This is a genomic window from Mycobacterium sp. NGS69, from assembly GCF_059812165.1.
The window spans coordinates 671642-727822 of the sequence record NZ_JCALCD010000003.1; the positions used below are offsets into that span (position 1 = coordinate 671642).

54 protein-coding genes, 1 tRNA gene and 2 pseudogenes (2 of these 57 only partly in view) are annotated in these 56181 nt (G+C 70.1%); 21 read left to right on the plus strand and 36 right to left on the minus strand.

Translation table 11 applies throughout. The features are described from left to right. The 4 genes from AC5Y2S_RS12540 to AC5Y2S_RS12555 form a co-directional block, all read left to right on the plus strand. Positions 1-12, plus strand: partial view of a DUF732 domain-containing protein gene (locus AC5Y2S_RS12540; protein WP_499902955.1) — the final stretch only. The gene continues 294 nt to the left of window position 1, outside the view; only the last 12 of its 306 coding nucleotides appear in the window; the start codon falls outside the window, past its left edge; its stop codon occupies positions 10-12. A 238-nt stretch (positions 13-250) separates the two neighbouring features. Beyond that, positions 251-324, plus strand: a tRNA-Gly gene (locus AC5Y2S_RS12545). A gap of 391 nt (positions 325-715) precedes the next feature. Then, entirely contained in the window at positions 716-1978 is a 1263-nt protein-coding gene (locus tag AC5Y2S_RS12550; protein ID WP_499956449.1) for a CaiB/BaiF CoA transferase family protein, read from the plus strand. Between the two features lie 81 nt (positions 1979-2059). Beyond that, the gene (locus AC5Y2S_RS12555; protein WP_499956450.1) at positions 2060-2374 is read left to right on the plus strand and encodes a hypothetical protein; all 315 of its coding nucleotides are present in this window, start codon (positions 2060-2062) and stop codon (positions 2372-2374) included. On the opposite strand, the gene mtnA is transcribed toward AC5Y2S_RS12555, so the two are convergent. After that, positions 2343-3311 (minus strand): S-methyl-5-thioribose-1-phosphate isomerase, encoded by a 969-nt coding sequence (gene mtnA, locus AC5Y2S_RS12560; RefSeq protein WP_499956451.1) that lies wholly within the window; start codon positions 3309-3311, stop codon positions 2343-2345. The two genes, AC5Y2S_RS12555 and mtnA, sit on opposite strands and share 32 nt — an antisense overlap. A 128-nt stretch (positions 3312-3439) precedes the next feature. Here mtnA and AC5Y2S_RS12565 point away from each other — a divergent pair, with 128 nt between their 5' ends. Then, positions 3440-5458, plus strand: a complete 2019-nt coding sequence (locus tag AC5Y2S_RS12565) for a DUF7159 family protein (protein ID WP_499956452.1) — start codon at positions 3440-3442, stop codon at positions 5456-5458. Between the two features lie 5 nt (positions 5459-5463). On the opposite strand, the gene AC5Y2S_RS12570 is transcribed toward AC5Y2S_RS12565, so the two are convergent. After that, a complete protein-coding gene (locus AC5Y2S_RS12570; protein ID WP_499956453.1) occupies positions 5464-6093 on the minus strand; it encodes a cutinase family protein in 630 nt (209 codons plus the stop codon). 45 nt (positions 6094-6138) lie between these two features. Further along, positions 6139-7551, minus strand: coding sequence for a PecA family PE domain-processing aspartic protease (locus tag AC5Y2S_RS12575; protein WP_499956454.1), 1413 nt, complete (start codon positions 7549-7551; stop codon positions 6139-6141). Between the two features lie 116 nt (positions 7552-7667). On the opposite strand from AC5Y2S_RS12575, the gene AC5Y2S_RS12580 reads away from it, so the two are divergent. Both AC5Y2S_RS12580 and AC5Y2S_RS12585 read left to right on the plus strand, forming a co-directional pair. After that, the gene (locus AC5Y2S_RS12580) at positions 7668-8678 is read left to right on the plus strand and encodes a ketol-acid reductoisomerase (protein WP_499956455.1); all 1011 of its coding nucleotides are present in this window, start codon (positions 7668-7670) and stop codon (positions 8676-8678) included. Between the two features lie 136 nt (positions 8679-8814). Next, complete coding sequence (locus tag AC5Y2S_RS12585; protein ID WP_499902948.1) at positions 8815-9111, plus strand: PE family protein; 297 nt, start codon at positions 8815-8817, stop codon at positions 9109-9111. Positions 9112-9307: 196 nt separating this feature from the next. On the opposite strand, the gene AC5Y2S_RS12590 is transcribed toward AC5Y2S_RS12585, so the two are convergent. Both AC5Y2S_RS12590 and AC5Y2S_RS12595 read right to left on the minus strand, forming a co-directional pair. Then, complete coding sequence (locus tag AC5Y2S_RS12590) at positions 9308-10720, minus strand: PE family protein (RefSeq protein ID WP_499956456.1); 1413 nt, start codon at positions 10718-10720, stop codon at positions 9308-9310. Positions 10721-10885: 165 nt separating this feature from the next. Then, positions 10886-12382: a bifunctional phosphatase PAP2/diacylglycerol kinase family protein gene (locus AC5Y2S_RS12595; protein WP_499956457.1), complete on the minus strand. Its 1497-nt coding sequence runs from the start codon at positions 12380-12382 to the stop codon at positions 10886-10888. A gap of 24 nt (positions 12383-12406) precedes the next feature. Between AC5Y2S_RS12595 and AC5Y2S_RS12600 the strand changes: the two genes are divergently transcribed. After that, the gene (locus AC5Y2S_RS12600) at positions 12407-13147 is read left to right on the plus strand and encodes a hypothetical protein (protein WP_499956458.1); all 741 of its coding nucleotides are present in this window, start codon (positions 12407-12409) and stop codon (positions 13145-13147) included. Here the strand turns inward: AC5Y2S_RS12600 and AC5Y2S_RS12605 are convergent. Genes AC5Y2S_RS12605 through AC5Y2S_RS12615 form a run of 3 tightly spaced genes read right to left on the minus strand, consistent with a single transcriptional unit; the run spans position 13138 to position 14843 of the window. Next, a complete protein-coding gene (locus tag AC5Y2S_RS12605) occupies positions 13138-13818 on the minus strand; it encodes a GAP family protein (RefSeq protein ID WP_499956459.1) in 681 nt (226 codons plus the stop codon). The two genes, AC5Y2S_RS12600 and AC5Y2S_RS12605, sit on opposite strands and share 10 nt — an antisense overlap. A 26-nt stretch (positions 13819-13844) precedes the next feature. Next, positions 13845-14516: a GAP family protein gene (locus AC5Y2S_RS12610; RefSeq protein WP_499956460.1), complete on the minus strand. Its 672-nt coding sequence runs from the start codon at positions 14514-14516 to the stop codon at positions 13845-13847. A 21-nt stretch (positions 14517-14537) separates the two neighbouring features. Next, complete coding sequence (locus AC5Y2S_RS12615; protein WP_499902942.1) at positions 14538-14843, minus strand: hypothetical protein; 306 nt, start codon at positions 14841-14843, stop codon at positions 14538-14540. Between the two features lie 23 nt (positions 14844-14866). Here AC5Y2S_RS12615 and AC5Y2S_RS12620 point away from each other — a divergent pair, with 23 nt between their 5' ends. Both AC5Y2S_RS12620 and AC5Y2S_RS12625 read left to right on the plus strand, forming a co-directional pair. Further along, positions 14867-15181 carry a hypothetical protein gene (locus AC5Y2S_RS12620; protein WP_499902941.1) on the plus strand — a complete coding sequence of 105 codons (315 nt, stop codon included), beginning with the start codon at positions 14867-14869 and terminating at the stop codon, positions 15179-15181. Positions 15182-15216: 35 nt separating this feature from the next. Then, positions 15217-16737 carry a glycosyltransferase family 39 protein gene (locus AC5Y2S_RS12625; RefSeq protein WP_499956461.1) on the plus strand — a complete coding sequence of 507 codons (1521 nt, stop codon included), beginning with the start codon at positions 15217-15219 and terminating at the stop codon, positions 16735-16737. A gap of 3 nt (positions 16738-16740) precedes the next feature. Here the strand turns inward: AC5Y2S_RS12625 and AC5Y2S_RS12630 are convergent, their stop codons facing one another. Next, positions 16741-17574, minus strand: coding sequence for a family 16 glycosylhydrolase (locus tag AC5Y2S_RS12630; RefSeq protein WP_499902939.1), 834 nt, complete (start codon positions 17572-17574; stop codon positions 16741-16743). Between the two features lie 153 nt (positions 17575-17727). After that, positions 17728-18180: a MarR family winged helix-turn-helix transcriptional regulator gene (locus AC5Y2S_RS12635; RefSeq protein WP_499956462.1), complete on the minus strand. Its 453-nt coding sequence runs from the start codon at positions 18178-18180 to the stop codon at positions 17728-17730. Between the two features lie 119 nt (positions 18181-18299). Between AC5Y2S_RS12635 and AC5Y2S_RS12640 the strand changes: the two genes are divergently transcribed. Next, on the plus strand, positions 18300-18914 hold the full coding sequence (locus AC5Y2S_RS12640) for a hypothetical protein (RefSeq protein WP_499902937.1): 615 nt from the start codon (positions 18300-18302) through the stop codon (positions 18912-18914). On the opposite strand, the gene AC5Y2S_RS12645 is transcribed toward AC5Y2S_RS12640, so the two are convergent. Then, the gene (locus tag AC5Y2S_RS12645) at positions 18911-19936 is read right to left on the minus strand and encodes an NADP-dependent oxidoreductase (RefSeq protein ID WP_499956537.1); all 1026 of its coding nucleotides are present in this window, start codon (positions 19934-19936) and stop codon (positions 18911-18913) included. The genes AC5Y2S_RS12640 and AC5Y2S_RS12645 overlap by 4 nt on opposite strands. A gap of 47 nt (positions 19937-19983) precedes the next feature. On the opposite strand from AC5Y2S_RS12645, the gene AC5Y2S_RS12650 reads away from it, so the two are divergent. Next, positions 19984-20694 (plus strand): DUF3060 domain-containing protein, encoded by a 711-nt coding sequence (locus AC5Y2S_RS12650; RefSeq protein ID WP_499956463.1) that lies wholly within the window; start codon positions 19984-19986, stop codon positions 20692-20694. Positions 20695-20707: 13 nt separating this feature from the next. On the opposite strand, the gene AC5Y2S_RS12655 is transcribed toward AC5Y2S_RS12650, so the two are convergent. From AC5Y2S_RS12655 to AC5Y2S_RS12670, 4 genes are all read right to left on the minus strand, one after another. Further along, positions 20708-21100, minus strand: a complete 393-nt coding sequence (locus tag AC5Y2S_RS12655) for an Rv0313 family protein (protein WP_499956464.1) — start codon at positions 21098-21100, stop codon at positions 20708-20710. Between the two features lie 42 nt (positions 21101-21142). Next, the gene (locus AC5Y2S_RS12660) at positions 21143-22600 is read right to left on the minus strand and encodes a DUF7159 family protein (protein WP_499956465.1); all 1458 of its coding nucleotides are present in this window, start codon (positions 22598-22600) and stop codon (positions 21143-21145) included. Positions 22601-22743: 143 nt separating this feature from the next. After that, the gene (locus AC5Y2S_RS12665; RefSeq protein ID WP_499956466.1) at positions 22744-24618 is read right to left on the minus strand and encodes an Hsp70 family protein; all 1875 of its coding nucleotides are present in this window, start codon (positions 24616-24618) and stop codon (positions 22744-22746) included. Between the two features lie 154 nt (positions 24619-24772). Continuing rightward, positions 24773-25999: a hypothetical protein gene (locus AC5Y2S_RS12670; protein WP_499956467.1), complete on the minus strand. Its 1227-nt coding sequence runs from the start codon at positions 25997-25999 to the stop codon at positions 24773-24775. Positions 26000-26037: 38 nt separating this feature from the next. Between AC5Y2S_RS12670 and AC5Y2S_RS12675 the strand changes: the two genes are divergently transcribed. Continuing rightward, complete coding sequence (locus AC5Y2S_RS12675; protein ID WP_499956468.1) at positions 26038-26640, plus strand: TetR/AcrR family transcriptional regulator; 603 nt, start codon at positions 26038-26040, stop codon at positions 26638-26640. Between the two features lie 41 nt (positions 26641-26681). Beyond that, on the plus strand, positions 26682-27176 hold the full coding sequence (locus AC5Y2S_RS12680; protein WP_499956469.1) for a nuclear transport factor 2 family protein: 495 nt from the start codon (positions 26682-26684) through the stop codon (positions 27174-27176). Here the strand turns inward: AC5Y2S_RS12680 and AC5Y2S_RS12685 are convergent. Continuing rightward, a complete protein-coding gene (locus AC5Y2S_RS12685; protein ID WP_499956470.1) occupies positions 27166-27819 on the minus strand; it encodes a L,D-transpeptidase family protein in 654 nt (217 codons plus the stop codon). The two genes, AC5Y2S_RS12680 and AC5Y2S_RS12685, sit on opposite strands and share 11 nt — an antisense overlap. Before the next feature lie 71 nt (positions 27820-27890). After that, positions 27891-28071, minus strand: a pseudogene (locus AC5Y2S_RS12690) (phosphatase PAP2 family protein); the annotation flags it as partial. 100 nt (positions 28072-28171) lie between these two features. Between AC5Y2S_RS12690 and AC5Y2S_RS12695 the strand changes: the two are divergent. After that, the gene (locus tag AC5Y2S_RS12695; protein WP_499956471.1) at positions 28172-28654 is read left to right on the plus strand and encodes a hypothetical protein; all 483 of its coding nucleotides are present in this window, start codon (positions 28172-28174) and stop codon (positions 28652-28654) included. On the opposite strand, the gene AC5Y2S_RS12700 is transcribed toward AC5Y2S_RS12695, so the two are convergent. Continuing rightward, positions 28638-28922 carry a hypothetical protein gene (locus AC5Y2S_RS12700; RefSeq protein ID WP_499902926.1) on the minus strand — a complete coding sequence of 95 codons (285 nt, stop codon included), beginning with the start codon at positions 28920-28922 and terminating at the stop codon, positions 28638-28640. The two genes, AC5Y2S_RS12695 and AC5Y2S_RS12700, sit on opposite strands and share 17 nt — an antisense overlap. Before the next feature lie 31 nt (positions 28923-28953). On the opposite strand from AC5Y2S_RS12700, the gene bluB reads away from it, so the two are divergent. Both bluB and AC5Y2S_RS12710 read left to right on the plus strand, forming a co-directional pair. Continuing rightward, on the plus strand, positions 28954-29619 hold the full coding sequence (gene bluB / locus AC5Y2S_RS12705; RefSeq protein WP_499956472.1) for a 5,6-dimethylbenzimidazole synthase: 666 nt from the start codon (positions 28954-28956) through the stop codon (positions 29617-29619). 52 nt (positions 29620-29671) lie between these two features. After that, entirely contained in the window at positions 29672-31036 is a 1365-nt protein-coding gene (locus tag AC5Y2S_RS12710) for a sulfatase family protein (RefSeq protein WP_499956473.1), read from the plus strand. A gap of 7 nt (positions 31037-31043) precedes the next feature. Here the strand turns inward: AC5Y2S_RS12710 and AC5Y2S_RS12715 are convergent, their stop codons facing one another. Next, positions 31044-31814 (minus strand): trans-aconitate 2-methyltransferase, encoded by a 771-nt coding sequence (locus tag AC5Y2S_RS12715; RefSeq protein WP_499902923.1) that lies wholly within the window; start codon positions 31812-31814, stop codon positions 31044-31046. A gap of 102 nt (positions 31815-31916) precedes the next feature. On the opposite strand from AC5Y2S_RS12715, the gene AC5Y2S_RS12720 reads away from it, so the two are divergent. Continuing rightward, positions 31917-33110, plus strand: a complete 1194-nt coding sequence (locus AC5Y2S_RS12720) for an alpha/beta hydrolase family protein (protein WP_499956474.1) — start codon at positions 31917-31919, stop codon at positions 33108-33110. Here AC5Y2S_RS12720 and eccE read toward each other — a convergent pair. The 15 genes and pseudogenes from eccE to AC5Y2S_RS12795 form a co-directional block, all read right to left on the minus strand. After that, complete coding sequence (eccE, locus tag AC5Y2S_RS12725) at positions 33100-34086, minus strand: type VII secretion protein EccE (RefSeq protein WP_499956475.1); 987 nt, start codon at positions 34084-34086, stop codon at positions 33100-33102. The two genes, AC5Y2S_RS12720 and eccE, sit on opposite strands and share 11 nt — an antisense overlap. Continuing rightward, positions 34082-35471: pseudogene (gene mycP / locus AC5Y2S_RS12730) on the minus strand (type VII secretion-associated serine protease mycosin); the annotation flags it as partial. The gene eccE and the pseudogene mycP, both read right to left, overlap by 5 nt. Continuing rightward, positions 35468-36922 carry a type VII secretion integral membrane protein EccD gene (gene eccD, locus AC5Y2S_RS12735; RefSeq protein ID WP_499956476.1) on the minus strand — a complete coding sequence of 485 codons (1455 nt, stop codon included), beginning with the start codon at positions 36920-36922 and terminating at the stop codon, positions 35468-35470. The pseudogene mycP and the gene eccD, both read right to left, overlap by 4 nt. Positions 36923-36943: 21 nt before the next feature. Next, entirely contained in the window at positions 36944-37825 is an 882-nt protein-coding gene (locus AC5Y2S_RS12740) for an ESX secretion-associated protein EspG (protein WP_499956477.1), read from the minus strand. 10 nt (positions 37826-37835) lie between these two features. Beyond that, entirely contained in the window at positions 37836-38126 is a 291-nt protein-coding gene (locus AC5Y2S_RS12745; RefSeq protein ID WP_067013661.1) for a WXG100 family type VII secretion target, read from the minus strand. 29 nt (positions 38127-38155) lie between these two features. Then, positions 38156-38449, minus strand: coding sequence for a type VII secretion system protein EsxG (esxG, locus tag AC5Y2S_RS12750; RefSeq protein ID WP_067013645.1), 294 nt, complete (start codon positions 38447-38449; stop codon positions 38156-38158). A 51-nt stretch (positions 38450-38500) separates the two neighbouring features. Then, positions 38501-39979 (minus strand): PPE family protein, encoded by a 1479-nt coding sequence (locus AC5Y2S_RS12755; RefSeq protein ID WP_499956478.1) that lies wholly within the window; start codon positions 39977-39979, stop codon positions 38501-38503. A 3-nt stretch (positions 39980-39982) separates the two neighbouring features. Then, complete coding sequence (locus AC5Y2S_RS12760) at positions 39983-40291, minus strand: PE family protein (protein WP_499956479.1); 309 nt, start codon at positions 40289-40291, stop codon at positions 39983-39985. A gap of 2 nt (positions 40292-40293) precedes the next feature. After that, positions 40294-44277 (minus strand): type VII secretion protein EccCa, encoded by a 3984-nt coding sequence (gene eccCa / locus AC5Y2S_RS12765; RefSeq protein WP_499956480.1) that lies wholly within the window; start codon positions 44275-44277, stop codon positions 40294-40296. Next, complete coding sequence (gene eccB / locus AC5Y2S_RS12770) at positions 44274-45860, minus strand: type VII secretion protein EccB (RefSeq protein ID WP_499956481.1); 1587 nt, start codon at positions 45858-45860, stop codon at positions 44274-44276. Before eccB ends, eccCa begins: the two co-directional genes overlap by 4 nt. Then, positions 45857-47710 carry a type VII secretion AAA-ATPase EccA gene (gene eccA / locus AC5Y2S_RS12775; protein ID WP_499956482.1) on the minus strand — a complete coding sequence of 618 codons (1854 nt, stop codon included), beginning with the start codon at positions 47708-47710 and terminating at the stop codon, positions 45857-45859. The genes eccB and eccA overlap by 4 nt, the downstream gene beginning before the upstream one ends. Before the next feature lie 167 nt (positions 47711-47877). Then, positions 47878-49395: a PPE domain-containing protein gene (locus AC5Y2S_RS12780; RefSeq protein WP_499956483.1), complete on the minus strand. Its 1518-nt coding sequence runs from the start codon at positions 49393-49395 to the stop codon at positions 47878-47880. Positions 49396-49516: 121 nt separating this feature from the next. Next, the gene (locus AC5Y2S_RS12785) at positions 49517-50422 is read right to left on the minus strand and encodes a class I SAM-dependent methyltransferase (protein WP_499956484.1); all 906 of its coding nucleotides are present in this window, start codon (positions 50420-50422) and stop codon (positions 49517-49519) included. A gap of 10 nt (positions 50423-50432) precedes the next feature. Next, positions 50433-52244 (minus strand): PPE family protein, encoded by a 1812-nt coding sequence (locus AC5Y2S_RS12790; RefSeq protein ID WP_499956485.1) that lies wholly within the window; start codon positions 52242-52244, stop codon positions 50433-50435. Positions 52245-52333: 89 nt separating this feature from the next. Continuing rightward, positions 52334-53230, minus strand: a complete 897-nt coding sequence (locus AC5Y2S_RS12795) for an oxygenase MpaB family protein (protein ID WP_499956486.1) — start codon at positions 53228-53230, stop codon at positions 52334-52336. Positions 53231-53303: 73 nt separating this feature from the next. Between AC5Y2S_RS12795 and AC5Y2S_RS12800 the strand changes: the two genes are divergently transcribed. Then, positions 53304-54008 carry a TetR/AcrR family transcriptional regulator gene (locus AC5Y2S_RS12800; RefSeq protein WP_499956538.1) on the plus strand — a complete coding sequence of 235 codons (705 nt, stop codon included), beginning with the start codon at positions 53304-53306 and terminating at the stop codon, positions 54006-54008. On the opposite strand, the gene AC5Y2S_RS12805 is transcribed toward AC5Y2S_RS12800, so the two are convergent. Beyond that, positions 53941-54492, minus strand: coding sequence for a hypothetical protein (locus AC5Y2S_RS12805; RefSeq protein WP_499956487.1), 552 nt, complete (start codon positions 54490-54492; stop codon positions 53941-53943). The genes AC5Y2S_RS12800 and AC5Y2S_RS12805 overlap by 68 nt on opposite strands. Before the next feature lie 34 nt (positions 54493-54526). Beyond that, positions 54527-55108 (minus strand): VOC family protein, encoded by a 582-nt coding sequence (locus AC5Y2S_RS12810; protein WP_499956488.1) that lies wholly within the window; start codon positions 55106-55108, stop codon positions 54527-54529. A 90-nt stretch (positions 55109-55198) separates the two neighbouring features. Here AC5Y2S_RS12810 and AC5Y2S_RS12815 point away from each other — a divergent pair, with 90 nt between their 5' ends. Together AC5Y2S_RS12815 and AC5Y2S_RS12820 are read left to right on the plus strand one after the other, a co-directional pair. Then, positions 55199-55846 carry a TetR/AcrR family transcriptional regulator gene (locus AC5Y2S_RS12815; RefSeq protein WP_499956489.1) on the plus strand — a complete coding sequence of 216 codons (648 nt, stop codon included), beginning with the start codon at positions 55199-55201 and terminating at the stop codon, positions 55844-55846. Between the two features lie 26 nt (positions 55847-55872). Continuing rightward, positions 55873-56181, plus strand: the beginning of a protein-coding gene (locus AC5Y2S_RS12820; RefSeq protein ID WP_499956539.1) for an alpha/beta hydrolase family protein. 795 nt of this gene lie beyond the right edge of the window; the window shows 309 of its 1104 coding nt (coding positions 1-309); its start codon is at positions 55873-55875; its stop codon lies beyond the right edge, outside the window.

The following is a 56181-nucleotide window of genomic DNA, read 5'->3' on the forward strand; positions in this document are numbered from 1 at the left end:
CACAAGTCCTAACTCAGCGTCCGCGCGCCGTTGAGCCCGGTGCCACAGCCGAGCCAAAGCGCGTCACGCTCGTGAGCGTCCTGCGTTCGGCTACTGCAACTGGAATTACGTCGTGGGGTCGGCGAACCGTACTGTTCGCAGGTGCAGCAGACGCACTCAAGGCTGCTTTCGAGCCGAGTTGTGTAGCGACTTGTCACTCAGCCGCTAGACTGTCACCGCTGTAAAGCTTTGCGCAGCTCACAGCGACCGCGCCGATGTAGTTCAATGGCAGAACATCAGCTTCCCAAGCTGAATACGCGGGTTCGATTCCCGTCATCGGCTCCACGCTGACTAGGACACTCCCGCCGCTACACCGCTATGCCTAGGGGACCTATACCCCGCCCGTGCCCCGAACGACTCCCGCCGGTCGTGCTGCCGCGAGTCCGGTACGCCTCCGACTGCGCCCATCAAGGTTGTGGCAGGACCTGCCAAGAAGCGCGGCGGCGGCGCGCGCCCGGACCGGGATCATCCGTGCCTCATCGCCGACATCCGATCGGGCCGGATCAACGCGCGCGATCGGGGGAGCCCTCTGGCCGATCGACCGGATCGAGGAGGCGATCGCGGCCCTGAAGGCGGGCGAGGTCACGCGCGCGGTTCTCGACCACGGCCGATAGATGGGGTGCGCAAAGCGTCGGGCGCTTCGATGCGAACCTATGATTGCGCAGCACGACTTGAAATGGACGAGCAGCAGGAGATCATGAGCACGACACAGCTTGCCCTGGAGGGTATCCGGGTCATCGACATGACCCGCGTCTTCGCCGGTCCGCTCAGCGCGCAGATACTGGGCGACCTGGGGGCTGACGTCATCAAGGTGGAGCGGCCGGGCAGCGGTGACGAAGGGCGCGCTTACGGTCTTGCCTCGGTCGAGGGCAAGGATGGCAAGGACCTTCGCCAGTCCGGATTCTTTACCGCGTCGAACCGCAACAAGCGGTCGATCACGGTCGACCACTCCAAGCCGGAGGGGCAGGACATCCTGCGTGCCCTGGTCAAGACCGCGGACATCCTGATCGAGAATTACAAGGTCGGCGACCTCAAGCGGTTCGGGCTGGATTATGAGAGCCTGCAGGCGATCAATCCCCGCCTCATCTACTGCTCGATCACCGGATTTGGCCAGACTGGGCCGATGGCGGCGCGCGCGGGCTACGACGGGTTGTTCCAGGCGAGCGGCGGCATGATGGCCGTGACCGGCATCCCCGAAGGCCAGCCCGGCGCGGGGCCGGTGAAGGCTGGTCCCAGCTTGGTCGATTTCGTGACCGGCCACAACAGCGCCATCGCGATCCTCGCCGCGCTGCACCATCGCAACAGCACGGGCGAGGGTCAATATATCGACATGGCGCTGCTCGACAGTTCCGTGGCGATGATCTGCCACATCATGCAGGACTATCTCATCAACGGCGTCCAGCCGGAGCGTCTGGGCAATGGCGGCAACGGCGGCGGCCCCGCCGACCTCATCCATGCGCGCGACGGCATGACGTACATTACGGCCGGCAGCGACGCCCACTGGCGGCGCATGGCGGAGTTGATGGGCCAGCCCGAGCTCTACGCCGACCCGCGCTTCGACACCAACGCGAAGCGGGCCAAGACCAATCGCGCGGAGTTGATCGACATCATCAACGAGTGGAGCCGGCAGTTCACGACGGAGGAGCTTCAGGCGAAGTTCGATAGCGTGGGGATCCCGGCCGCGCGCTATAACGATCTGGCGGAGGTCTGGGACGATCCGCAGGTGCAGCACCGGGGCTTGCGCGCGACGACGCCGCATGTGTGGGCCGCCGCCGGATCGGTCGACCTGATCGGCAGCCCGCTGGCGGGCATGAGCGCGACGCCTGCGACGATCCGCAGCGCGCCGCCGCTGATCGGCGAGCACAACGCAGAGATACTGGGCGAACTGGGCTATGACGCGGCGCGGATCGCGGGCTTGCAGGAGCAGGCGATCATCTGATCCCGGGTCACAGCCCAATGTCGCAGTCGATGGTTCGATCTTTTCGGCCCATGGATGACACCATGGTCGCCAACGGCGTGGTTGGGCAGTCCGAAGCCGCCGACGCGCAGCGGGCTTTCGCTGGCCATCGCGCTGACCCCGATGAGCGCGCTGGGCGTCTTGCAGGCGCCCGCGGACGAGCCGGGATCGCTGCCCGGAATCGCCAATGCCTCCTACGGCATCGGCGGCTCGCTCGGGTTCGCCTGGGCCGGAACGGTTGTCGGGGCGGGCACCGCGGCCAGCTACCACTCCGGGTTGTGGCTCTGCGCCGCCATCGGCGCCGTCGCCGTCGTGGCGAGCCTGATCCTGAAACCGCGGCCCAGCGTCACGACGGCCGGTAGCGGCCCCGCTCGGTGACGACGGCGCTGATGAGCTCGGCCGGCGTCACGTCGAAGGCCGGATTGAAGACGCCCGCGTCCGGCGGCGCGATCGCGGTGCCGCCGAACGTCCGGAGTTCGTCGGGCGCGCGCTCCTCGATGGCGATCTCCGCGCCGGTGGCCAACGACAGATCGATCGTCGACGACGGCGCGACCACGACGACCGGCACGCCGTGATGGCGCGCGGCGATGGCCAGGCCGTAAGTGCCGATCTTGTTGGCGACGTCGCCGTTGGCCGCGATCCGATCGGCGCCGACGAGCACGCAGTCAACGAGGCCGCGTGCCATCGCTGCGGCCGCGGCGCCGTCCGGCTGCACCCGGTAGGGCACGCCCGCCTGCGCCAGCTCCCACGCCGTGAGCCGGGCACCCTGCAGCAGCGGGCGAGTCTCGTCGACCAGCACCGACTCGACGAGCCCGCGCTCGTGCAGGTGCCAGACGACCCCGAGCGCGCTGCCCCAGGCCACGGTGGCGAGGTGCCCGGCGTTGCAGTGGCTGAGCAGCCGCAACGGCCGGCGATCGCATAGTTCCAGGACGATCTCGGCGGCGTGGGCGGAGGCGGCGCGGTTGAGGCGTTCGTCCTCGTCGAGGATTTCCAGCGCCCCGGCGAGCACTGCGTCGGCTCCCGCGTCGAGCTTTTCGAGAGCGCGCGCGACTCCCCAGCTGAGGTTGACGGCGGTCGGTCGCGCCTTGGCGACTCGTTCGGCAGACGCCCGAACGTCGCCTCCCTCGCGGACCGCGAGCACGACGCCGAGCGCACCCGCCGCGCCGAGCGCCGGGGCCCCGCGCACGGCCAAGCGGCGGATCGCGTCGATCAGCTCGTCGACGGTGCGCAGGGTGAGCTCGCGATAGTCGGCCGGCAGCGCGGTCTGGTCGATGATCGTGACCGCGTCGCCGTCCCAGTCGATGGTCCTGCGCACCAGCCGACCCTAGCCCGCCCGGCCTGGGGTTCTTAAGGCCTACACAGCTTCGCCAGGATCCTGATACAGCTTCCCCGGCCACGATCGATTAGGCGGTGACCGGCCGCCGAAATGCTGGGAGGCGCGTCGTGGAAATCGTGCTCGGAGTCTCGCTGGCGCCAGACTCGGTTCAGATGGTGCTGCTGCAGGGCGAAAATGCCGATGGCGCAACGGTAGACGAGAAAGAGTTCGCGGTCACAGCCGCCGACGATTCGCCCACCGTCAGCGCGTCCGATCGGGCGATCGCCGCCATTCTGGGCACCCGCGAGGACGCGGTCGGTGCCGGCATCGAACTGTCCGCCGTCGGGGTGGCCTGCACCGACCAGCTCGAAGCCACAGCGGTGCGCGATACGCTGGCCGCCCACAAGCTCGAGAACGTCATGCTGGTGTCGACGTTTCTGGCCGCGACGTCATTGACCCAATCTGTCGGTGGCGCAATGGGTTACGAGCGCACCGCGGTGCTTTTCGTGGAGCCCGACACCGCGACGCTGGCCGTTGTCGAGACCTCCGACGGGTCAGTCGCCGATGTCCGGAAAGAACCGTTGGATGGCGCGTCCGGAGCGTGCACGACGGCGAAGCTGATGGACATGGTCGCCGGGCTCGTCGAGCTGTCAGACGGCCCGGACGGCCTATTCGTGATTGGCTCCGGTATCGATGTCGCCCCGATCAAGCCCTGGCTGGAAGAGGCGACGCCGCTCAGCGTGAGCACGCCGGAAGAGCCGGAGACGGCGCTGGCCCGTGGGGCGGCCCTGGCGTCCGCAAATGCGCCGTTGTTTGCGTCCTCGACCGCCGCGCTGGCCTACGCGCAAGACCCGGGCACCGGTGCGCTCGACGCGAATACCCTGCCCGACTATCTGCGCATCGCCGATGCCGGGCTTGGCGACGACGAATTCGCTTATAGCGCAGTGGAAGATGACGAAGCCAGCGCCCCGACCGTCATCATGGACGCCGGCGATCAGGATGAAAGCGAGCCCCGTTCCAGGCCGGGCCTGCTGGTCGGCAGCGCGGTGGCGGTCGCCGCCATCAGCGCGGCGATGGCGTTGGAGATCGCCCTGTCGGTTGGCGTCCACACAACCGTCGGAATGCTGCCCGCGCCGCTGCAAAATCTCCTTGCCCCGGCGGAGCACGTATTCGCGCCTGCGCCTTGGCAAGTGGCGGCCACGAAGGCGGAGGCACCCAAGCCGTTGAGTCCGCCCGCGGGTGCGCAGCCGGCGGCGCCGGTGCCGGCGGCCGCGGTTCCGGCGGCCCCTCCTCCCGCGGCCCCGGTTCCGCCGGCTCCGATTCCAGTGGCACCCGTTCCGGAGGCGGCGGTTCCGGCCGCGCCAGCCGTGCCGTTTCCCGTTGTAGTGGTCCCGCCGATAGCGCCGCGCCCGCTTCCGCCGGTTTGGTTCCCCGACCCGCCAGCGAGCCCACCCGTTATCCAGGCGCCGCCGCATCCGTCGCCGCCGGCCGAGCCGCCGCCGGCCCACGTCCCGCCGCCGCCCCACCAGACTCCGCCTGGGCACGGGCCGAGCACCAATCCCGGTGGCACGGAGGGCATGCCTCCGAGCAATCCCGCCGGCGCCGGGCCTGCCAATGGCCCGGGCCCCGGCCACGGGAGCCCCGGCGGCGCACCTCCGGAAGGCGCCGGACCCGGCACCGGCCCCGGCAACCCCGGCGACACGCCTCCCGAAAGCGGCGGACCCGTCACCGCCCCCGGCCCGAGCCGCGGGAACCCTGACGGCACACCACCCGAGAACGGCGGACCCGTCACGGGCCCCATTCCAAGCCACGGGACCCCGGGCGGCACGCCCCCCGAGAGCGGCGGACCGGTCGGCGGCGCCACACCCCCGGCCGGCGGCGGATCCGTCGGCGGTGGCATGTCCCCCGCCGGCGGCGGACCGATTGGCGGCGGCGCCAGCCCGGGCAGCAGTGGGCCGGTCGGCGGTGGCGGCTCCCTTGGCGGCGGTAGCTCCCTTGGCGGCGGCGGCTCGACTGGCGGAGGCAGCTCCATCGGCGGCGGTAGCTCCATCGGTGGCGGCAGCTCAGGCGGGAGCTCTATTGGCGGCGGGAGCTCAGGCGGCAGCTCGATTGGCGGCGGCAGCTCAGGTGGCGGCGGCCACCACTAGCCGTCCTAAAGCCTGCCGGCAGCGAAGCCGGCGGCCTGATCCACCAGTCCCGAGTCGATGTACGACGGCTGCAGATGCGACGGCCAATTCAGGCCTCGCCCGCAGATGGGGTCGCCCGGCGCGCACTGATCGATCGTCTTACCGGCGAAAGCAGGGCCGACTCCCCGGGTGCCGTTGCCGAACAGCGCTACCGCGGCTACGTGCTGATCGACACCCGGCGGCAGCGGGTTGGTGAATCCGAATCCCGAACGGCCACCGGTGACGAGGTCGGCCACCTCGGCCCCCAGCGAATAGCCGCCGAGCACGAGGCGAGTGTTCGGGCAATTCTTGGCCATGAATTGGACGTGGGCACTCATATCGTTGGCGCCACTTCCGGTGCTTATGTTGGCGGGGTAATTGACCCCGTAAACGCCGACCGACATACGCGTCTTGGCGCGCAGCGAATTGACGAGCGCGTCGCCGACCGCGCCGACGCCGGACGGTTCTTCTCGGCCGCGAGCGAAAACCACTTCGGCGTCGGGGCATGCCGCCGACGCCGCCGGAATCGCTAGCGGAAAGGGCATCGCCGCCGGGGCAATCGTCAACGCCGCGGCGAGGGGAGCGGCGGTTGCCAGGCTTATCGCGACAAGCCTCATGACGCGATTTTACGGATTTACTGACATTGGGTCAGCCGCCCGCGATCAGAAATCGAACGTCATCGTCCCGACGCCGCTGGGGCTGTAACTGATGTACACCGGCCCCTGCGTGAAGGGCATGTACCCGGTATTCATTTGGCCCGACACGACCTGTGGGCTGTTGGTCGCGGTCGTCGTGTACGAGTACAGCGGCGTCAGGGCGCCGTGGGTGTAGACCGAGATGGTCGTTCCCGCCGGCAAGGGTCCGGAGGTCTGCCCGGTCTCCAGGATGGACGACGGAATGGATCCGCGATCGCCGCCGGAATCGACCAGGGCGAGAACCTGATGGAGCGGCCCGTCATTGACTCGTACGTCAAACGCAGTAACCGGGGCCCCGGTCACGGTGATGCCGGGCAGCGGATTGGCACCGAACTGCAAGTAGCCCTCGGGCTCGTCTATCAGCACACCCTGGTTGAGCGGGCCCGGCAACGCCGTGATCACCGAGCTGGCCGGGCCCACCGCATTCGATCCGATACCCAAGATGCCATCTCCCCCGGCGAAAACATTGCCGGTGAGCATGAGCCCGAGGCCATTGAGAGATATTGGGAATTCGAACATTTCGACGCTGACGGGGGTCGGCGCGGTGAGCAGTCCGTTCCCGAAACTCACCGGAGCGTTGAACGTGAGGTAGATAAAAGCGACCCCTTCGCCGTAGGTAACGACACCGATTTGCGTGGGCAGGCCGAGCTGCCGCAGTCCGACGTCCCAGAACGGGATGAGTAGGCCATTGGATCCGGTGTCGACCGTCAGTGGGACGCTCGGCCCGCCGTTGACGGAAACGCCGACCGTCGCGAAGACACCGTTCATCTGCAGCGGCACGGTTCCACTCGCCAATGAGCCGACGCCGGCGGGCCCGTCGGTGCCCCACAGCCACCCCCCGCGACCGCCGGCCCCGCCAACCGCGTTGGCCCCACCGGCACCCCCGACGCCCCCGTTGCCGATCAACCCCGCCGCACCGCCGGCCCCGCCGGCCACCCCGGGGGCCTTCTCCGAATAGCCGGTGCCGCCGTTGCCGAACAACAGCCCACCCGGCCTGCCGTTTGGACTGGCGGCCGTCCCATCGGCTCCCTTACCAATCAGCGGGCGCCCCAACAGCAGCTCCGTGGGCGCGTTGATCGCACCCCGCACTTCCCGCGCGATGATTTGCTCGGCGGCCGCGTACGCGTCGCCGGTACCACCGAGCGCGCGCACGAACTCGGCGTGAAACGCCGCCGCCTGTGCGCTCAGCGCCTGATATGCCGACGCGTGCTGGGAAAGAATTGCCGCAACGGCCGCCGACGTCTGGTCCGCGGCGGGCGCCAGCGCGGCCGTCGTGGATGCTGCTGCCGCCGCGTTGGCGGCGCTGAGAGTGGAGCCGAGGCTCGCCAAATTTCTTGCCGCGTCCGTCACCATGTCCGGCGCCGCGAGCACAAACGACATCGATGGCCTCCCACCGGTATTCGTCTATCCCCCGGTGAGAAACAGGACGAAAGTACCACAAATCTGGCCTGTTTGAAAACCAACATTTTCGTGCCTGTGGCCCTGGGCGCATCATCGTGGGGGGACAGGCAAGGAGGAAGTGCGATGACGACGATCTACTACGAGTCCGACGCCGACCTCTCGGTGCTGGACGGGCAGCGGGTTGCCGTCGTCGGTACGGCAATCAGGGCCGGTCGTGGGCCCTCAACCTGCGTGACTCGGGCCTCGCGGTGGACGTCTTCGCCCGGGCCGACGCCTCCCGCGATCAGGCCGAGGCGGACGGCTTCAACCCCCGCGAGATCGAGGCGGCGAGCGAGTGCGACGTGATTTGCACCCTCGTCCCCGACGACGTCATCCCCGAGCTGCCCATCGCCCCCAAGCCGGATGCGCTGTGGGTGCTTGCGTCGGGCTACGTGATGGCGTTCGACCGAATCGACCCCGATTGCGACCTCGGCATGGTCGCCCCACGGATGCTCGGTCCCGAGGTGCGCGAGTGCTACTTGGAGGGCGTCGGGTTCATCACCGCGCTCGGCATCCAGCAGGACAACTCCGGGACGGCGTTGGCCCGCACGCTGGCCATCGGCCGGGCCATCGGCGGCCTGCGCCAGGGCGCCATCGAGATGACGCCGCGCCAGGAGGCCGTCCTGGATCTCGCGGTGGAGCAGGTGCTCGCCCCCGCGATGGGACGGGTCTCCAAGAGCTTCGTCGACCTGATGTCCCGGGCCGGCATCCCGCTCGAGGCGATCATCACCGAGCTGGTGCTCTCGGGCGAGGTCGAACGCAGCTACCGGCTGCTGCGGCTCGAGGGCTACGCCGGCCAGATGCGCTACCACTCACCGACCAGCCAGTACGGCCAGATGTCACGGGCGGATCGCTACGACGGCCTCGACGTCCCGCAAGTGATGCGCGAGGTGCTCAGTGACATCGAGTCGGGCAAGTTCGCCGACGAGTGGGACGCCGAGCGCGACGCCGGCTACCCGACTCTGCAGCGGATGCGGGCCGAGCGGCTCAATCCCGCGGTCGTCTCCTTCGAGGAAGACTTGCGCGCCCGCCTCGGCGAGCGCAACCACCATTTCGGCGCCGGATAGCAGATAAGAGTGAAATTCGGCACCGGTGATTTCTTGCCGCCCGGGTAACTAAGGAAGGCGACTTGTGAAAATCGCGGCTTTCGCGCGATACTTTTGCCATCTCGAAATGGCTCGATGAGGCGCTAGGAGGACGGGCATGTCGGGTCTGGTCGCGGCGCCAGGGCTCATCAGCACGGCCGCAACGGATTTGGCGAATATCGGCTCGACGCTGAGCGCCGCGAACAGCGCGGCCGCCGGCTCGACCGCCACGGTGCCCGCCGCCGCCGCTGACCAGGTATCGGCCGCTGTTGCGCAGTTACTTTCCGCGCACGGCCAGGAATACCAGGCGCTCGCCGCGCAGGTGGAGGCCTTTCACCGGCAGTTCACGCAGAACTTGCAGGCCGGCACGGCGGCCTACACCACCGCTGAGGCCACGAACGCCGCGGTTATGTAGCCCCTGGGCGCGGTCGCCGGCGCTGCCGCCAACCCGGTGGGCAAGTGGTTTAACCAGCTCTTGGTCGATCTGCAGAACCTAATAGGCCGTTTCCTGTTCTTTTTGTTCGCACCAATTCGACCCGATCATCAGCCCATTAGCCCACGCCATTGCCACGGCAATTGTCCGAGGTCTCTTCGAGTAGATCGATCGCAAATCACCCCGGTAAGCCGTTCGGGCCGTTGGGGCCGAACAGGTAATACCCGCCGAAGCCGCCTTGGCCGCCGACGCCGGGGACGACCCCGGCGCCGCCGTTGCCGCCGGCGCCGCCGATGCCGAACAGCAGGCCGCCGTAGCCGCCCTGGCTGCCGTTGCCCCCGAACGCCAGGCCGGCCGCGCCGTAGCCGTTGCCGCCGTGGCCGCCGATGCCGAACAGCAGGCCGCCGAGGCCGCCGAGCCCGCCGGTGCCGCCGTGGCCGCCGGCCTGGGCGGCCCCGCCGTCGCCGCCGGCCCCGCCGATGCCGAAGAAGGAACCCCCGGCGTAGATGCTGCCGGCGCCGTCGCTGAACACGTAACCGTTGTCGCCGCCGTATCCGCCGGGCCCGCCGGTGCCGCCCGGCGTCAGGGCGGTGCCGCCGTGGCCGCCGTGGCCGCCCAGGCCGAAGACGAGACCGCTGCCGCTGCCGCCCTGGCCGCCCTGGCCGCCGATGTTGCCGGCGCCGACGGCCGCCCCTCCGGCGCCGCCGTCGGCCCCGGTGCCGATGAGGTTGAAGAGGGCGCCGCCGCTGCCGCCGGCGCCGCCGACGCCCGCGAGGCCGTTGCTGAAGGTGAGGCTGGACCCGCCGGCGCCGCCGGCGCCGCCCAGGCCGTAGATCAAGCTGCTGCCGTTGCCGCCGGCGGCGCCCCAGCCGGCGACGAAGCCGTTGCCACCGGTCCCGCCGATGCCGCCGTTGCCGATCAGGATTCCGCCGTTTCCGCCGAAGCCGCCGTCGCCGCCGACCCCGTTGATGCTGACACCGCCGGTCCCGCCGCCGCCCCCGTTGCCCAACAGCCCGACGGCATTGCCGCCGTTGCCGCCGAAGCCGGCGACCCCGGCGCCGATCGCGTTCCCGCCGTTCCCGCCGCGGCCGCCGTCGCCGAACAAGAACCCGCCGCTGCCACCGCTGCCGCCGTTCTGGCCCGGCCCGCCGGAGCCGCCGGCCCCGCCGTTGCCCCACAGCAGCCCGCCGTTCTGGCCGTTGGCGCCGGTGCCGGGGGTGCCGTCGGCGCCGTTGCCGATCAGCGGCCGGCCCAGCAGCGCCTCGAAGGGCGCGTTGATGTCGTTGAGCAGCCCCTGCAGGGGATTGGCGTTGGCGGCCTCGGCGGCGGCGTAGGAGCCCGCCCCCGCATTCAGCAGCTCGACGAACCGCTGGTGAAACGCCACCGCCTCGGCGCTGATCGCCTGGTAGGCCTGCGCGTGCGCGCCGAACAACGTCGCGACCGCCGCCGACACCTCGTCGGCGCCCGCGGCCACCAGCGCCGTCGTCGGGGCCGCCGCCGCGGCGTTGGCCGCGCTGATCGTCGAACCGACGTTCGCCAAATCCGACGCCGCCGCCGTCACGTACTCAGGGACCGCAAACAAATAGGACATCCCGACCTCCGACCGACGCGGCGACCGCCCGGTGGTCGCCGAATAGGCAAAATCGTTATCGCGTGCCCGGCCTACCGATCCCAAGTTTCAGTGGTCATCGCAGCAACCCTCCGAGGAAACACCCGGTCGCTGAGGCGAAGCTAAGCGGGCCCTGTGTCGGGGCTGTTAAACGGTTGCCGGCGGCCGGAACACCGGCAGGATCCGGTACTTCGCGGCGAAGCTGGCGTGGTCGTAGCGCTCGCCGACCTCGCCGTCGTGCGCGACGACCGTCGGGCCGTCGACGGCGGAGAAGCTGAACTCCGGCACCCGCAGCTCGTGGTAGAGCTTGCTGCGCGGCAGGCGTCCCAACGCCAGCGCGGCCAGGATCCGGGTCCGCGCCCACGGGCGGCCGGCCTCCAGGATGCGCACGTCGATCAGGCCGTCGTCCATGTGGGTCCGACACGCCGGCGCGAATCCGCTCGGCAGATACACCGAGTTGCCGAGAAACAACAGCGACGTCTGCAGGGTCTTGTTGTCGTAGCGGATGGTGACGGGCCGGTCGGTGCGCAGCGTGCGCAGCAGCGCGTAGAAGCTGGCCACCGGCTTGCCGACGCGCTTCTCGAGTTTTTCGCGCCGCTGCACGAACTTCGGATAGGCGCCGATGCTCGCCGTGTTGAGCACCATCCGGGTTTCGTTGAGGCACACCAGGTCAACGCGGACCACGCTGCCGCGTCGGATCGCGGCCACCGTCTTTGCCACCGTCTCGCAGCCAATGTCCTTGGCGAAGTGGTTGAACGTTCCGGCGGGAAAGACGGCCAGCGGGAGCCCGGCGTCGACGGCGACGGACGCGGCGGCCGCCACGGTGCCGTCGCCGCCGCCGACCGCCAGCACCTCGGCGCGTTCGGCCGCGCGGCGCAATGCCGGCTCGGGGTCCTCGCCGGGTCCCAATTCGACGATCTCCGCCTTGGGTAGCTTGGCGCGGATCTCGTCGGCGACGCGGGCGCCCGTGCCGCTTCCCGACGCCGGGTTGATGACGAGGACGACGCCGGCGCCGTCGGGCCGTCGCGGCGTGTCGACGGTCAGCGGTTCGCTCCGGGGCAGCGCCGTTTCGACGATCGGCGGGACGAGCCGGCCGCCCAGCACCGCAACGCCGGCACCGATGCCGAATCCGGCGAGGACGTCACCGGGGTAGTGCGCGCCCGTCGCCACCCGCGACAGCCCGACCAGGCCGGCGAGCAGCGCCAGGACGAAGCCCAGCGGGGGATTCTCCAGCCCCACCCCGACGGCGAACGCGGCGGCGCTGGCCGAGTGTCCCGACGGCAGCGAGTTGGAGGTGGGACGGCGGCGCACCTGCCTGACCAGCGGCACCGAGTCGTAGACGGGCCGCGGGCGCGGGCGGATTCGCTTGGCGACCTGGTTGGTGACCAGGCTGGTGGCCCCGAGCGTGACGACGCCGCGGGTCGCGCCACGCTGCGCGGACCGTTTGCCCGACGAGAGCAGCGCCGCGGCTATGGCCAGCCACAGCTTGGAGTGATCGGCCGCCCGGGTCAGCGGCGGCATGAGCGTGTCCAGCAGCGGGGTGGACGTCTCGGCGATCGCCTCGAACAGCTCTCGATCGAGGGTGCCCAGTCCGCGGGTGATCTGCTTGACGCCGCTCGGGCGTTGCCAGGGCCGCTTGTTCATCGACTCCACCCTAAATTGGCAAGCGTGCGCGCAACCGGCTACTCCGAGGCGTGGCGGCAAAACGCCCGCCGTCGCGGGGTGCCCGCGGACGCGGTCGCCGAGATCGCCCGGCGGCACGCCGTCACGCCGGAGAGCTTTGCGATCCTCGGGCAGGCCGAGGAGATCAAGGACCCGCACGGCAAGTCCTTCTTCCTGTTGCCGCCGGGGATCGGCGGGGACGACGCGCGCCGGGCGACGCTGATGACCTACGTCCTCAACGCGGGAACCGACTACGACAAACCGGGCCGCCGGCCCCCGGACTTTCCCGAGGCGCCCTACTGCGCCGCGGAGGTCGCACGGATCATCAAGCGGCAGAACGCAAATCGCTGGAGCTATTCCCGCGACGTCCGGTTCGTGCACCGCAACGGGGGCCGGCTGGTGACGACGCCGAACGGCATCCTGATGGGTGTGGGTGGCAATTGGCTGCAACGGCAGTTCAGCCGCCGCGGCGGCACCACCTGGGGCGACATCTTCATGCTCAACGGCGGCGAGCTCACCGATCCGGCCGAGCGGCTGCGCCGGATCGTTCGGTATGGGCTTGCGCCGAGCGGCCCCGACTTGGACCGGGTGCTGCACCACGAGGAGCGGCACTGCCGGCAATGGGCGGCGAGGGGCTACCTGGGCATGCTCGGCGGCTACGGCTGGGAACTGGTCCGCGAGTTGGCCCTGGGCAAGACGAACCGGCTCGAGCAAGACGCGGGCCTGTCCGACGGCGGCTACAGGTGATACAGGGCGCGAATGCCGTGGGAGAGCACCATCGCACCGATCACGACCAACAGCACCGCCAGCAGGGCGGCGTTGTTCTTGTCCATCCAGTCCTTGACCCGCGCCAGCGTCGGGTCGAGGCGCTGACCGGCGGCCGCGTAGGCGAGGATCGGGATCGCGACGCTGGACGCGGCGACGACGACGAAGAACGCGGCCGCCAGCCAGTCCCCGCCGACGCCCAGCCCGGCGGTGCCGATGGCCAGCCCGGCCGGCACGCAGATGAGCGACACGTCGGGCCGCACCACCGCCAGCGCCGTCCCGGTAAGCCCGGCGCGGGCCGGGGTGATGGTGTCGAACGTTCGCATCCAGGCCGGCGACTCGGTGTGGCCGTGCCGGGTGAACCATTTGAAGATGCCGTAGACGATCAGCGCCGCCCCGAGCACCACCCGCAGCCAGGACGACCACCGCGGCGGCGACTTGTCCAGGCCGCCGAGCAGGCCGGAGGCGGCGACGGACAGCGCCGTCAGCGCGGCGATGCCCAGCACCCAACCGGCGAGGAACGTGAGGCTGCTCGGGCGGGCCCGCGGTGCCTGCAGGACCAGCACCGCGGGGATCACCGTGAGCGGCGACAGCGAGATGACCAACCCGAGCGGAATCAGCCCGGTCGCCACGGTAGCCCAGCTTCCTGCCATGGGCAGCAATCTAGCCTGCCGCGCCGCTACAGCGCGTGAATTCCGTTGTAAAGCACCAACAAACCGATCAGGACCAGGATGACCGCGAGCATGGCGGCGTGGTTCTGCTCCATCCACACCTTGAGCCGTTCCAGCGCGTCATCGAGGCGGCCGCCGGAGCCGACGTAGGCCAGTATCGGCGCGGCGACCGTCGCCGAGGACACCGCGACGAAGACGGCACCCGACACCCAGCCGGCCGCGACACCGAGCCCGCCCGTGCCGATCGCCAGGCCGGCGACCGCGCACAGGATCAGCACCTCCAGGCGCACCACCGTCAGCACCACCCCGGTCACGCCGGCGCGCAGCGGGGTCAGCTTCGAGAACGAACGCATCCAGGCCGGGGTCTTGCCCTGACGATGCCGGCCCAGCCAGCGGAACACGCCGAACACGATGAGCGCCAGACCCAGCACCACGCGCAGCCACGAGGCCCACTTCGGCGGCGTCTGGTGCAGGCCGCCCAACAGGTCGGAGGCCCCGACGAACGCCGCCGTGAGGGCGGCCATGCCCACCAACCACCCGCCCAGGAACGCGAGGCTGGTCGGCCGAGGCCGCGGCGCGTGTAAGACCAGCACGGCCGGGATGACCGTGATCGGTGAGACCGCGATGACCACCCCGAGCGGAATGAGCTTGGTCAGAACGGAAGCCAGGTTGTCTGCCACGGGCAGCAATCATCGCATTGCTCAGCCTTTCCGGCGCAGCGTCCAGGCGGGCACCCAGTGCGTCACGGTCTTCCGCTTGGAGCCGTAGGCGATCGGATAGGTGACCAGCCCCCACCAGTCGCCCTGCTCGCAGATGCCCCAGCAACTCAACCGGCCCTCGACGACCTTGTGCAGCTGCAGGCCGTTGGGCTGATACCGCCCCGAGCGGTGGGGCTCGCGCGGGAAGAGCACCGTCAGGTCAACCAGCACGGCGATCGGCGGGCGCACCATGCGGAACGGGTCGCGGACCGGCTGCCCGTTGTATCCGATCGACGCCAGGTCGCCCATTTGTCGATCATACGTTCGAATCCGTGATTGATGAGCAATGCCATTTCCGGATGGTGCGCGCGGGACATGTCTATAGTCGCGTCACCGATATCGAGGGGAAGATCCAGATGAGGACGTTGATCGCCGCCGGCTTCCTGGCGCTGGGCGGGCTGCTGACCACGGCAGTGGGCGTGGCCAACGCCGACGAGGTTCAGGTCGAGGGCGTCTACTCGACCGAGGCCGCCTGCCTCGTCGACGGCCCGCACGTCGAGATCGAATACGACAACGGGCGCTACACCCACTACGCGTGCCGCGAGGGCGCCGACGGGCTGTGGTACCTGTACCTGAACAACGGCTGACGGCTCGGTCGGCGCGTCTGGCAACATAGCGGGCGGTGAGCGCCTCCGATACCCGCGAGTCACGACAAGCGTTCGACCCGCTGGTGGTCGGAGTCCTCGCGGCCGCAATAAGTTTGGCCGGCGCCGCCCGCCCGTCGTTCTGGTACGACGAGGCCGCCACCATCTCGGCTTCCTACAGCCGATCCCTGTATCAGCTATGGCAGATGCTGGGCAACGTCGACGCGGTGCACGGCCTGTACTACCTGCTCATGCACGGCTGGTTCCAGATCTTTCCGCCCACCGAGTTCTGGTCCCGCGTGCCAAGCGGTCTGGCGGTGGGCGGCGCCGCGGCCGGCGTGGTGGTCCTGGGCAGGCAGTTATCGTCGCGCACCGTCGCGGTGGCGGCCGGGGTGCTGTGCGGGGTCCTGCCCCGGACGACGTGGGCAGGCGTCGAGGCGCGGCCGTACGCCCTTTCGATGATGGCCGCCGTGTGGATAACCGTGCTGCTGGTCGTCGCGGCGCGCCGCAACGGCCCATTGTTATGGCTGTCGTACGGCGTCGCCCTGGCCGTGTCGATCCTGCTCGACGCGTACCTGGCGCTGCTGGTGTTGGCGCACCTGGTGTTCATCGCCGTCTTCGTCCCGGCCCGAAAAGTACTGCTGCGCTTCGCCATTACGGCGGCGCTGGCGGTGGGCGTCCTGGCGCCGTTCTTGGCAGCGGTCGCCCGACAATCCCCGCAGATCAAGTGGGTGCCGACGATCGGGCACCGGACGATCGAAGACGTGGTGGTCCAGCAGTACTTCGAGCGCAGCCCGCCGTTCGCGGTGCTCTCGGCGCTGGTGGTGACCGCGGCAATTGTCTTGTGGCTCAGCCGGTCCACGCGCCTGGCGCCAGGGGATCGGCAACTGTCGACCATCGCCGTCGCGTGGCTGACGATACCGACGGCCCTGATCGTGCTCTTCTCGGCGCTGGCCCACCCGATCTACACGCCGCGTTATCTGGCCTTCACCGCGCCGGCGATGGCGCTGATCCTGGGAGTCTGCACCGCCGCCGCGACCGCCAGGCCGTGGGCGGCGGCGGCGCTGGTCACCCTTTTCGCCGTCGCCGCAGCACCGAACTATGCTCGGGCGCAACGCAACCCGTACGCCAAGTACGGGATGGACTACAGCCAGGTGGCCGATCTGATCACCGCCAAGGCGGCGCCGGGCGATTGCCTGCTGGTGAACGACACGGTGACGTTCATGCCCGCCCCGATGCGCCCGCTGCTGGCCGCGCGCCCGGATGCCTACCGGAAACTGGTCGACCTCACGCTGTGGCAACGCGCGACGGACCGCCGCGACGTCTTCGACACCAACCTCATCCCGGAGGTCGTCACCGGGCCGTTGGGCCGGTGCGGCGTCGTGTGGATCATCACCCAGGCCGACCCCACCGTGCCCGGCCACGAGCAGGGCCCGGCGCTTCCGCCCGGCCCGGTCTACGGACCAACCCCCGCCTTCGCGGTGACGCACAACCTGGGCCTCCGGCTGGTCGAACGCTGGCAGTTCAACCTGGTTCAGGTGCTCAAGGCCGAACGCTGAGGCTCACCAGATGCGGATGTAGTCGACGAGCATGTCCGCCGGGTAGGTCGCCGCGGCAGGATCGCCGGCGCCGACGCCGCCGACCGCCAGCGTGAACATGGGTGTCATCCAGTAGCCGGGGTTGTTGAACGGCCACCGGAAGTCGTCGGGGGCGCCGCCGTGGACGTGGATGGGCTTGTTCGGAACGGTGAAGTACTGCGACCCGTCGCGCGAAAACTGGAATCCGTTTTCGCCCCAATGCATTTGCCACGTGTGCCAACCGCCGTCGACCAACCCGGGGATCGATTTCCCCTCCCAGGTCTTCCCGTTGGACGCCGCGTGGACCGTGGTTCCCGGGGGCCACGAGCCGTTGCCGTACCACTCGAAAAGGTCAACCTCGCCGTCGGGCAGCGGGTCCTCGTTGACACCCCAGAACGCGGACCACAGGCCCGGGTCCAAACAGTTCAGCTTGATCTTCGCTTCCCAGGTCTGGTTGATCATGCTGCGGAAGTTGCCGCGCAGCTTGGCGCCGTAGTAGGTGTCGCCTTCCTGGGTGGCACGCAGCACAAGGTTGGAGTTGCCGTCCTGAAAGATGTTTCGGCGGTCATCGCGGTAGATCCCCGCGACCGGCGGGAACACGTCGTCCTGCCAGGTCTGCACCGTCCACTTGGCCGGGTCCGGAGCCGAGCCCGCCGGACCGTCGAAATCGTCGGAGAAAATGTAGCCGCCGGGCCCGGCCGACGGCGCCTTCGGCGGCGCCGGGAGCGACGGGTCGGCCAGCGCCTCCGGGATGGGGCTCGCCGCCACCGCCGCCAGCATGCCGAGTCCCGTGGTCAGCAACATGCTGCGACGATCCATTTGCACTACCACCAATCTCTACCGCCGCGGCCTCAAGCGGGCCACGATCCCCCTGGGCAACTCTCGCAAACGGTGTTATAAAACCACGCCGCGGGGGCGGCCCGCATCTCGCGAGCCGGTGCGTCGCCAGCCAATTCCGCGGACTAACCGCTGCTAGCGGGGCAGATCCGGGTCCCAATCCGCCGCCGCGCGGGTCCCCGCCGCGTAAAGCAGTTGCTTGAGCTGACGCTGCTCGTCGGCGGTGAGCCGGCCCAGGATCCGTTGATCGGCCGTGCGGACCGCGGCGTCGGCCCGTTTGAGCAGCGCCTTGCCGCGGCGGGTGAGCTGGGCCGGCATGGCCCGGCCCCAGGGTGTCGACGCCGGACGGCTCAGCGCACCGCGCTCCTCGAGCGCGTGCAGCACCTGGTTGGCCGCCTGCGCCGAGACGTGGGTGCCGCGCGCCAGCTCGGCGCTGGTGAGCCCGGGGTGGTTGGACAGGATCCGCATGCACACGAACTCGGGCAGCGACAGGCCCAGCGGTTTGAGCTCCGCGGCGACCTGCGGCCGCAGCGCCGCCATAACCCGGTACAGCAAAAACCCCAGCGGCGCCTCGTGGGATTGAGTCATGTCCCTCATGCTGGCACGTGGCCCGCCGCCCAAGGACCACAACCATCAATTTCCTTGACATCCCCGACCGCGGTGGTATCAAGGAGCTTGATAGTCCAATGTGGAAAGGAACGACAGCGATGTCTGGTGGATTTTTCGGTGGTTTCGGTGGTCCCGGTTTCGGCGGGCCCGGTTTCGGCGGCCCGGGCTTCGGTGGCCCCGGTTTCGGGGGCTGGGGCGAAAAGGATTGGGGGCACGGCGGGTTCAAGGGCGGCTTCGGCCACGGCGGGCCCGGCCGGCGCCCCTTCCTCAAGCGTGCGGCGTTCGTCACCGCGGCGTTGCTGCTCGACGGGCCGGCCGACGCCGCGCAGATCGTGCAGCGGGTGTCCGACGCGACCGAGGGCGCGTTCACGCCGCCGCAGGACGTGGCGGAGCTCGCCATCGGCCTGCTGGCCGGGCGGGGTGTGGTCACGGTCGACAACGGAGTCGCGACGCTGACCGAGCTGGGCCGCAACCTGCTGGCCTGGCGGGGCGTCAGCAGCGAGACGGCACACGCCTTCCTGGGGCGGGCGGCCAAGTTCGGCGACGTGTTCAAGATCCGCAGAACACTCTTTGAGATCGCGGGCCTGGCCCGCACCATCGCCTGGTCGGGCACCGACGAGCAGAAGCAGCAGCTCGCCGAGACCCGAACCAAGGTGCTGGAGGCGCTCACCGACGCCAAGAAGACGCTGCACCGCGTCCTCGGTGAGGGCTAACCGGAAGCCGGTTCGCTCAGCTTGACCAACATCTTGCCGATGTTGGCCCCGGTGAACAGGCCGTTGAGGGCGTCGACGCAGGACTCGACGCCCTCAAACACGGTCTGGCGCGCCTTGATTCGGCCCTCCTGCTCCCACTGGCGAAGCGCGGCATGCGCCTCGTCGAAGCGGCCCCAGTCGTCGAGCGCGTTGAAGCCCTGCATCAGCGCGGTCTTGGATAGCAGGTTCACGTAGTTGGCCGGCCCGGGGTGCTGGCCGGTGAGGTAGCTGGAGATGACGCCGCAGAGCACCACCCGCGCCTTGGTCGCCAACCGGCCCAGCACCGCGTCGAGGATCGGCCCACCGACGTTGTCGAAGTAGACGTTGACGCGGCGCGGGCAATGCTGTTTGAGCGCCGCGGCGACGTCCTCGTTCTTGTAGTCGATGCACGCGTCGAATCCGAAGTCCTCCACCACCGCCCGGCACTTCTCCGGGCCGCCCGCGATGCCCACCACGCGGGCGCCGGCGATCTTGGCGATCTGCCCGGCTATCGACCCGGTGGCACCCGCGGCGGCCGACACCACCACCGTCTCCCCGGGCTGCGGCCGGCCAATGTCCATCATTCCGATGTAGGCGGTGGCCCCGGTCGGGCCGTACACGGACATCACCGCCAGATGATCCACCGCCCCCCTTCCCGGAACGGGTGTGCTGAACACATCGTCGCGGATGATCACGTACTCCTGGAAGCCGCTCAGGGTGGTGACGACGTCGCCGATCTTGAAGGCGTCGCAGCGCGTCGCCACCACCTCGCCGATCCCGGCCGCCCGGATCACCTCGCCCAGTTGTACCGGCGGAAGGTAGCCCGGTTGGTCGTTCAGCCAGGTGCGCACGGCGGCGTCGAGGCCGACGTAGGTGGTTCGCAGGAGCGCCTCGCCCTCCGCGGGTTCGGGCGCCGGCGTGGTGACCAGCTCGGTGTCCCCGGGCTGGACCAGCCCGGTCGGGCGGCGACGCAACAGGATCTGGCGGTTCGGCAAGTCGGGCACGGTGCTGAAACTACCCATTGGGGGCGATCGAATGGGAGCATCTGTCCATGAACTCGCAGGACGACCCGGAAGAGCGCATCAGGGAACTCGAGCGCCCCCTGGCCGACACGGCACGTGCGTCCGAGTCCGGCCAGGCGCCGCCGCCCGGCGGCTACCCGTATCCGCCCGCTCCACCCGGCCCGCCGCCCCCACCGCCGCCGCAGAGCCCATGGACCTACGGCGGCCCGCTCTCCGGGCCCCCGCCGCGCTCCCCCTCGGGCAACCGCACGTGGTGGATCCTGGGCACCGTGATCGTGGTCGGGTTCCTGGCCCTGGCCGGCGGCATCGCCGCCTTTGCCGCACACCAGCTTTCGGGTGTCCGGTCGATGATCAGCTCGACGCCCACCATGCCCAGCGTCACCGCGACGTTCGGTCCGCCCTCGAGCACGTCCCGGAAACCCGCCCCCTCGAAGACCCGGACGACGACGCCGTCGACGTCACCCACCGCGCCGCCGGGCGGCAGCCTCAGCATCTCCGGGATCAACGAGAACCGCACCGTCGCCTGCAACGACAACATCGTGAGCGTGAGCGGGGTTTCCAACACGGTCGTGATCACCGGTCACTGCAAGAGCCTCACGGTGTCCGGCGTCCAGAACGCCATCACCGTCGACGCCGTCGACAGCATCGACGCCTCCGGCTTCGACAACAAGATCACTTACCACTCGGGCAACCCGAAGATCAGCAACGCCGGCGGTTCCAACGTGGTGCAGCAGGGCTGAACGCGCAGTCCGGCTAGGTGGACTCCGCCGAATCCGAATCGTCGTCGAGGACGCTGACCGCGATGCCGTAGGGCAGGAAGCGCACCTTGCGCTTGGGGTCAACGTTGTTCTTGTTGGCGCGCAGCGCATCGAGTTCGCTCGCGTAAACCTGTTCGACGTGGGCGCCGCCGTCGGCGTCCACGGTGTAGATCGCCCATACCCCGTCGCCGGCCTCGCCGGCGGTCTCCGGCCCGCGGCGGGGCCGCCGGGACAGGTCCTCGAATAACGCGGACCAACTTGTCCCCGGCACCGGCGCGGTGACAAATCTGCCGAGTTTCTCGAACACGTCGCGCAGCCCCTCGCTGCCCTCCCTGATCACGCGGTCGAAATCCTCGGGATCGAACCCGAACGCACCGTACTCGCCCACGCAGGCCTCCTTGCACTCACAGCGTTACTGCCCAGTGTGCGCTCAGTCGCCGCCTCGTGCCACGGGCGGGCCGACGGGGCCGGGCGGCGGTTGGGCCGGCGGCGGTGGCGGGTTGATCGGTACTGGCACCGTGAAGAACGGGAAGTGCAGGTACAGGGTCAGAGGCGGCCGCCGGTACGGCGGCGGCGGGGCGGGGGCCGCGACCGGCTCGGGCGGCGCGGCGGCCGGCGGCGGGGCCGGTGCCTGCTGCGCGGGGGGCGGCGCCGCTTCCGGCGCGCGCCGCATTGGTGCGCGCCGCAGCGGCGGGGCGGGCGCCTGCTGGACCACCGGCGCCGGCTGCCTCGGAGGCGCCGGTGCGGCCGGGGCCGGCGGGGCGACCTCGGACGCCGCAGCGGGCGGGGCCGGCGGGGCGACCTCGGGGGCCGGCGCGGGCGGCGCCGCCACCGCGGGCGCCGCGGGGCCGGGCGGGCTGGGGACGGGCAGCTGCGCCTCCGGCGGCGGTACCCGATTCGCCGGCGCCACGGCCTGCGGGGTGGGCTGCGGGGCCGGGGCCCGATGCGTGTCCGACGCCAGCGAAACCACCATGACGCCCGCCGCGGCGGCCGAGATCGCGGCCAGCGCGCTGCCGGCGAGCACGAACGGCCCGCGCCCACGCGAGCTCACGCCGTCCTCCGCCTCGAATTCCAGGGCGCTGTAAGCCAGTGCCCCATCGCCCGGGTCGGCGTTGCCACAGACGTCCAGGTAGGTCGACGTGACCGCTTGGGAATCCATCTCGCCGGTGCCCGGATCCAGGGAGTAGGCCAGCGCGGCCGTCGACGACGCGAACAGCGGCGCGTTCGCCGACGCCAGTGCGGCCCCGCGGGCCAGCGCCATGTCCGGCTCCTCGGGCACCGTCACGTCGAGCGCCGTCGCGGCCTCGAGCGCGGCCTTGATCGCGAACACGTCGCCGCCCCACCCCGACCCGGAGCCGACGACAAACACGCCCTCGGCCCGCCGGTCGAGCCCGACCACCATCGCGGGGAGTTCGTCGCCAATGTCGCCCAGAAGCTGTTGCCGGTGCAGATCGGCGATCGAACCGTCGGCCACCTCGACGACCGCCGACGTCGCGCTGTCGTGCTCGACGAACAACATCGCGATGTGCTCGTAACCGAGCGCTTCACCCACGGTCTGCGCCAACGCCGCCGCGGCGAGCAACGGGGAGACCAGCATGACCGCGCCGACGGCGTGCGAGGCGATCGCATCCCGCAGCGCACCGACGTCGGCGGGGTCGGTCCACGTCACCCCGGTCGAGGTCAGCCGGCAGTGACTCGCCGTCGCGCCTTCCCGGGTCCCGACAATTGCGGCGATCACTTGATCGGCCGCCAAGGAGCTTCCCGAGTCCTCACCGGCGGCAACTGCGAAGCGGTCCTCTTCGACCGTGACACCGTCGGCGTTCTGGCCCTCGATGAGGACCAACCGCACCATCGTGGGTGCCATCGACACCCCGAGCACAATTTCCACTTGCGCCTCCAAGGTCCTCGGAGACCCTCAACAGAGGGCACCACAAAACAGACCCCGCCCGACTGGGTGACACCACGCTACTCGCGTGCGGCCGGATGCGCTCGTTCGATTCAGCTGTGATTGACGCAGGTCACAGGGCTCGATCAATACCCCGGACTCAGGAACGGATTCTGCGAATTCCCCGGATACTGCGGGGCCGCAGGCGTCTGGGGCGCCTGGCTGGCCGGCACCGGAACCGGTATCGGCACCGGCAGCAGCGGCACGTGGATCCACTGCGTCGTCATCGGCACCGTCGTCGTGGGCGTCGTCGTCTGGGCCGCGGGGGGCGTCGTCGTCGGCGGCGGGGGCGGCGGAGGCGTGGTGGTCATCGCCGTCGTGACCGGGGGCTGGGTGGTGACCGGCGGCGCGGGATGCCGCGTGGGGACGACCGGCGGCGCCGTGGTGACGATCACCGGCGCCGGCGGGGCGGGCGGGGGCGGCGGTGGCGGTGGCGGTGGCGGGCTGGGCACCGGTGCGGCGCTGGGCGGCGGCGGAACGGGCGTCGGCGGCGGGGGCACTGGCCGTTGCGGCAGCGAACTCACGGGCGGCGCGGGCAGGGGCGCGACGGTGGGCGCCGGTGGTGCCTGGTGGTTTTCGATGCCCGACAGGGTGTAGGCCACGCCGCCGATCGAGGTCATGGCGACGACGGCGCACATCCCGACGACCAACTGCGAGAACCGGAGCCGCCGCCACGAGCTCTCTTTCGGCGGCTCGATGACGTTGAGGCGCATCGACCAGCCGGACCCGCCTTCTTCGTCGAAGGCAGTGGGGCTGTAGGGCACCCGGATGTCGGGGCCGTATTCGGTTTGCGACCAGGCCAATTCGCGGTCCGTGAGCGCCTCGTCGTCGATCACCAACACATCGCCGGCCGGCAGTCCCACGATCTCCCCGGCGGCCGCCGTGAGCAACCCGATGGAGGTGTGCGTGCGGAGATCCAGCCGCTCCCCGCGGGCGGCGATCTGCAGCGCGCCCACGGCCGCGGCGTGCGCCGGCTCCAACGGGCTGACGACGGGACGGCGACCGTGCACCGAAAGGCGTTCCTTGACAAGGGGAATGCTGGCCCCACCGCCGACCATGACGACCGCCGACAGGTCGGACCAGCTCCTCTTGTGCCGGACCAGCATCTCGTCGAACGCGTAGATGAAGCCGGACAGCCGGTCCTGGATCAGGTCGCCCAGCTCGTCGCGGGTCAGCTTCATGGTGCACCGGCGACCACCGAGCTCGGCCGAGAATTCGGCCACCGTTTGAGTGGACAGCTGCTCCTTGGCCACGCGGCAGTGCTCCCGGAGCAGGCCGAGCTGACCGACCGCCGCGGTGCTGGCCGGGTCCATCCCGCTGCCGTGCCCGAGTTCCTCGAAGACCTTGAGCAACAAGGCCTGGTCGATCTCGTCGCCGGAGAAGGCGGCGTAACGCATTGTGGGTGTGACGAGTTCGAAGTCGCCGGCCAGGTTGACCAAGGTGGCCGAGGTGCCGCCGCCACCGAAATCGAGCAGGCCGACCACCCCGGTGGCCGCGAGGCACAGCTCCGCGTTCGCCGCCGTCAGCGCCGCGATCGCGTCGGAAACCAGGCGGGGCGCCATGCCGCTTCGGACGAAGCCCAAATGCGTTCGTAGACCGTTGCGCAGCGCCTGCACCGTGCCGGGTTTCCAATACGCCGGGACGGCGATGGAGATCTCCGACGCGCCGGAGTCGGCCCCGGCGGCCGCCACCATCGCGTCCAGCGCCTCCACCATGAGGAGGTCCGGGTCGTGGGCGGACCCGTCGGGTGACACCAGCGCGACCGAGTCACCGACGCGCTCCACGAAGCCCCGCATGAGCACGCCGGGCTCGGACAGCGCCGGGTTCTCTTTGGGCAAGCCGATTTTCGGCGCGCAGTGCGGATAAAGCGTCAGCACCGCACGGCGTGCAACCGGCGAACTTCCGTCGCGCGCAGCGACGAGGTTCGCGGTCCCGATCGACAACCCCACTGGGTCGTACATAGAGCGAGAACTTTCGTCTATAGGGTCGGTGGCCAGCGTCAACCATAGCCGCGCACCGGCCGTATTCAGCCCGGCCGCAAGCTCATTGGTATACGGTCGATGCCGTGTCGTCACCGAAACGGTATCGACGCCTCCCTTGACAGAACGCGGGTGCTCAGATCACAGTGAGCGGCAGCGAGCGCCTCGGCTCGAATTGGAACGTCGATCCGCGGCTGACCTTCGCGACCTGCACCTCCGGCAGTTCCTTTGCCGCGGTGTCGGTTTGCACCAGCTCGGCGGTCCAGTCGGTCTTGGTGCCGCTGACCCGCACCTCGAGGCGCGGGTCGACCGCGGTGGCGATCGCCTGCAGCGGCTGCACGGATTCCGGCGAGCACAGCGATACCCACGCGGCGTCGTCGTGGGCGGGCGAACGGTGCACCGTCAGCCGGTTCTGCGCCATTTCCGCGATGACGTAGCCCGCGGGGTTGAGCAGCGGGTGCAGCTCGAGCACCCTGCGGGTTCCCTCGATCCCGCCGGGCAATTGCAGTGCGCGGTGGATCCGTTCGGCCCCAAGCCCGGCCAGGCCGGTCAGGCCGCGGGTGCACACGTCGACGGCCTGGGCGTCGCTGGCCGCGCGCGCCCGCACTGCGACGGCGAACGACAGATACAGCAGGTGCATCTGCAGGCACACCTCGTCGGCCATCCGCACCAGCGCCGAGTGCGAGAACGCCTCGAAGTCGAAATCGGACAGCAACGGTCCGGAATAATCGGCCTGGCCCTCGTCGGAGCGGTCGATCGGATCCAATTCCCAAGTGGCGGCGCGTGTTTGGCGAACGATGTCCAGCGCCGGGATGCTCTGCGCTTCGGGGTAGGACTCGTCGATGACGACGGTCCACGCGCAGTGCGGCTGCCGGTCCGCCGGCACCCGTGGCGGCCGGTGGATGGGACGCATCTGCGCGCGCGGGTTGGTCGCGACCGCGGTGGCGTCGAACGTCGGATCCTCGATGGTGTGGCACATCCCGAAGACGTACTCGTCGCCCATCGGCTCCACGTCGAGCAGCGCGCCGCAGTGGTCGAGCTGGAACTCCCCGTGCCAACGGTCGTGAATGGTGTAGCGGAAGTCCATGAATTGCGGCGGCGCGCCGATGTCGAGCTGCAGGCCCTTGAAGATGGTGGGCACGTCGTCGCCCTCGTAGTTCAGCGCCCGCTGCATGCGCCTGGTGTAGATCGGGCTCGCGCCGGCCCACTCCTCGATGGCGATCTGCACCATCTCCTCGCGGCCGAACTCCGTGATGCACCACGCCATCCCGGAGCGGTCGATCATGTGCCCGATCAGCAGCAGTTCGGGAACCAGGACGGACAGCTCCGGGCGGGACAGCCGCGCGTATCGGGATCCGGTCACCGCCCAAAAATAGTCGGCTTTATGTTATAAAGTCAACAATGCCTCCGTCCAGGCCCATCTCACCTACCCGCCGCACCAGCGCGCCGCGCAAGCGCGGCGATGACACGCGCGCGCGGATCATCGAGGAGACCGTGCGCTGCATCATGGAGGAAGGCTTCGCCGCCGCGACCGCCAAGCACGTGGCCGAGCGCGCCGGCGTGACGTGGGGGGTCATCCAATATCACTTCGGGGACCGCAACGGCCTGCTGATGGCCGTCGTCGACGACGGTGTGGCCAGGCTGGTCAACAGCCTGTCGTCGGCCGACGTCAGCGAGCTTCCGTTGCGCGAGCGCATCGAGGTCGTCGTCGACACCGCGTGGAGCTGTTACAGCAGCCCGACGTCGATGGCCGCGTTCGAGATCCTGCGCGCCACCCGGGGCGGGGCGGGCGCGTCGTCGCGGCGCCACCTTCTTGAAATGAACGCCGCGATCGGCCAGCTCGGCCGGCTGATCAGCGATGACCCCGCCAAGGCCGGTGTGGCCGAGGTGATTTGGGCCGCGCTGCGTGGTGTGGTGCTGGCGCAGATGATCACCGGAACTCCCGTCGACTGGAGCCTGGAGCGACGCGCCTTGATCGAGATGGCCACCCGCGCGCTCCAATGACGGCCGCGACACTTAGGGCGACGTCAGCTCTCCCTAACCCCGTGTGCTGCAATGTCGGGATGACCCCTCAAGAGTTCGCCGATATCGAAGCCATCAAGCAGGTGAAATACCGCTACCTGCGCGCGCTGGACACCAAGCATTGGGACGACTTCGCCGACACGCTGGCCGAGGACATCACCGCCGACTACGGCCCGTCGATCGGCAACGAGCTGCACTTCACCAACCGCGCCGACCTGGTCGAGTACATGCGTACATCACTCCCCGGCAACGTCATCACCGAGCACCGGGTGACCCACCCCGACATCACCGTGGACGGCGACACCGCAACGGGCAGCTGGTATCTGCAGGACCGGGTCATCGTCGCCGACCTCAACTTCATGCTGATCGGCGCGGCCTTCTACCGCGACACCTACCGGCGCACCGACGGCGGCTGGAAGATCAGAGGAACGGGTTACGACAGAACCTACGACGCGACAATGTCGTTGGAAGGCATGGACTTCAAGATCAAGCCCGGACGCGCGCTGGCTACTTCGTAATCGCGATCACCGCGCCGGGCTTCAGCCAGCGGATGATCTGCACCAGTGTGGCGTCGTCGATCGCCACGCACCCCTCGGTGGGCGCGCCGTCGGTGGTGTGAAAGAAGAACGCGGCGCCGCCGCCCGGCGTCTTGTTCTTGTTGACGCCCATCACGACGGCGTGCTTGTACTGCGGGATCTGCAGGTTCTCGCTGTCAGCCGTATTGAACGGGCACTGCGCCTTCTGGCAGACCTGCATGCTGTTGAAGGTGGGGCTGTGGTCGTCGCCGCTCCACCAATGGTTCGGCCCGACTTGCGTATATGGAAGTCCCCCACCGGGATTGGGCGCCGTGCCGAAGGCGGAATCGAGGGTGTACACGCCCATCGGGGTGGCCGGGACCCCGCTGCGGGCCTGCGGCGCCATGCCCGCCGACCCGACGTGGGTGGGGATGCCGGTCACCAGCTCCTGCCAGCCGCCGGTAGTGCGTTGGTAGATGTCCATTTTCGCGTTCGACCCGCCGGTGCTGACGACCGAAACCACCTGTGTGGCATTGCCGACGGAGTTCGCGAACCAGGGAGTGGCCGCACCGCTCACCGGTGCCAGCACCAGCGCGGCGGCCATCAGGCACACCGCAGCGCACAGCGAGGCGAGCAGTCGGCGCATGGATTCAATCGTCCGGCCGCGCGAACGCCCGGGTCAAGTAAAGGTTTAGACCCGGTTAGGTCACCGCGGCGTTACCACCCCGGCCGAAACACCAACAGGCACAGCAGGAAATATGAGGTAGCCCAGCGACCAGCCGAGCACGTCGGACGGGTAGTGCACGTTCAGCGCCACCCTGGCAACCCCGACCAACGCCAGGCTCAGCGCCGTCAGCGCAATCGCGACGCGGCCCAGCGCGCGGCTGAGCATCGGCAAGTCTGCGAACCGTGAACCTCAACGCTGTCGTCCAGCTTCCTAGGCGACGGAGTTGGAATCCACCGGCTCAAGCCCGGGGGAGGATGTCAAACTGGCATTTATGGCGGTCTTCGTCCGCAGGTTGTTCGGCATCGGCAAGTTACCCGCCGATCTGCACGCTCAGGTCGAGGCGGAGGGCCTCCTCTACCTCGCCGACTACGTCGCGGTGACCCGCCGGTTCAGCGGCACCATCCCCGGCGTGCGGCTGCCGCGCAGCGTCGCAAGTTACGTCGGCTCGCTGGCCTTCACCTCGGAGCGGGTGCTGGCGACGTTGTCCATGCTGCCCAAGCTGGCCGGGCCGACCGTCGACGCGCGCTGGGACGCGCCGCAGACCGGCGCGGCCAGGGTCGAGATCTCGTCGACCGGGGTGCAGGTCGACGTCGACGTCAGCGAGGTCGACAAGAAGTTCAGCGGCCAGCTGTCGCTGCACTACAAGGCGGCCCTCACCCCCGACGTGCTCGCCGCCCTGCCGCGACGGTCGCTGGCCTTCGACATGCCGCCCGAGTACGTATTTCGCGCCGTCGGCGTCACTTATAGTCCGTGAACGTCATCTTCGGCCACGGCGGCTGCCGCAGCACCGCCAGGCTGGTGATCACCGCCGCCAGCAGGCCGGTGATCACGCCGATCAGCGCGATCCGGTTGCCGTCGACGGCGGGCACCCAGGACGCCTTGCCCCGGTGCACGACGAACACGCCGAGCGGTCTGGCCACGGGAATCACGGTGGCCCCGTCGGCGGTCTCGTAGGGCTCGCCATAGACGCGCGCGTCAGCGCCGTCGGCGGGCAGCTGGTCGAGCAGGTCGGAAAACTTCATGGAGCACTACGCTAACGCGGATTTCCCTACGATGGCTGGCGTGACCGATCAGGCGTTCAGCCCCGAGGAGCGGCGCGCCGTGTATCGCGTAATCGCCGAGCGGCGCGACATGCGCCGGTTCTCCCCGGGCGGCGTGGTGAGCGAGGAGGTGCTGGGGCGATTGCTGCAGGCCGCGCACGCCGCGCCCAGCGTCGGGCTGATGCAGCCGTGGCGGTTCATCCGGATCACCGACGAGGCGCTGCGGCGACGCATCCACGCCCTCGTCGACGAGGAGCGGCAGCGCACCGCCGCGGCCCTCGGGGAGCGCGCCGAGGAGTTCCTGGCGCTGAAGGTCGAGGGCATCCTCGAGTGCGCCGAACTGTTCGTGGTGGCGCTGGGCGACGACCGTGACAAGCACGTGTTCGGCCGGCGGACGCTGCCGCAGATGGACCTCGCGTCGGTGTCCTGCGCGATCCAGAACCTGTGGTTGGCCGCCCGCGCCGAAGGTCTCGGCGTGGGTTGGGTTTCCCTGTTCGATCCGCGACGGCTGGCGGAACTGCTGGCGATGCCCGACGACGCCGAGCCGGTCGCCATCCTGTGCCTGGGCCCGGTGCCCGAGTTTCCGGACCGGCCGGCGCTGGAGCTCGACGGCTGGGCCTATGGGCGGCCGCTGCCCGAATTCGTCTCCGAGAACGGGTGGGAATGCCGCCGAGCGTAACGCCAGGTGAACGCGAGCACCCTGCGGTATCGTCGCCGGTCGAGGTGAGGCAATGACGGCTAAAGAGAACGTGCTGATCGTGCACTGGCACGACCTGGGGCGATATCTCGGCGTCTACGGTCACCCGGATGTGTCCAGCCCGCGCCTGGACCGGCTCGCCGCTGAGGGCATCCTGTTCACCCGGGCCCACGCCACGGCGCCGCTGTGCTCGCCGTCGCGCGGGTCGCTGTTCACCGGGCGCTACCCGCAAAGCAACGGCCTGGTCGGCCTGGCCCACCACGGCTGGGAATACCGCAGCGGCGTCCGGACCCTCCCGCAGATATTGTCCGAGTCCGGTTGGTACTCGGCACTTTTCGGCATGCAACACGAGACGTCCTACCCGAAGCGCCTCGGCTTCGACGAATTCGACGTGTCCAACTCCTACTGCGACTACGTGGCCGACCGGGCCCAGGAGTGGCTGCAAGACAGCGCCGAAAACCTCGGGGGCCAACCGTTCCTGCTGACGGCCGGGTTCTTCGAAACCCACCGGCCCTATCCGCGGGATCGCTACGAGCCGGCCGACGCCGCGGGCGTCGACCCCCCCGACTACCTGCCCGACACCCCCGAGGTCCGCGGGGACCTCGCCGAGTTCTACGGCGCGATCGCCGCCGCCGACGCGGCCGTCGGCCGGCTGCTGGACACGCTGGCCGAAACGGGCCTGGACGCCAACACCTGGGTGGTGTTCTTCACCGATCACGGCGCCGCGTTCCCGCGCGCCAAGTCCACGCTCTACGACGCGGGAACCGGCATCGGAATGATCGTCCGTCCCCCCACCGGCCGGGCGGTGGAGCCGCGCGTTTACGACGAGCTGTTCAGCGGCGTCGATTTCGTGCCGACGCTGCTGGACCTACTGGGCCTGCGCGTGCCGGCCGACGTCGAGGGCCTGTCACACGCCGGCGCGCTGCTCGCGCCGGAGCCGCCGGCCGAACCGGTCCGCGAGCACGTGTACTCCATGAAGACCTATCACGACTCGTTCGACCCCATCCGCGCGATCCGCACCAACGAATACCTCTACATCGAGAACTACGCCGCCCGCCCGCTGCTCGACCTCCCGTTGGACATCAAGGACAGCCCGTCCGGACACGCCGTCGAGCCGTTCATCGCCGGCCCGCGTCCGGAGCGCGAACTCTACGACCTACGAACCGATCCCGCGGAAACGAACAACCTGCTGACCGGTGGCGACCCGGATGTCGACGCGGTCGCCGCGGATCTGGCTGTGCGCCTGCATGATTGGCGCCAGCGCACCGGCGACGTCATACCGTCGGAGTTCGCCGGCATGCGCATCGCGGTGCGCTACACCGAAACCTACCTGCAGATCCACCACATGAAGCCGAGCAGCCGATCGGCGATCGCCGTCGACCGCGGCATCGAGGAGTAGTTCGGGACTATGCGCCGCCGACCTCGGCGACGATGAACACCCGGCGGAACGGGAAGATCGTGGTGCCGTCGGCCCGGGGCGGGTACGCGTCGTCCAGCAGCGGGATGAGCTCCTGGCGGAACTGCTCCCAGGCCTCGTCGTCGAGCCGCTCGCGCACCGGGACCAGCGCTGTTCCGGTGATCCATTCCAGCACCGGATGCTCGCCGGTCAGCTGGTGCAGGTAGGTGCTCTCCCACACGTCGACCCGGCATCCCGCGTCCAGCAGCAGGTTGGTGTAGGTCATCGGCGGCTGAACCACCGCCCCGACGCGAAACGGTATGTCGCGCATCAGCTTTGCGTAGGGCTCCCGGCGGGCCAGTGCCCGCACCGTCGCGTGGGAGGGGGTTTCGAAGTTGCCCGGGATCTGCACGCCGATCCACGACCCGGGCGCCAGCTCGCCGGCCCACCGCACCAGCAGATCGGTGTGCTCGGGCACCCAGTGCAACGCCGCGTTGCACACCACCACGTCGGTGTCGGGCTTGGGCTTCCAGTCCCGCAGGTCGCCGACGACGGCGTCGATCCCGCGTTCCTTGGCCGCGGCGACCATCTCCGGCGAGCTGTCCATCGCCTCGATCGCCGCTTCGGGCCAGCGCCGCGACAGGTACTTCGTCAGGTGACCGGGGCCGCAGCCCAGGTCGACCACCCGGCGCGCCTGCTTGGCGCCCACCCGCGACAGCAGGTCGTAGAACGGGCGGCTGCGATGGTCAGCAAAGGCCAGGTAGACGTCGGGATCCCACATGTCGGTCCTCCTGATCAACACCATCACGGCTCGAGCTGACAGATAAACCGTATTACCGCATGCCGCCCCGGCGCCGACCGAGTGGGCGATAGCATCGCGGTTGTGACACCGACCGACCCGGATCCCGTCACTCCCCCGGTTCCCGTACCGGATGTTCCCGGCGCCGACGTGCCCGCCGGCGCCGCGGGGTTGCCCCCGCGCTCCGCGTTGTCGCCCCGCCAGCGAATGGTTGTCGAGGGGGCCGCGATCTCCGATCTGGCGCTGCGCACCGCGGTCGCGTCGGTGCTGACCACCACCGTCACCCCGGCGGTGCTCGCCAGCTCCGTGCGTTCCGGCAGCGAACGTGACAGCCTGCGCTTCTACGCCGAGCTCGGCGCTGAGCGTGACCCGGGGAAGTCGTTTCCGGCGCCCACCGAGCTGCCCCGGGTGTCGTCGCGGCCGGCCAACCGGCTCGCGGAGTGGATCGCGCACGGGACGGTCGACAACATCTCGTTCCCCAGCAGCTTCCGGGCGATCAACCCGGATATGCGCACCCGGTGGAGCGCGTTGCGGTCGAACAACATCGTGCACGCACAGCACTGGCGCCACGGCGACGGGCCGCACCCCACGCTGTGCGTCATACACGGCTTCATGGGGTCGTCGTACCTGGCCAACGGGCGGTTCTTCACGCTGCCGTGGTATTACCGCTCGGGCTACGACGTCCTGATGTACACCCTGCCGTTCCACGGCCCGCGCGCCGAAAGGTGTTCGCCGTTCAGCGGTTTCGGCTATTTCGCCGGCGGGCTGTGCGGTTTCGCCGAGGCGATGGCCCAGGCCGTGCACGACTTTCGGTCCATCATCGACTACCTTCGCCACACCGGCGTCGAGCGGATCGCGCTGACCGGCATCTCACTCGGCGGCTACACCTCCGCGCTGGTGGCTTCGGTGGACGATCGGCTCGAGGCGGTGATCCCCAACTGCCCGGTCGTGACGCCGGCGACGATGTTCGACGAATGGTTCCCGGCCAACAAGCTGATGGGGCTGGGGCTGCGGATGTCGAAGATCAGCCGCGACGAGCTGATTGCCGGGCTGTCATACCACTCGCCGCTGAACTACCGGCCGCTGATCGCCAAGGAGCGCCGGATGATCATCACCGGCCTCGGGGACCGGATGGCGCCGCCCGATCAGGCCGTCAAGCTGTGGGAGCACTGGAATCGCTGTGCGCTGCACTGGTTTCCCGGCAGCCACGTCCTGCACGTGAGTCAGCTGGACTATCTGCGCCGGATGACCCAGTTCCTGCGCGGGGTCATGTTCTAACGGGTTCCGTCGCCGGCGCCCGGTGCGCGCCAGCCTCCGGGGTGGGGCAGACCAGTTCGTCCAGTAGTCCGGCCGGTTCTTCGGTGTGGCCGTCGAGCCGTCGCGTCGACAGCAGTTCCAATGCCGCCAGCACCGGGAGATGGTCGCCGCGTTGCGGGATCAGCCCGGCCAGCGGGGCCGCGGCCGCCGGGGGCGTGTCGGTCAGAAATGCGCACGCGGCCGCGACGGTGTGGTGCGTCCCATCACCGGCGATCTCCAGCGCGGTCCAGGTCTCGGGCACCGGGTGCGTCCGGATCGCCTCCAGCGTTTCGGGCAATGCGCCGTCGACGCGGACCTGGTATGCCGCAACGTAATCCGAGGCGCCGCGCTGGACACCCCGCCAGCTTTCGCGCGCGTTCGGCGCCAGCAGCCGCGGCGCGTCGTCGGGCGCGACGATGCCGGCTTCCCAGCCGATCTCGCGCAGGTGGTCGGCCAGCCGCCGGGCGGCCACCTGGGCCGTCTCGTGCAGCGGGATCCGCGGCGATCGCGCCTGCAGCGCCGCCAGGTTGTCGGCCGCCGAGATCGTGATCGCGATCCAGGTCTCGAGTATGCCGGATGCGTTGCCGCGGTTCGTGATCCGGATCTTGTCGGCGCGGATGCCGTAGCGGTACAGGTACCGGGCGAGCAGCGGCAGCGGCAAGACGTCCGAGTCGCCGGCCGGCGGCCCGAGCCGAAGCAGCGCGGTCGCCTTTGTGGCAGAACCGGATTCGGACTGGGCGCCGCCGTCGCGGCGCATGATTGCCACGCGGCGGCGCAGGATCGTGGTGAAGTGCAACCCGCGCCACCAGCTGAACAGCAGGATCACCACGGCGGCGGCGATGCCGAGCACCCAGTAGTCGCGCGGCGACCGCCACGGGTACGCCAGCACCGCGGGCAGCACGGCCAGCACCGCCAGCGTGATCCGGCCGGCGCCGAGGGTCGGTATCGAACGGCTCACGGGGTGCTCTCCTTCTTACGGACGATCGCGGCGATCGCGGCGACGGCCGCGACCACCAAAGCCAGCGCGGCGGTTCCGACGAACGCGACGGTCCGCGGGGTGGTGTCCTCGGGTGCGGGCGCCCGGGGCGCGGGGACCGGCTTCGCTGCTGCCACGCCGGGTTGGTTGGCGGCGGCCAGTTCCCACGTCAGCGCGGCCACCGGGTCCACGCTGCCGGCGCCGACGACGTTGGAGGGCGCCCGGGCGCCGTTGTGTGCGGTCGCGGTGATGCGCCGCACCACCTGCGTGGCGTTGAGTTGGGGATACTTGCTGCGCACCAGCGCCGCGACGCCGGACACGTAGCCCGCCGCGTAGCTGGTACCGCTCAGCGGCACCAGCTGCTGATGGTCGTCCGGCAGGCCGTTGGCGAGACCGCCGCCGTCGCGGTTGCTCACCGACACGATGTTTTCGCCGGGCCCGGCGATGCCCACCCACGGGCCGGCCATGGTGAATTTCGACGGCTGCCCGTCCGGCGTCAGCGACCCCGCCGATAGGACGTAGGGCTGCCACCACGACGGGACGGAGACCGACTTGACGCCCGCCCAGTTGCGGGGGTCGTCCGGACGGCCGAGGTCGGTGAGCGGGTTGGACTCACAAGACATCCCGCCGGCGACCGATCCGGTCGCCCCGGTGTTGCCCGCGGCGGCCACGATCACCGCGTCCTTGTCCACCGCCGCGTACCGGATCGCCGCGCCCAACGCGGCCTGATCGACGGGGCGGTCGGCGGGAAGGCAGGTGATCGCGGAGATGTTGATCACCCGGGCGCCGAGGTCGGCCGCGTGCACGATGGCCCGCGCCAGGGTCGCCACGTCGAGCGACGCCCGCGCCAGCAGCGGATCGCCGCCCGGCGTGCGTGGCGAGAACTTCGCCGACGTCATCCTGATCGAGAGCACCCGGGCCGCGGGGGCCACCCCGGAGAAGCCGTCGTCACCGGGCTGGCCGGCGATGACTCCGGCGACCAACGTGCCGTGCCCGTCGCAGTCGGTCAGGCCGTCGGTCGTCTCGACGAAGTCGCCGCCCGGATCGACGTTGGGCAGGCGCGGGCCCGGCCGCACCCCGGTGTCGATGACCGCCACCAGCTGGCCGTCGCCGCGCGAAAACCGCCATGCCGCGGGCAGGTTCAGCATCGCCTGGCTGGGCGTCGTCACCGCCGGGTCGCTGCCGGGAATCACACCGGAGGCGCTGCACGGGCCGCGTTGTTCCATCGGCTGCCCGGGCCCCGGGCTCCCGTTGGGCGGCGGCACGCCCGGGTCGACCGTCGGCTGATCGATCGCGAACGCCGGCGGGCAGGCCCACATCACGGCCGCCAAAGCGGCCGTGGCGCAGGATAATCCGGAACGGATCATCGATTGAGGACCCACGCGAACAGTCCGACCAGATAGGCCAGGACGGGAATCAGCGACGCGTCGAGCCCGGCCGCGACGAAACCCAGCAGCCGGCGCAGCGGCAGCGAATAGCTCTCCGGCGAGGCGATCCGCGGGTTCAACGCCACCACCACCCAGGCCAGCGCCAGCGCGATCAGCACCACCGACGCACCCAGCGCGGCGGCGTAACGCCCCGTCGCGGCGTAGAGCACAAGCAACACGCCGGCCGCCAGGAAAGGCTGGGCGAGCAGCCAGGCCTTGCAGGCGGCCGAATCCCAGACCCGGGCGCGCAGCACCGACGTGGCCGCCGTCGCACCCACCGCATACCAACCGAAGCCCCCCAACGACTCAGGGCGCAGCGCGATGCCCACCGAACCCAGGACGCTGAGCAACACCGCGGCGGCGATGAATCCGCTTTGATGCGCGTCACCGATCCGCACCCGCCGCGGCAGGTCCTCGAGCACGCGCAACGACGGCGCCGACGGGGTGGGATCGCCGGGCGCCGGAATCACCGGCAGCGGGAAGCGCGCCCACAGGGCGGACAACTGGGCGGCCTCGATGGTGACCAGCAGGGCAGCCACGATCAGCCCGCAGCCGATGGCCAATATCGGTAGATGCCAGAGCGTTTCGGCCCCGGCGGCCAGCAGCACCGCGGCCCCCACCACCGCGGTCGCGGTGAAGAAACCGACGATCCGTTCGCGCTCCGGGCCGGGGACCACCAGGGCGATCAGCGACCACGCGGTGACGCCGGCCGCGGCCAGCATGAGTTGCGACGGCCCGAACCGGCCGGGCACCGCCAACGCCAGCGCGGCGCCGATGGGCACCAGGGCGGCGATCGACAGCGCCATCCCGGTGCGCGCGGAACGCGCGGAAATCAGCAGGGCCGCCACCGCGGTGAGCGCCGCGACCACGCTGACCGCGACCAGCCCGGACAGCGCGCCGGTGGCCACGCGGTAGGTGACGCCCAGGCCGGTCGCCAGCAAGGCCACGGCGATCAGCGCGGCCAGTGCGCCACGCTGGATATGCGCTGCGCCCCAGGGCTTCAGCCGGGACGTCGAGAAGATCATCGCGGCGTCGGCGATGTCCTCGACGATGCCCGGCGCAGCGGGACCGGCCGGCACCGGCTGCAGCGCCAACAGATCACCGTCCACCACCCCGACGGTGTCCAGGCTGGCGTCGAGGCTGAACGGCGCCCCGCCGATCGGCGCCAGGCTCAGGTGGGCCGCCGCGCGGGCGTCCAGGCCGTCGTCCGCGTCGCCGTTCGACGCCGTCGGAACCGCCAAACGCTGGACCGCGGGCAGGATTTCGCGCAGCGGCAACTCGGTGGGCAGCGCCATCTCCGTCAGCCTGCTCTCCGCGAGGATGGCGACCCGGACGATCGGCATGACGGCGCCGGACGTCACTTGGCGGCCCTCGATAGGCGCTGCGGCCATTGGCACATGGTTCTCTCTTCTCTATCTCGTTGCTGTTTGGTGATGCTCGGAAAAATCTCGGGACAGCCGCCGGCCGGGGAACCAATGGCCCTCCGGCAACAGGGCGGTCAGGTGTTCGATCGCGACGGCGATCGCGAAGGGGGTGCCCGGGGCGAACGTCGAGACCCACTCGCCGTCGAAGGCTCGCGAGGGGCTCACCAGAACGCGGCCCGCGGCGGTGTCGACAATGCTCATGCCGACCTCGGTGGTGGCTTGTTGCCCGTCCCGGCGGCAGCCGGCGACGACCTCGACGTAGCTGCGCGGTCCGGAGAAGACCGCCTCCACCACCGGCCGTGCTGACGCCGGGATCCCCAGGTATTCAACGACTTCCGACAGCGATGCGCCGGACCGCAGCCGCTCGTCGGCCCGGGCGCCGACGCGCATCGGCATGCTGAACTCGTCGAATCGCGCCGGCGGCCGCTGGGCCAGCCCGACGCCGAGGACCGGGACCAGCCCCCGCGCGTCGTCGATGTCCATCGCGGTGAACGTGACCAGCTGCGCGCTGCGCAGCGCGACGACCGTCTTGGCCGTCACACCGGGTCGCTGCGCCACGACCCCGCGCAGCAACTCACCGGTGCCGGCGGCGGTGGCGGGTCCCACGTAGCGCAGGTCGAACCACCGGTCCGGGAAGCAGACGGCCTTGATCCAGCCGGCGACCGCCGGGTTGACGAGTCCGTCTTGCATCACCAGACCCATCCGGGTCAGCTCGGCACGCTGCCGCTCGAAGAACTCGGCGCGTTGCGCGGCGTCGCGATAGGGCGTGGTGATCGCGAGAACCCACGGGAAGGTGCCCGCCCCAATGGTTTCCGCGATGAACCACGCGTGGTCGACCGTCAGCTCGACGGCGTTCGGTGCTGTGTTCATCGAGCGCGAGTTAACCGCCCCATTTGGCGGCTTCGGCCTGGTCGCGCGCGAGCATGGCGGTGGTGTTGGCCTCGTGGGTGCTGGCCATCGCCTGGTAGGCGCGCACCAACGACTCCATGGCCTGGTTCCACTGGGCCTGCCACACCTGGTAGGTCATGCCGGTGTCGCCCTGCCAGGCGTTGGACAGCGTCGCCTGCTCGCTGGCGATGTCGGCGCCGAGGCCCTGCAGGGTGCCGGCGTAGCCGGACATGTCCGCGGCGTGGCTCAGCATCGCGGGGTAGTTGTACATGATCTGTGACATCACAAGTCCTTTCGCGGTTATGGCTCAGGTCAGATCGAGGTGTAGCCGGAAGCGGCGGCTGCGTCGGCGGCCACATAGGTGCCCGCGGCGTCACCGAGATTGGCCTGGGCGATGTCCAGCAGGGTGTTGACCCGCGCGGCGGCCTCCACGAAGCGGGCGTGCGCGGCCTGGAACGCCGCCGAGGACTCGCCCTGGTGGAACGCCTGCGCCGACATCGCCTCCTGCTCGGCCTGGCTGATCGTGCTGCGCATCAGCGCCGCCTTGGCGGAGAACGCCGACTGCGCCGCCACCAACTGCGGGATGTGAGCGTCCAACATGCTCATGGTGATTGGTTTCCTTTCGCTCTCTTCGGATTTCGGTTGCTCACTGCCACGTTACGAACCGTCGTCTCCCCCTCTCCCCGACTCACCCGGGCCCTCGTGATCCCAGGTGCCGGGCACCATCGGCACCCGCGGCCCGCCGCCGAACTCGTCGCCGGCCAGCTTGGTCAACCCGGCCGCCCCCACGGCGGCGTCGCTGGGTGCGGTCCCCGCGAATCCCAGCCGCCCGGCGCCGCTCCCGGACGCCACGGCCGACGCGAGCTCGTACTCCGGCGGGACGCCGATGTCGGCATCCATGTCGAGGAACTCGTCGCCGTATTCGCGCATTGCCGCCCGCCGGCGCCGCCGTGCCCGCGCCTCCGCCCGGACGGGCGCCGCCGCGCCGGCCGCCGGGATGGTGGCCGCCGGCGCCTTGACCTGTCCGCGGGGGCCGAGCGTCGGCCCGGCCTCCGGGCCCGCACCGGCGCCGAAAGCCACCAGGTAGGGGAAGGTTCCGGTGGCTGCCGCCGGGGCGGGCGCGGCCGGCGCGCCCGATGCGGCGGGCGCGGACGCGGGGGCGCCCGCGGGAGTGGCGATCGCCGAGGGGGCCACGCCGGCGACCGGCCACACCGAGGAAGCTGTCGCGGCGGTCGCGGCGACACCGCCCGCCACAGGCGCCGCCAGCGCGGGAGCCGCCGCGGCCGCGAGCGCCAGGGCCGGCTGCAGTGCCACCGGGAGCACAATGGCGAGGAACGGACTGAGCAGCAGCGACGGGTACGTGATCCCCGCGCCGACCCAGGAGAAAGCCTGGTAGGCGATCGCGAACAAGAGCGGACCGTAAAGCACCAGTGCCTCAGACGGATTCGTCATAAAGGCCTGGATGATCTTCACCGAGTTTCCGACGGGATCCTGGAAGAAGGTGGCGAGCTCCTGGAACATGTTCCCGTAGAAATTGGTGTACTGCGACAGCAGCTGGGACAGCAGGTCGGCCGGGTTGAGTGACGCCGCGCCGTTCTGATTCACGATGCTGGGCGCCGGGGCCGTGCGCGGCGCCGAGGCCAGCGCCCCGCCCGAGGCGGCCTGATAGGCGCCCATCGTGGTGGCGGCCTGCACCCACATCCGCACGTAGTCCGCTTCGTTCAGCGCGATCGGAATCGTGTTGATCCCAAAGAAGTTCGTCGCCACCAGGACGCCGTGGATGACGTGGTTGGCGGCCAGCTCGACCAGGGTCGGCATCGCCGCCAGGGCGCTGGTGTAGGCCGCCGCGGCGACCTCGTGCTGGGCCGCCACGCCCGCGCTGTCGGCGCTGGCTTGCTGCAGCCACGCCAGGTACGGGGCGTGCGCCGCCACGTACTGCTCGGCGCTCGGTCCCTGCCACGCGCCCGCCTGCACCGCCCCCAGAAGCCCGCTGAGTTCGGCCGCCGCCGAAGCGTATTCGGCGCTGAGCGCCGACCAGGCCCCGGCGGCCGCCAGCAGCGACCCCGGCCCCGGACCGGTGCTCAGCGACGCCGAATGCACTTCCGGCGGCAAAGCCATCCAAACGGGCGCGGTCATGTTCTAGCCGCCCGCCACCCCATAGGTCGCGGCCGCCGCGGCGTCACCGGCGAGATAGCTTGCGCCGGACTCACCCACGCCCACGCCGGCGCGGCCGAGCTCTTCGACACCCTGGGCGGCGATGGCGGCATGCTCCTGCCCCTGCGCGCTGAATCCCGCCGCCGTCTGCAGCGACACGGGGTCCGCCGCCGGCGGCACCACCGCGGTAATCGCGGGGGCGGCCGCCGCGTGCGCGGCCGCCAGCCGTGCCGTCAGCGCCTCCACGGCCGCGCTGGCCGCGGCCAGGCCCTCGGGAACCACTCGCAACGTCATGACTAACTCCCCTTCTGTTGCGTTTCACCAAACATGGCGGCCTCGCCGATCAACGGGTTGACCAATTGCACGTGCGTCGGAATGTCGCTGTCGCCCAGCAGAACCCCGCGGCCGGCCGGCATCCGGCCGAACCGCTGGCCCCGGATCTTGCCGCTGTCTTGCGGGTTGCCGGACAGCATCAGCGTGGTCGCCTGCAGGTCGTTGAAGCGGCGCAGCAACGGGCTGGTCATCAGCCCGTGGGCCGAGCCGGTGGCGCGCGCCGTGACGATCACCCGCAGCCCCAGATCGCCGGCCTGCGAAAGCTGCGCGATCAGCGGGGTCCACGGCCGCTGCCCGATGTAGGGACCGCTCATCGCCGGCGCGTCCGGGATCTGGTCGACGTCGTCGATGATCAGGTAATGGGTGTGGCCCTGGTAGGTCCAGCGGGACAGCTCCGCGGCTGACAGGCCGGCCGGCGGCCGCCGCGACTCGATGATGTTGGCCAGACCCAGCATCGCGGGGGCGACCCGGTCGATGTTGGCCGTGTATTCGTTATCGGGGAACAACGGCTCGTCGACCAGGTGCAGCCGCCGATCCAGCACCGTGAAGGCCACCTGGTCCGCGGTGGAGTGCTCACGGATGGTGCGGATGACGTGGCGCAGCAGCGTGGTCTTGCCGGACTTGCTGTCGCCGAACACCATCAGCAGCGGGTGCTCGGCGAAGTCGAGGACCACCGGCGCGAGGTCCTCCTCGCGCTGGCCGATGACCACCTTCTCCGCGCCGCGGTAGAGCGGCCCCAGCGCGTCGGGCGCGAGATTGGTGGGCAGCAACCGAACCGGGGGCGCGGAGACGCCGGGGTAACGCGCGTTGATCGCGTCCAGCTGGTCCAGTTCGGGAGCCGCGAACAGGAAATGCTCGGCGGCCATGGTCAATCCGCGGCCCGGCTGGTCGTGCGGGACGGCCTCGGCCGGGCGGCGCAGCGCGCCGACCAGCCGCACGTTGCTGTCCCGCGCGTCGTGCAGCTTGAGCTCGAGCCGCAGGCCGAGCCCGTCGCGCATCGCCAGCGGCACCTCCAGCCAGCTCGGCGTGGTGATCACGACGTGGATGCCGTAGGCGAGGCCGACGTTCACCAATTCGGTCACCTTGGCCAGCAGCGGATTACGGGTGTTGAACTGGTCGGTGTTGTCCCGGCCGAACGCGTAGAGGTTGTCGATGACCAGGAACACCTCGCCGTAACCGTCGTCGGGCGCGGACCCGTGCTTCTCCCGGAACGCCTCGCGCTGCTGTCGGGACAGCAGCAGCTGCTCCAGCTCGCCGAAGGTGCGGCGGATGCGCTCGGGTTCCAGCGCCGACGCGACGCTGCCGACGTGCGCCAATTCGTCCAGCGCCCGCAGTTGCCCGCCGCCGTAGTCCAGGCAGTAGAACGTGACCTCGCGCGGCGAGTGCAGGTTTGCCGCCGACAGGATAAACGTCTGCAGCGCGGTCGATTTCCCGGACTTCGGGCCGCCGTGGATCACCATGTTCCCCGCCGAGGACGCGGCGTCGAAAACCAGTGGGTCGCGGCGCATTTCGAACGGCTTGTCGATCTCGCCGAGCGGCCAGCGCCATTGCCCGTGCGGCACCCCGGCGCGGGCCAGCACCGCGGTCAGCGGTATCGGTTCGTCCAGCGGCGGCAGCCACAGCTGCGGCGCGCGCGGCCCGTAGCCGGCCAGCTGTTCGCCGATCGTCGCAATCAGCTTGCGCGGCGGCCCGGCTACTTCCTCGTCTTCGCCGGTGGATACCACGGCGCCGAGATCGGGCTCCACCATCCCGGCGGGGAACAGCTTCGGCTCCGGGTTCGACTGCACCACCAGGGTTTTAGCCTTCTGCGGCGGTTCGTAGATGCCGTCGACATACGTGCTGCGGAACTTGATCGGCGTGGCGCCGGGCGCCGGCACCAGGAAGCCGACGCCCTTGTGCTCCTTGCCGGACTCGACGTGGTAGGCGTCCTCCACCCCGATGATCTGGCGGGACACGCTGGGGCTGGCCACCTTCAACCCGATGCGGTAGGAGGTGTTCTTGTCGATGTCCTTGATCTTGCCCACGTCCAGCGTCTGGGACGCGAACAGGATGTGGATGCGGAACGAGCGGCCCTTGCGGGCCACGTAGTCGAACAGCTCCGCGTACTCGGGGTGGTCGGCCAGCATCAGGGTGAACTCGTCCGCGACCACGAACAGCGTCGGGAGCGGCGGCAAGTCATGCCCGGCGGCGATCGCGTTCTCGTACTCGGTCACCGAGTTGAACGCGCTGCCCTGCACCCGGCGCCCCGCCTCGCGCAGCAGCGTCTCGCGCCGCGCCACCTCGCCGCGCAGCGTGTCGGCGAACCGGTCGGCGAGCGATTTCTTCTCGGCCATGTTGGAGATCACCGCGACGACCTGCGGGAAGTTCCGGAAGCTGTCGGCGCCGGCCTCGCCCTTGAAGTCGGCGTAGATGACGATCAGCCGGTCGGCCGAGTGGGTTGTCAACAGCGACAACAGGATCGACATCAGGGTCTGCGACTTCCCGGAGCCGGTCATACCGATCATCAGGCCGTGCGGGCCCATGCCGCCTTCGGCCTCGTCCTTGAGGTCGAACATCAGCGGCTCGCCGGTCGCGGTGACGCCGATCGGAACGCGCAGCTCGTCGTCGCGGCGGCGCGGCGCCCACATCGTCGGCACGTCGAGCTGCGACGCGTCGCCGATGCCCAGCAGCGTGGTGAAAGTGGCGCCGCGGGTGGCGGCGGAGCGCAGCCCGGCGTGGGTCGGGTTGGAGTCCCACCGCGACAGCCGACGGGCCAGGTGCGCGGCCTCGGCGGCGCCGAGTTGATCCGCGCTGTCGATGTACGGTTGCCAGCCGCCCGTCTGCCAGCGTTCCAGGGCCCCCGCTCGGCTGCCCTCGCGGCTGACGCGCAGGATCGGCCTTTCGGGATCCGAATACTGCTCCCGGTGCGGGGGCGTCGCGGAGCAGTGCACGACGGTGACGCCCGCCCGGCCCAGCGCCAACGCCGAGCCGTTCAGGTCGTAGTCGGGGTCCTCGACGACGATCAGCAAGTGCCGCAGGGCATCCGCGGGCCCACCCGTGAACGCGGGCCGGTCGACGAGCGCCGGTCCCAGCGCCGCGACGAGCTCGTCGGCGTCCGTGGACAGGAAGCGGGCCGGGCCGACGCCGTCGAGCTCGCCGGGAATGTCGACGTGCGGCAACCACTTCAGCCACGACCAGTCCGGGCCCTCGAGGTCGCGCGCGGCCAGCGCGACGCCGAGCACGGTCGGGTCGTGCCACGTCACCGCCTGAGCGATCCAGGCGCGCAACGCCGCCCGCACGTCCGTCACCTCGCCGACGACGGTGATCCGCGAGACCTTGGTCAGGTCGATCCCGGTCGGCACGTCGCGCACGGTGCGCTGGGTGTCCAGCAAGCTGCGCAATGCGCTGTGCGACACCGGTTCCAGGTCGATTTCGTCGGCGGTGTCGCTGACGCGCAGCGCGGTGTCCAGGGGCACATGGTGACGGCCGGCCCGCAGCACCAGAAAGTCGGGGTCGTGCGGGTCACGCTCCCACTGCCGGCGCGATCCGGGCACCGCCGCGAGGCCGGCCGGGTCCGGGTGGGACCACTCGGCGGCCGCCCGCTGCTGCGCGGCCTGCGTCCGGATGTTGTCCCGGACCACCGACAGGTAACGCAGGTAGTCGGCGCGTTCGGCGTCGACCTCCTCGGTGCGCGTCTTGTTGTCGTTGCCCCGATAGAGCGCGGTCGCCGCGAGCAGCAACACGAACGGGAAGAACAGGGTCTGCGGAGAGATCACCCGCATCCCGGTGGCAACCAGGGCCACCACCATGCCCACGATCAGGATCACCAGCACATAGGGCATCGCCCGGCGCAGGAACGACGGCGGAATCACGCGGGGCAGCTCCGGCGGCGCCTCGATCGTGATGGTGCCCTTGCGGGTGGTCGGCGGCGCCAGCCGCCGGCGCGCCTCGAAGATCAGTCGGCTCATCGGCCCTCCCCCTCCGCCGAAACCGGGCGCCCGGGCTTGGCGTCGGGCGCCAGGCCGTCGTGGGCCAGCAGCGCGTCGGCACGCGACAGCGTCGGACCCGGCGCGAACAGCGACAACACCGACCACGGCACGGGAACTGCAGGCGGGGTAAGGCCAAGCGCCTCAACGGTTTTCGAGTGGCCCGCGCCGTCGCCGGTCTCGGTGTCGATGCCGTAGCGCACCCCGGTGTCGGAGACCCAGAACAACGACCCGGCGGGCGGCGCCGCCGGCCCGCCGCCCACCGTCTGGGCGAAGTAGCCGGTGCCGGGGGCCAGGGCGACGCGGGTCGCGACGCCCTGGGCGCCGCCACCGACCAGGTCGACCGTGCGTATGCCCTCGGGCACGGGCAACACCGAGCCGGAAAGCAGGCCGAGCGTGCTGGTCGCGGCCCCGGCCGGCTTGCTCCAGTGGGCACAGGTGACGGGGTCCTTGGCCGCGTCGACGAGCGCGACCTGCTGGTCGGGATAGCGGGTCGTGTCGAGCATCCGCGACACCGGCAGCTTGGACACCTCGTCGGCGCCGAGCCGCGGCGGTTGTTCCAGGCCATAGGAATTGGAGTTGCGCAGGATCGCGGCCAGCACCGGCGAAATCGGCTGCAGGCCGTCGGGCAGCACCGCGTAGTAGTGCAAGTTCTGATCGAGGCCGTAGGAGACGACCACGCCACCGACCGGGGCCGGCACCGAAAAGCCTGCGGGGCCACCGGTATTCGGGATCGACGGCGCCGTCAGCGCGGGCGATTCGGGTATCGCGTTGAACAGCCCCTGCGCGATAGGCCGCGGCGCGGGCACCTCGGTACCCAGGCCCAGCGCGTTGGTAACCGCATGGTTGGCCAGGTCGATCTGGCTGCGCTTGCCGTCCCAGAGCAGCCAGGTGCCGGTGCCGTTGTCGACCAGGATTCCCTGATCGGCGTGGATGGCGCCCGCCCGCGCGCCGGCGCCGTCGGGACGGCCGGCGACCACCGTGACACCCGTGCTGTGGGCGCCGTGGGACGTTCCGCTGACGGCGTCGCACACCGTCCAGTCGGCGTCGCGCGAGGCGTTCTGCACCATGCGCTCCGGGGCGCCCGGAATGCCGATCAGGTTGCCGCGCGGAAAGCGGTCCAGTTCAGAGCTTTTCACCGTGGTCGGGTTGACCGGCTTGCCGACGATCAGCCGGGCGGAGGTCAGGTTGAGCACCGGGTGCAGGTCCTCGCCCACCCGCACGTACAGCGCGGCGGTCGACCGGTCGGCGAGCACCGCGTTGGTACCCGCCGAGCCGCTGGGCCGGATCAGCGAGAACACGAAGCAGCCCGCCAGCCCGGTGATCAGGATGAGCGCGCCCATCAGCACCGCCCGCGACTGGGTACGCAGCGGGTCGACCAGCATCCTGGTGTCGTGCAGGGCGATACCGGACGCGATCCGGCGCATCACGAAGCGCCAGCCCGTCACCTGGTGGCGCGTGACGAAGCCGCGGCGGTATTCGACCCGCTCGGGGTTGTCGTTGACCGGCGTTCGGGACGCGAACGAGCGCCGATCCCCTTCGGGCTCATGGTTATTGGTCGTCATGCCCGCACCGACAGCCCGAGACCGCGCAGCAGCGGCTCCACCGACTTCTCGACGTCCTGGTCGGTGATCGTCATCAGCTCCTCGTCACTGAATTCCCCGGTCCCGGCGTGCTCCGAGTGGTCGAGGCGGAATTCTCGTTCTTCCTCGGAGCGTTCGACGATGTTGCGGACGAACCGGCCGTTGCCGGCGATGTCGAGGCTGCGCCGCGAGATTCCGTTGGCGTCGGGCGTCGACTGGCTGGCCAGCTTGGAGAACAAGGCCTCCATGTGCTCGAGCGCGGCGGGCTCGAAGACGCTGTCGCGTTGCTCGGCCATCTTGTGCGCGATCTCCACCAGCTCACCGGGCGCGTAGGAGGGAAAGTCGATGTTGCGGGTGAACCGGGACCGCAGGCCCTCGTTGGTGTCGAGGAACTTGTCCAGGTCGGCCCGGTAGCCGGCGATGATGACCACCAGCCGGTCGCGGTCGTTCTCCATCCGCGCCAGCAGGGTGTCGATGGCCACCAGCCCGAAGTCGTTCTTGGCGCCGGTGGCCACCAGGGCGTAGGCCTCGTCGAGGAACAGCACGCCGTCCAGCGCGCTGTCGATGATCGCGTTCGTCTTGGCCTCGGTCTCACCGATGTGCTGACCGATGAGGTCGGCGCGGTGCACCTCCCTGATGTTCTCCCGCTTCAAAAGCCCCAGGCCGCAATAGATCTTGGCGACGACGCGGGCGATGGTGGTCTTACCGGTCCCGGGTGGTCCGGCGAAGACCAGGTGGTGGGCGCGCTGCGCGACCGCGAGCCCGCGCTGCTTGCGCACCAGCTCCATGGCCACCGAGCTCTTCAGCCGCGACACCTGGTTCTTGACCTCGTCGAGCCCGATGAATTCGGCAAGCTGGCGCTCGGCCTCGTGCAGCAGCACGGCCTTGCGCTCGTGGGCCGCCGGGTCGACGAAGTCGTCGGCGCTGGGCTCGGTGGCGGGGTCCCAGGGGTCGGTGCGGGCGTCGATGCGGGCCGCCGTGGTGGTCACGATCCCAAAGCTGGTGTCGGACAGGGCCTGTTCGATCTGTTCGTTGGCGGGGTGGGCCGCGTACAGGTCGTGCAGCACGTCGCTCGCCGACTCCTCGTCGACGTGCGCCCGCAGCACCAGCGCCTTGGCCAGCGCGCCGTCGACCGCCGCGATCGCGACGGGGCCCTCGGGTTCCTCGAGGTACGACAGCGCGGGCGCGAACATGCCCAGGCGCGCCAGCGCGGTGCCCAGCGTGACTTTCGCCGCGTGCGAGAAGGTTTCGTCGAGATCGGTGTCGTTGACGATCGGGGTGAGCAGCTTGACGACATCCGACCAGCGCTCGGCCCGATAGTTGATGACGACGGCCACCCAGCGGGCCTCACGCCAGCTCGGGCGGCGTTCGATGAGGCCGGCGACGATCCGGGCGGCGTCGGCAAACCGCCCGTCGGTTGCCAGCGCCGCCGCGTGGGCGAGGTGGAAATCGTCGGGCGTGGCGGCGCGGAACTGTAGGTACAGGCCGGTGTCGTAGCGGAAGCCCAGGGCGCCTGGCGCCAACTCAACATGGCGCTGCAACGCGCCGGCCGTGGTCGCGGTGGCCGAAACGGCCTCCAACACCCGCAGGGAGACGTCGCCAGCGGCGGCCAGCCCGGTCCAGGCGTCGCATTGGTCGTGCGCGATGCGCGTCAGCGCCGTGAACCCGGTACGCGCGGCCGCCAGGTCGGCGGGCCGCTGGCGCTCGTAGACCGCGATGCCGAGCGCGCGACAACACGTCGCGAACCGGCTCACGATGTCGCCGTCTATCCGGCCGTCCGGCCGAGAATTTGCAGGCCGAGCTGCGAGCACGCCGGCGTCACCGCGTTCCACGGCTGTTGCTTCCCATCTATGTAGCTTCCCCTAACCTAACCCGCCTGAAGTTAGCATTGCCTAAGCTGGATGTCGAGGCAGCCCCCGTTCATCCGACCTCGCCGCCGCCTCCCTTTTCGCCACCGCTGACCAGGACATTCCGACCGAGCAACCCGGACCAGCCGAGCTTACTGAAAATCGTTTTCATTATCAAAACCGTCGGGCGCCCAGGTTTGCGGCATCATCGGCACCGACGGGCCGCCGCCGAACTGGTCGCCGGCCAGCGTGGCCAGGCCCGCCGCCCGGGCCGCCTCCGCGCGGGCGGTCCCGGCGAAGCCCAGGGCGCCGGCGCCGTGGTCGGACGCGGCGGTCGCGGCCCTGTCCCGGCCGGGCTCTTCGTCCGGTTCCCACTCCGGGTCGACGTACTCGTACCGGAAGCCGCGGTGGTGGTCGTTCATCGCCGCCCGCCGCCGACGGCGCGCCCGGTCCCGTTGTCGCGCCGCCGCCCCGGCGGCCGCCGCGGCCGCGGCGCTATCGGGTTCCGGTGCCTTTCGTCGAGCGGCGGTGCCCATCCCGGTGTCCGCCCCGATCGTCGGGCCGCCCACCAGATACGGAAAGGCCCCTCCGGCGACACCGGCGGGCGGCGGGGGCGGGGCCCCGGCCGCCACCGACGCCGTGGCCGGCGCGGGAGCCGGAGCCGTGGCCGGGGTCGGGGCCGGGGCCGGGGCGCTGGAGGCAACGGTTACCGCCGGGGCGCCGGCGAGTGCCGGCATGGGGGGCGCGCCGGGCACGGGTGCGGCCACCACGGCGGGGGCCGGGCCCGGCTGGATCCCCGACAGCCCGCTCAGGCCCGCGAACCCGGCCAGCGAACTGGCGCCGAGCGGCGTGATGAGCGCGAGCGGGATGACGGCCTGCAGCTGCGGGAACGTGTCGATGACTTCCCCGACGTGGGTGAACTCGTCCGCAACCAACAGCGGGATGTCGTTCTCGACCTGCGCTATGGACTCGGCGGGGTTTTCAGGGAATTCCTCGAGGTCGCGGCCCAGCGTCTGAGTGACTTCGGTGAGCCGGTTGACCCACCAACTCCATTGCGTCGGGTCGCCGCCGTCGTTGTCGATGATGTCCCCGCTGTCGCCGGTGTCGCTGCCGTCGCTGTTGTCGTCGGCGGCGTGCAGGATCTGTGGCGCCGCATCGGTCTGCGGCGCCGCGGCGACCGCGGTGCCGGCGACGGTCTGATAGGTGGCCATCGTCGTGGCCGCCTGGATCCACATCCGCACGTAGTCGGCCTCGTTCAGCGCGATGGGGATCGTGTTGATGCCGAAGAAGTTCGTCGCCAGCAGCACCGCGTGAATCGCGTGATTGGCGGCCAGCTCCAGCAGGGTGGGCATCGCGGCCAGCGCCGTGGTGTAGGCGGCGGCCGCGGTCTCGTGCCGGGCGGAGGCGGCCGCGCTGTTGGCGCTGGCTCGCGTCAGCCACGCCAGGTAGGGCGCGTGCGCGGCCGCGTACTGCGCCGCGGTGGGCCCCTCCCAGGCCCCGGCCTGGACCGCGGCCAGGACGGAGGTGAGCTCGTCGGCGACCGACGCGTACGTCGCGCTCAGCGAGCCCCATGCCGCGGCGGCGGCGAGCAGCCCGCCGGATCCCGGACCGCTGCTCAGCTGCGCCGAATGGATCTCCGGGGGCGACGCCATCCACACGGGCGCGGTCATAGCGGCGACGACTCCTTAACGATCCGGGCTGGACTTGACGGCCGCCTGGGCCGTTGGGCAGCGTCACGAGCCCGTAGGAGTAGTCGCTCACTGGCGCGGGAAAGTTCCCGGCCGGTTTCGGTCAGTCCTTGACGGCGCTGACCAGCGTGTTGCGGGCGATCATCGGGCCGGCCTCGGTATCCGGGCCGGGCACCGGCCGCCCGACCTGTCGCAGGTAGTCCGCGAGCGGAGTGCCGACGGCCGTCCATCCGCGCCGGCCGAACCACTCGGTGGCCGGGGCGCACTGCTCGTTGTAGACCAACCGGAAGAACAGGCGCTGGTCACCCTCCGCGGCGGCCGCGCGTTCTTCCTCGACCGCGGCCTCGAATTCGGCCGGCTCGAGGGGGGCGCCGTCTTCGATCGCGACGTGGCTGCCGTGGCCTGCCAGGCCGTCGATGCCGGTGAACAGCTGCTCCTGCGCGCTGGCGGGCAGATAGATCAGCAGGCCCTCGGCGATCCAGGCGGACGGCTTGGCCGCGTCAAAACCGCTGTCCCGCAGGGCCTGCGGCCAGTCGTCGCGGAGGTCGACGGCGACTTCGCGACGCTCGGCGCGCGGTTGGGCGCGGTGCTCCGTGAGTACCTGGCGCTTGAAGTCCAGGACCTGCGGGCGGTCCAGCTCGAAGATCGTCGTCGCGCCCGGCCAGTCCAGCCGGTAGGCGCGGGAGTCGAGCCCGGCCGCCAGGATGACCACCTGCCGCACGCCCGCGTCGGCGGCCCGCCGGAAGTATTCGTCGAAGTACCTGGTGCGGGCGCCCTGGAAGTTGACGAAATGCACGCCGAAGTCCTCGGACTTCAGCGGGTGGTCGGGGTCCTTGCCGTCGAGGACGTCGGCCGACGAACCGCCGACGGCGCGGCAGAACAGCTCCGCGTACGGGTCGACGGCCAGCGGGTCGGGCTTCTGCGCCTCGAGCGCTCGGGCGGTCGCGACGAACAGCGCCGTCGAACCGACACTCGTTGTGATGTCCCAGGTATCACCTTCGCTACGCACCCAACCGACACTACGCCGACGGTTTCTGGCGGCCCGCCGCCGCGGCCGCGTCCGGGTCCCAGGTGCCGGGCAGCATCGGCGCCCTTGCGCCGCCGCACAATTCGCTGCCGGCCAGCGTGGTTAAGCCGGCCGCCTCGGCGACGGCCTGCCGCGGCTCGGTGCCGGCAAACCCCAATCTGCCGCCGCCCCGCTCCGAGGCCGCCGTCGACGGGGGCTCGTCCCAGTCCGGGTCGACGTCGACGTTCATATCCAGGAATTCGTCGGCGTGGTCGCGCACCTTGGCACGCCGACGCCGCCGCGCCCGCGCCTCCTCCCGCGCGGCCGCCGCTGCCGCCGCCGCGGCCGTATCGGGTTCCGGCGCTTTCCTTTTGGCGCTCGAGCTGGCGCCGGCACCCATTCCCGAGCCGGACCCCATGCCGGGGGGCCCGACCGCGTAGGGAGCGAGGAAGCCCGCCGGGCCCGCGGTCGCGGGCGGCGCCGTGGCAGCCGGGCCCGCGGGAGCCGGCGGGGCGGAGGGCGCGGGCGCGGGCGCCGGCGCCGAGGCCGGGGCCGCGGCCGGCGCGGCGAAGGTCGGGCCCATCGCGACCGGCACCATCGGCGGCGCGGCGGGCACGGGCGCCGGCGCTGGTGCGGCACCGGGTGGGGGTACGGCGGCCAGGCCGGCAAGCCCCCCCAAACCGCCTAGTGCGCCGGGAGCAATGGCGGGGGTGGCCGCAAGCGCCAGCGCCGGGTTGGAGACCGCATAGGACGCGACTTCGAGTATGTGGGTGGGGAAATCGAACAGTTGCCAGCTAATCAGCCATTGAAAAGCCAGCACCGGGTTTTGCGTCAGGTCGACCCCAAAGTTTTGAAAATCCTCAAAAAGTTCGAGGCTTCGAGCGATCCAAAACGAGGCCTGTCCGGGGTTCGTGAATGTGTCGTACGTGGCTCCGTTGATGGTGCCACCCGCCGGATCCCAATTAATGCCGAAGTGCTGCAGGATGTTCGCAAGGAAGTCATCGATCGGAAGATCGATCGTCGGGTCGTGCGCAAGCTGACTATTTCCGATACCCAAGTTGTTTTGCAGAAAATTCACCAGCCCCTGCGGAAGCCCCAACGGGTTGTCGCTGTTCATTTGGCCTTGCAGGATCTGCAGGATCTGCTGCTGCAAACCCAGGGGGTTTTGCAGAAACTGCTCGACCTGCTGGGTGATCGCTTGCTCAAACCCCCGCAGCAGGCTAGCCGCGTCCTGCGCATAGTTGGACACCGCCGACGCCGGGGCGTTGCCCTCGGCTTGCGCGTCGGATTTCAGGATCTGCGGCGCGGGGGTGGTTTGCGGCGTCGACGCCACCGCCACGCTGTCGACCGTGTGATAGGTGCCCATGGTGGTGGCCGCCTGAACCCACATCCGCACATAGTCGGCCTCGTTGAGCGCGATCGGGATCGTGTTGATGCCAAAGAAATTGGTCGCCACCAAGGCCCCGTGGACGACGTGGTTGGCGGCCAGTTCGGGCAGCGTCGGCATGGCGGCCAGCGCGGTGCCGTAGGCGGCGGCCGCGGTCTCGTGCTGGGCGGCGGCCGCCTTACTGTCCGCGCCGGCCTGGATGAGCCACTCCAGATACGGCGCATTCGCGGCGACGTACGATTCCGCGCTCGGCCCCTCCCAGACGCCCGCCTGCACCGACGCCAACAACGCGGTGAGTTCTTCTGCGACCGAGTCGTATTCGGCGCTCAACAGGTTCCAGGCCCCGGCGGCGGCCAGCAACGGCCCCGGTCCGGGGCCGCTGCTCAGCAGCGCCGAGTGCACCTCCGGCGGTGCTGCCATCCATATCGGCGCGGTCATCGCGGCACTCCTCGGGCTGGAAGGGTTACCAGCCAGTGAGCCTAATGAAAATGATTGTCGTTATCAACCGGGGCGCGCCGCCCCCGGTGTCAAACCAGTGGCCGCCCCGTCCGGATCCGGCGGTCGACGTCGGCGAGCAGCACGTTGAACGGGAAGTGCCGGACGAAGCGCGGCAGCGCGCGGTTGACCACGCGGAGCACGGCCATCAGCCGGTCGAAGCGGCGTTGCCGCGCGGCGTCCCACGGCAGCCGCATCTCGTCGCGGAACCGCTGCGGCAGAAAGCCCGTGGTGATCAGCAGCGAGAAGTCATCGGAAAGTCGCTGCAGGGGGCGCGGCAACCTCACCCCCCGAATGCGGCCCGCGGCAATGGGATACAGGTACTCCCGGACGGTGTCGTCGATGTGCACCTGGGCCAGCGACTCCTGCCAGTACCGGTCGAAGGCCGCCCGGTCCGGCGGCCACATCTCCGGCGGCACCTGCAGCGTGGTGGCCAGCGCCATGCCCTCGCGGTAGTGCCGGTCGGCGTCCTCGCCGTCCAGTTCGCCGACGAAGGTCCGGTAGATGTCGACGCCGCCCTTGTACAGGCACGCCCCGACCCACAGCTGCAGGTCGACGTCGAAGGCGTTGTAGGACACCGGGCTGTCCGGGGTGGAGTACACCTGCGCGTGCGCCCGGTTCACCGCCCGGCGAAAGGCATCCTTCTGGGCGTCGCTGCCGGCGGTTGCCACCGCGAGGTAGGTGAAGGTGGTGCGCGCGCGTTTGATCGGATGCAGGTCCACCCGGCCGCTTTCGACGCGGCTCTCCAACACGCCGTAACCGACGCCGGGCCGTGCCAGCTGCATGATCACGTTCGCGGGCCCGGCCAGCAACGCCACGCCCATCAGCCCCTCGTCGATGCCCAAACCGCGCCCGCGGCGGGAGTGGCCCGGGCGGGGCGCGTCTGCGACGGCGCGCTCCACATGACCGATCGAGTCCGGCAACACCATGCGGAAGCCCCTCTGCGCAAATTGTGCGAACGTGTGTTTCCTGATGTTGTCCCGTGTCAGCGCCGGTGTCAAGATGGTGCCCATGGCGCAGACACCCAAAGCGCGGCCCTACCGCGGCGTCGACGCCGCCGAGCGGGTGGCCGCCCGTCGTCGCCAGTTCTTCGCCGCCGGCCTGGACCTGCTGGGGGCCGACCAGCAGGACATCTCCGCGCTGACCGTCCGCGGCATCTGCGACCGGGCGGGCCTGGCGGCCCGTTATTTCTACGAGAGCTTCAGCGACAAGGACCAGTTCGTCAGTCGGGTGTTCGATTGGGTGGTCGCCGAGCTGGCCGCCACCACCCAGGCGGCCGTGGCGGCGGTGCCGGCGCCCGAGCAGACCCGCGCGGGCATGGCAAACATCGTGCGGACCATCGCCGGCGACGCCCGCATCGGGCGCCTGCTCTTCAACACACAGCTGGGCGACCCGGTGATCGTGCGCAAGCGCGCCGAGTCCAGCGCGCTTTTCGCCATGCTGTCCGGCCAGCATGCCGTCGACACGTTGCGGGCGCCGGCGAACGACCGCGTCAAGGCCGCCGCGCACTTCGCGGTGGGCGGCGTCGGGCAGACCATCAGCGCCTGGCTGGCCGGCGACGTCCGACTGGAGCCCGACCAGCTCGTCGATCACCTGGCGTCGCTGCTCGACGAGCTCACCAATCCAAACCTGTACCGGCTCAAGGAAACAGCGGCAGGTGCCACAGCCGCATCCGGGGATCCAGGAGCCACAAGCGCATCATCGTGAGCCGCATGATGCGAATCGCGCCGCGGATCAGCAAGATCGCCAGCGGCACCTCGATGCCCAGCGCGGTCGCCACCGATATGCGCACGTCCGCGGGTCCGGCGGTCATCAGGTCGAACCACGCGTCGCAGATCAGCAGCACGCCCGCGGTGAACGCGGCGAGCACCACCAGCTGGCGACGCAGGTAACCGAGGAGCGCCGTCGCCACCATGAACACGACCAAAAGGATGTCGAAACCCACCCACGTGGCGGTCCAGTTGTGGGCGACGTAGTTCGACGGCAGCGTGATGGACAGATACCCCAGCCAGGGAACCATCGCGATGGAGCCACCGATCATCAGGCTCATGCGGGTGCGCCGTATCCGGCTCAGGAGCACCGGGTCGATCACGTCGCTCAGCGGCCGCTCCAGCCGGTTGATCAGGTCACGCCGCTGCGCGGGCGTCAGCGCGGCGATCTGAGCGTCGGACAAAATGCCGTTCGTCGTCATGGACATCCCCCGGCTCAGGCACGGTGTTGCCCTTTCAGCGTACGGCCTCCACCGGGGGTCGCCGGTCGGCCGCCGTCTTGGGGACTGCCTTGTTGTCGCTCGCGCTGAATTCCTTGACCCAGCAGGCGAATTCCAGCGTGATCCCGTCGGGATCCTGGAAGTAGAAGGAGCGTACGTACACCCCGGGATGCACCGTCGCCGAGACTTGGCGCTCACTCTCGTCGTGGTTCAGCACCGGCCCGACCCGCACGCCCTTGTCCTTGAGCCGCTGCCGGTAGGCGTCGAACTTCTCGGCCGGCACGTGGAATGCCAGGTGGTTCATGGTGCTCACCGCGCTGGTGATGTCGCCGATGCCCGGGATGGCGCCCGGCGACGAGATGCCCGGCACCCGGTCGGCGGCGTCGGCGAACCAGAAGAACGCGACGCAGTCGCCGTTGCCGGCGTCGAAGAAGAAGTGCTGGCCCGCCCCATCGGGCAGATCGAGCGATTTGATCAGCGGCATGCCAAGGACGTTGGAGTAAAAGTCCACGGTCCGCGCCATGTCGGAACACACCAGTGCGACGTGATTGATCCCGCCCAGCTCGAATTCCGTGTTGGCGTTGCGCGGCTTGATCATCGTGCGGCTCCTATCGATCCGCGAAACCTGGTCAAGAACCGAATCTGAATCTAACATCAGGTCCAGTTCTGCTCCAGGAGGTTTGCGCAATTGTCCACTGCGGCCGAACCTGATGAGCGACCCGGCCCCGTCCCGGCGTTTCCGACGCACCGCGGGCGGCGAACGCAGGCCGCGATCGACATGGCCGCCCGGACGGTGATCGCGCGCAAAGGCGTTCTGGCGACCACGATTGCCGACATCGCCGCAGAAGCGGGCCGCTCGGCCGCGTCGTTCTACAACTACTACGACTCCAAAGAGGCGATGGTCCGCCAGTGGGCGCTGCGGTTCCGCGACGAGATCACCGGGCGCGCGCGTTCGGTGACCGAACATGGCCTGTCCGATCGCGAGCGCGCGTACGAGGCCGCCGCCGCGCAGTGGTGGACCTATCGCAACCGGCTCGCCGAGGTCATCAGCATTTATCAGCTGGCCATGATCAACGACGACTTCGCGCGGTGTTGGGCCGAAATCTGCGCTACGCCAATAGCTTTCATCAGCGAGTCGGTGCGGCGCGCCCAGGCCGAGGGCCACTGCCCCGACGACGATCCGCGGCTGATCGCCGAGGCCATTTTGGCCATGTTCTACCAGTTCTGCTACATGCAGCTCGCCGGGGCCGGTGAACCCGACGACGCCGCGTGCATCCGCACGCTGGCCAACATCTACTACCGAGCCGTCTATGCCGGCGGAGGGGAGCCGAATTGAGCCGTCAAAGCGGCGCCCGGGGCGTGATGCAGGAATTCGTCGGGCTGCCGTCTCCCACCGCAGGCCGGGCCGGGGCCGGCGGCCACCCCTGCCAGGGGCTCTATCACCGAGCGGTGGGACGCAAACCGAAGGTGGCGATGATCGCCGCGCACTACCAGATCGACTTCGCCGAGCACTATCTCGCCGACTACATCGCCACCCGCGGCATCGGATTTCTGGGCTGGAACACCAGGTTCCGCGGCTTCGAGAGCAGCTTCCTGCTGGACCATGCGCTGGTCGACATCGGCGTCGGCGTGCGTTGGCTGCGCGAGGTGCAGGGCGTGGACTACGTTGTG

Coding starts and splice junctions, on each gene's coding strand:
- AC5Y2S_RS12640 (WP_499902937.1), top strand. CDS start 18,300: ATGTCTGGTGGATTTTTCGGTGGTTTCGGTGGTCCCGGTTTCGGCGGG.
- AC5Y2S_RS12695 (WP_499956471.1), top strand. CDS start 28,172: ATGGCGGTCTTCGTCCGCAGGTTGTTCGGCATCGGCAAGTTACCCGCC.
- AC5Y2S_RS12800 (WP_499956538.1), top strand. CDS start 53,304: ATGGTGCCCATGGCGCAGACACCCAAAGCGCGGCCCTACCGCGGCGTC.
- eccD (WP_499956476.1), bottom strand. CDS start 36,922: ATGGCCGCAGCGCCTATCGAGGGCCGCCAAGTGACGTCCGGCGCCGTC.
- AC5Y2S_RS12710 (WP_499956473.1), top strand. CDS start 29,672: ATGACGGCTAAAGAGAACGTGCTGATCGTGCACTGGCACGACCTGGGG.
- AC5Y2S_RS12745 (WP_067013661.1), bottom strand. CDS start 38,126: ATGTCACAGATCATGTACAACTACCCCGCGATGCTGAGCCACGCCGCG.
- AC5Y2S_RS12760 (WP_499956479.1), bottom strand. CDS start 40,291: ATGACGTTGCGAGTGGTTCCCGAGGGCCTGGCCGCGGCCAGCGCGGCC.
- AC5Y2S_RS12780 (WP_499956483.1), bottom strand. CDS start 49,395: ATGACCGCGCCCGTGTGGATGGCGTCGCCCCCGGAGATCCATTCGGCG.
- eccCa (WP_499956480.1), bottom strand. CDS start 44,277: ATGAGCCGACTGATCTTCGAGGCGCGCCGGCGGCTGGCGCCGCCGACC.
- bluB (WP_499956472.1), top strand. CDS start 28,954: ATGGCTGGCGTGACCGATCAGGCGTTCAGCCCCGAGGAGCGGCGCGCC.
- AC5Y2S_RS12675 (WP_499956468.1), top strand. CDS start 26,038: ATGCCTCCGTCCAGGCCCATCTCACCTACCCGCCGCACCAGCGCGCCG.
- AC5Y2S_RS12595 (WP_499956457.1), bottom strand. CDS start 12,382: ATGAACAAGCGGCCCTGGCAACGCCCGAGCGGCGTCAAGCAGATCACC.
- AC5Y2S_RS12805 (WP_499956487.1), bottom strand. CDS start 54,492: ATGACGACGAACGGCATTTTGTCCGACGCTCAGATCGCCGCGCTGACG.
- AC5Y2S_RS12715 (WP_499902923.1), bottom strand. CDS start 31,814: ATGTGGGATCCCGACGTCTACCTGGCCTTTGCTGACCATCGCAGCCGC.
- AC5Y2S_RS12665 (WP_499956466.1), bottom strand. CDS start 24,618: ATGTACGACCCAGTGGGGTTGTCGATCGGGACCGCGAACCTCGTCGCT.
- AC5Y2S_RS12570 (WP_499956453.1), bottom strand. CDS start 6,093: ATGAGGCTTGTCGCGATAAGCCTGGCAACCGCCGCTCCCCTCGCCGCG.
- AC5Y2S_RS12700 (WP_499902926.1), bottom strand. CDS start 28,922: ATGAAGTTTTCCGACCTGCTCGACCAGCTGCCCGCCGACGGCGCTGAC.
- AC5Y2S_RS12585 (WP_499902948.1), top strand. CDS start 8,815: ATGTCGGGTCTGGTCGCGGCGCCAGGGCTCATCAGCACGGCCGCAACG.
- AC5Y2S_RS12635 (WP_499956462.1), bottom strand. CDS start 18,180: ATGACTCAATCCCACGAGGCGCCGCTGGGGTTTTTGCTGTACCGGGTT.
- AC5Y2S_RS12795 (WP_499956486.1), bottom strand. CDS start 53,230: ATGGTGTTGCCGGACTCGATCGGTCATGTGGAGCGCGCCGTCGCAGAC.
- AC5Y2S_RS12685 (WP_499956470.1), bottom strand. CDS start 27,819: ATGCGCCGACTGCTCGCCTCGCTGTGCGCTGCGGTGTGCCTGATGGCC.
- AC5Y2S_RS12615 (WP_499902942.1), bottom strand. CDS start 14,843: ATGGGCGACCTGGCGTCGATCGGATACAACGGGCAGCCGGTCCGCGAC.
- AC5Y2S_RS12650 (WP_499956463.1), top strand. CDS start 19,984: ATGAACTCGCAGGACGACCCGGAAGAGCGCATCAGGGAACTCGAGCGC.
- AC5Y2S_RS12550 (WP_499956449.1), top strand. CDS start 716: ATGGACGAGCAGCAGGAGATCATGAGCACGACACAGCTTGCCCTGGAG.
- eccB (WP_499956481.1), bottom strand. CDS start 45,860: ATGACGACCAATAACCATGAGCCCGAAGGGGATCGGCGCTCGTTCGCG.
- AC5Y2S_RS12575 (WP_499956454.1), bottom strand. CDS start 7,551: ATGTCGTTTGTGCTCGCGGCGCCGGACATGGTGACGGACGCGGCAAGA.
- AC5Y2S_RS12740 (WP_499956477.1), bottom strand. CDS start 37,825: ATGAACACAGCACCGAACGCCGTCGAGCTGACGGTCGACCACGCGTGG.
- AC5Y2S_RS12590 (WP_499956456.1), bottom strand. CDS start 10,720: ATGTCCTATTTGTTTGCGGTCCCTGAGTACGTGACGGCGGCGGCGTCG.
- AC5Y2S_RS12630 (WP_499902939.1), bottom strand. CDS start 17,574: ATGGATCGTCGCAGCATGTTGCTGACCACGGGACTCGGCATGCTGGCG.
- AC5Y2S_RS12790 (WP_499956485.1), bottom strand. CDS start 52,244: ATGACCGCGCCGATATGGATGGCAGCACCGCCGGAGGTGCACTCGGCG.
- AC5Y2S_RS12605 (WP_499956459.1), bottom strand. CDS start 13,818: ATGGCAGGAAGCTGGGCTACCGTGGCGACCGGGCTGATTCCGCTCGGG.
- AC5Y2S_RS12755 (WP_499956478.1), bottom strand. CDS start 39,979: ATGACCGCGCCCGTTTGGATGGCTTTGCCGCCGGAAGTGCATTCGGCG.
- AC5Y2S_RS12810 (WP_499956488.1), bottom strand. CDS start 55,108: ATGATCAAGCCGCGCAACGCCAACACGGAATTCGAGCTGGGCGGGATC.
- esxG (WP_067013645.1), bottom strand. CDS start 38,449: ATGAGCATGTTGGACGCTCACATCCCGCAGTTGGTGGCGGCGCAGTCG.